The sequence below is a fragment of the uncultured Senegalimassilia sp. genome (genome assembly GCF_934636665.1).
Lineage (GTDB): Bacteria > Actinomycetota > Coriobacteriia > Coriobacteriales > Eggerthellaceae > Senegalimassilia.
In genome coordinates, this window is record NZ_CAKUAT010000017.1 from 1 (window position 1) to 57,671 (window position 57,671).

Sequence of the window (57,671 nt, forward strand, 5' to 3'; positions counted from 1 at the left end):
CGTCTTTAGGCGCGCGCCGGCCTTCCATGGGTTATACCCTAAGAGCAAACCACCCGCTATGCGGGTGGTCCTGATTGGCGGTGTATTTTGGCGGCGCGTTACGACTCGTCGTCCTCCACGTAGATGCCTTCCTGCCCGAGCACCGTGGCGAACGTGCGGAAGAACACCTTCGCATCCAGCAGGAAGCTTACGTGCTTGACGTAATACACGTCCAGCGACAGGCGCTGCTTCCAGGGCAGGGAATTGCGGCCGTATACGGCGGCGTAGCCGGTGATGCCCGGCTTCACCGACAGCTTCAGGCCCTCCTCGCCCTCGTAGAGCTCGGTTTCGCGGCGTAGGTCGGGGCGGGGGCCCACCACCGACATATCGCCGAGCAGCACGTTGAAGAACTGCGGCATCTCATCCAAGCTGGTCTTGCGCATGAAGGCGCCGATCTTGGTCATGCGGGGGTCGTCGGCGCCGTTATAGGTGCTGCCGTCCTCCATGATCAGGTCGGGGGCGTTCACGCGCATGCTGCGCAGCTTGTACATCTTGAAATCGACGCCGTCCTTGCCCACGCGAGGCGCGTTGTAAAACACCGGGCCGCCGTCTTCCAGTTTGATAAGAGGCGCCAGCACCGCGATGATGAGCAGCACGAACGGCAGCGCGATCAGCCCGATGACGATGTCCCAGATACGTTTCCCGAAGCGTACGTACATCAGCGCGCACCCTCCGCCTTCGCCTGCAAGATGGCATAGTGCAGGCAACGGCACACCTCGTCGATGTCCGCATCGGTCAGCTTCGTGTGCAGCGGCAAGGTGATCTCGTTCTCGAACTGGGCGAGCGCATGAGGGAAGTCGGCGATATCGAACCCCAGGTTGCGATACGCCGTGAGCAGCGGCAGGGGCTTGTAGTGCACGTTGGTGGCGATGCCGTCCTCGGCCATCAGCTCGATGACGCGGTCGCGCAGCTGACGCCCGCAGCCGTTCAGGCGCACGAGCATCAAATGCCCGCTCGAGGATTCCTGGCACACATCGGCGCGCGCGGCGGCATCGTCGGCGTCGCAGGCGTCGGAGCCGTCGGCGGCGCGATAGTGCTGCAGGATGGATACGTCAAGGTCGGCAAGGTTTCGCGTATAGCGCGCGACCATCTGACGGCGTCGTGCGAGCATGCCCGGGTAGCGGCGCAGCTGCGCCAGGCCCAAGCCCGCCTGCAGGTCGGTCATGTTGCACTTCCAGCCGGGGAAGGCGATGTCGTATTCCCAAGCGCCGGCCTTGGTCTTGGCAAGCGCGTCTTTGGACTGGCCATGCAGCGACATGAGCATGAAATCGCGATACAGCTCATCGGAGTCGAACAGGCCCTCGCGCCAGGTGACGGCGCCGCCCTCGGCCGTGGTGAAGTTCTTCACCGCATGGAAGCTGAACGTGGTAAGGTCGGCAACCTGGCCTGCGCGCTTGCCATGGCGCACGCTGCCAAGGGCATGCGCCCCATCGGTGACCACGGCGATGCGGCCGATGGCTTCCTGGCGCGCATTCGCAGACTCAAAAGCGCCGCCGAAGGCGTCGATAGCGGCGAACAGCGCATCGTAATCGCACATGACGCCGCCCAGATCGACGGGGATGATGGCCTTCGTGCGCGGCGTGATGAGCTTCTCCAGTTGCGCGTAATCCATTTCGTAGCTGTCGGGCGCCACATCGCACAGCACGGGCGTCGCACCCACGTGGCAGATGGGCGAGCAGCTGGCGGTGTAGGTGTAGGCGCTCGTGATCACCTCGTCGCCGGGGCCGATGCCTAGCGCGCGCAAGGCGCACTCGAGCGCCGCTGTGGCAGATCCCAGGCAGGCTACGCGCGGCGTGCCCAAAAAAGCGGCCAGCTCGCGCTCGAGCTGCTTGGTCTTCGGGCCCGTGGTGATCCATCCGTTCCTCAGCGCGTCGGCCACCTCGGCGATCTCGGCCTCGGTGATATCGGGCGGGGAAAACGGTATGCGGATCTGTTCGGACATGGTATCTCCTTAGCTATCCAGCTCAAGCGCTGATGCGTGAACGCATGCTCGCGCAAGGCGGCGTACCTTTCGATGATGACGCAAACTGCGGCGCTTATATCAGATTGCGCAGCAAATTCACGATGGCGAGATACGAGGTTCGCTGGTCGAACTCCCGCTCGGCCACGGCGCGCCCGCGCGCTCCCATGATCTTGCGCAGCGACGGGGTGCGCGCCAACTCCTCGAGCACATCGGCGAGCGCCTCGGGGTTTTCGGCTTCCACGTTCAGGCCGAAGCCGTCGGTGGTCACCTTGTTGCGGAACTCCGGCGAAGAGCCGGTGTTGATCATGGGCTTGCCGGAGGCAAGGTAGTCGCCGATCTTCGTGACGATGCTCTGCACCGCGCTTTTCACCAGGGAGTTCACGGTGATGTCGCTTGCGCGAAGCCATGCCGCCATGCTGCCATGGTCCTGATAGCCCAAAAACTCCACGGGGGCGTTTTCCTGCCGGGCAAGCTCCTCCAAGCGTTGGCGGTCGGGGCCGTCTCCTAGGATCTTCACCTTCACGGGAGGGAAGGGGCGATGTTGCTTGGCGGTTCCCGCGGCGGTTGTGCGCGCGGTATGGGCCGCGCGACGCTTCTCGAGCAACGCCGCCGCCTTTATGAGGGTTGCCAGGTCGTAGCTGGCGCCGAGCGTGCCGGCATAGACGGCCCACAGCTCGCCCTCGGGTTTCACGACGTCGGCCATATGCTCGCGGGCGCCCTCGTCGAACGCCGCAAGGTCGTTGCCCACGTACACCGTGGCGTGGGGGTAGGGCGCCGTGCGGTCCTTCGCCGGGCGCGCCGTGTACTCCTCCGAGGTTCCCACGGCGCCGGAGAGCAACTGGTAGACGCGTTTCGCATCGCGGGAGAACGGGTAGAACGCCACATCGCTGATCACGGGGATGTTAATCACCATGCGCATGGCCTCGGGCCACAGGTCGTTGATGTCGGCGACGTAGGGGATGTCGTGCTCGGAAGCGTATTCCGCGCATACGCGCGCCACGTCGTTGGGCGGGATCTCGGAGTAGATGAGCGAGTAACGGCCCGCGGTGCGCTCGAAATGATCGCGCAGGTTCTTCGCCGCCACGTGGTGGCTGCGGATGCGCTGCAGGTCCAAGTTGCGCGTATAGCCCGGCTCGTCGATGAACACCACGTTGTAAGGAAGGCCCTGATAGCAGGTCTTCGAGGTGTCGCGCTGGGCCTTTTCCCAGTGCTGGAACGACGAGGTGATCAGGTCCACGTCGAAGCCCTGCTCGACGAGCATCTCGGACAGGACGCGGAAACGCGTGTAGCCGCGCGTCTCGTCGCCGAGCTTGACGCCCATGGTGACCACGGCGATGCGGCGGCGTTGGCGCGCTTGAGCGCGCTGTGTGTAGGTTTGCGTATTCATGTCAGCAAGTATACCAAGCCGGCGCCTTGCCGAGCCCGGCGAACAGCGAACCCCCACGAGCCCCGTAGGATTCGCGCGCTGATGGGGGCTTCCCGGCAAACGCCATCCTTGTGCGTGGCTTGAGCTTCGCCTATTATTAGAAGTTGCGCAATCGTGCGCGCAAATAGGGCTCTTGGCGCCCGTTGCGTCGTATCCAACCAAGTGATCGGGAAACGTATGATCCAATTGCAGCACGTGTGCAAGACGTATGGCGAAGGCGAAAACGCCCATCATGCGCTGCGCAACGTGAACCTTACCATCAACGATGGCGACGTGTTCGGCATCATCGGCGCCTCGGGCGCCGGTAAATCCACGCTCGTCCGCTGCCTGAACTTGCTCGAACGCCCCACCGAGGGCGCCATCCTCTACGACGGCCGCGATATCACGGGGCTGTCCGGTCGCGCGCTGCTCGAGCTGCGCAGCCAGGTGGGCATGATCTTCCAGAACTTCAGCCTGTTCCAGCAGCGCACCGTCTTGCGCAACGTCACCTTCCCGCTCGAGCTTCGCGGCGAGAAGGGCGAGACCGCCCGCAAGCGTGCCATGGAGCTGCTCGAGCTGGTGGGCCTGGCCGACCTTGCCGAGCGCTATCCCAGCCAGCTTTCAGGCGGTCAGCAGCAGCGCGTGGCCATCGCCCGCGCGCTGGCCAATAACCCCAAGGTCATGCTCTGCGACGAGGCAACCAGCGCCCTTGACACGCGCACCACCGCCTCCATCCTGCAGCTTTTGCAAGACATCAACCGCGAGCTGGGCGTCACGCTCGTGGTCATCACCCACTCGCTGCCCGTTGCCTGCAAGATCTGCAACCGCGTGGCCGTCATCGACCACGGCCGCATCGTGGAGGAGGGCGCCACGGCCGCCGTGTTCGGCAATCCGCAAAGCCCCGTCACCCGCGAGCTTCTGGCCAACGACGACCTGGTCGTGGCTACCGGGCGCGATGAGGCGAAAGGCCAGGAGGGCTAAATGGACTACATCAGCAACTTCATCTCGCAGTATGGCGCCCTGTTCGCCCAGGGCACGGTGGACACGCTCGTCATGACCCTTGCGTCCACGCTGTTCGCCTACCTCATCGGCGTGCCGCTCGGCGTGCTTTTGGTCATCACGGCCAAAGATGGTCTGAAGCCCCAGCGCGCCCTTAACACGGTGCTCGGCTGGATCGTCAACATCGGCCGCTCCATCCCGTTCATCATCCTGCTCGTGGCTATCATCCCATTCACGCGCCTGGTGGTGGGCACGTCGCTGGGCGTTCCCGGCGCCATCGTGCCGCTTACCGTGGCCGCCATCCCGTTCGTGGGCCGCATGGTCGAGCAGAGCTTGGCCGAGGTCGATGGCGGCTTGGTCGAGGCCGCGCAAAGCTTCGGCGCCAACACCTGGCAGATCGTGTGCAAGGTCATGCTGCGCGAAAGCCTGCCCAGCCTGGTGCGCGGCGCTTCCATCACCGTCATCACCTTGTTCGGCTATACCGCCATGGCCGGCGCGGTGGGCGCAGGCGGCATCGGCGATATCGCCATCCGCTATGGCTACCAGCGCTACCTGGGCGATGTCATGATCGCCTCCATCTTGCTGTGCATCGTGCTCGTGCAGGTGTTCCAGTCCATCGGCGACCTGGTCGCGCGACTGGTGGACAAGCGCGTTCGCAGGTCGTAGGAGCCTGCGCTCCGGTGGGCGCTGTGTGCGCCTTCGCCGGGCGCAGCGCGTCAGCACATAGGTTCAACAGCTTTCGGGCCGCCTTTCGGGGCGGCCCTTCGCGTATGCGCATGCCGGCTTTCGATGGGAAGCCTTGGGTTCGATTTGCTTTCGCAATGCCTCGGGCGCGTAACGCGTTTGCAACATGCGCTGATATAATCTCCCTCTAGAAGATGTTTGGACCCGCGCCGCCGCATGGCCTGGCGCGTGAAGGAGGAACCGTTCATGGCTTCCAACCCGGAGCAGGATTTCGTTCTGAAAACCATTAAAAGCCGCGATGTGCACTTCGTGCGATTCTGGTTCACCGATGTGCTCGGCAGCATGAAGTCGTTCGCCGTCATCCCCAGCGAGCTTGAAGACGCCTTCGCCGACGGCATGGGCTTCGACGGCAGCTGCATCGAGGGCTTCTGCCGTACCGAGGAATCCGATATGCTGGCGTTCCCCGACGCCTCCACGTTCCAGGTGCTTCCCTGGCGCCCGGAGAGCAACGCCGTCGCCCGTATGTTCTGCGGTATCCGCACGCCCGACGGCAAGCCCTTCGAAGGCGACCCGCGCCATGTGCTGGCGCGCGTGGTGGGCAAGGCCCAGGACATGGGGTACGTGTTCAACGTCGGCCCCGAGGTTGAGTTCTATTACTTCAAGGACGCCGAGGGCACCGAGCTTTTGGATCGCGGCGGCTATTTCGACTTGACCAGTTTGGATTACGCCAGCGACCTGCGACGCGATACCGTGCTCACGTTGGAGAAGATGGGCATCCCCGTCGAGTACAGCCATCACGAGAACGGTCCTTCCCAGCACGAGATCGACCTTCGCTTCACCGACGCTCTCTCCATGGCTGATGCGGTCATGACCTACAAGCTGGTGGTGAAGGAGATCGCCATGAAGCACGGCGTGTACGCCTCCTTCATGCCCAAGCCCCTCACCGATGCCCCGGGCAGCGGCATGCACGTGCACATGAGCCTGTTCGATTTCGACGGCGGCAACGTGTTCTTCGATCCCGAGGATCCGCAGGGTTATCATCTGTCGGCAACGGCGAAAAGCTTCCTTGCGGGCATCTTGAAGTACGCGCCCGAGTTCGCCTTGATCACCAATCCTTGCGTCAATTCCTATAAGCGCCTGCTTGCCGGTGGCGAGGCCCCCATCTACCTGTCGTGGGCCCGCGCCAACCGCTCCACGCTCGTGCGCGTGCCCGGCTATCGCCCCAATCGCGAGATGGCGTGCCGCCTGGAGCTGCGAAGCCCCGACCCCAGCGCCAATCCTTACCTCACCTTCGCGGTCATGCTGGCGGCGGGCCTGGCCGGCATCGAGGAGGGCCTTGAGCCCCCGGCGCCCGTCGAGGACCGCGACCTGTTCACCCAGTCGCGCCAAGAGCTGCGCCGTCAAGGGTTCCGCACGCTTCCCGAAAGCCTGGGCCAGGCCGTCGAGCTGTTCAGGGGCTCGAAGCTCATGCGCGAAACGCTGGGCGATCACATCTGCGATTACCTGGTGGAAGCCAAGCAGGCCGAGTGGGACGAGTACCAGTCCAACGTGTCAACCTGGGAGCTTGACCGCTACCTGGCGGTTCTGTAACGGTGCGCGGGACGACACGTAAGGAGGTGTGCTCAGAATGAGGAAAACGGTCATATTCATCGCCGACAGCCTTGATAACGCCCACAAGTTCCAGCAGGTGCTCTCGGGCCTGGATGTCGATGTTGCGGCGGGGTCTTCGGTGCAGTTCAAGAAGCTGCTGTCCCAGCATCCTTCCTACGACCTGGTCATCTACGAGGCGCGCGCCGACGCCCTGGCAACCTTGTCTCAGGTGGAATCGGTGCTGCTCGAGGACGGCTCGGCCTCGCTTTTGGTCATCGTCAACGAGGCGCAGCTTCCCGAGTTCCGCCTTCCCGTGCAGGTGAAAAGCGATTTCGTGGTGCACGGCGCCGGCAGCGAGGAGTGTGCCGCCCGCATCCGCCAGCTTCTGTGGCCGGGCAACGAGAGCACCTCGACCGATTTCGTGACGGTGGACAACATGACCATCAACCTGGCCACGTACCAGGTGACGGTGGGCGGGGAGCCGCTTGACTTCACGTACCTCGAATATGCGCTGCTGGCGTTTTTGGTCACGCATCCGGGCCGCACCTACAGCCGCGATGCGCTGCTGCGCCGCGTGTGGGGCTTCGATTACTACGGCGGCAGCCGCACCGTCGACGTGCACGTCAGGCGCGTCCGCGCCAAACTCGGTCCCGAGCTCTCGCAGCATCTGGAGACGGTGCGCGGCGTCGGCTACCTTTGGAGCGCGTAGCGAAGCGGGCAAACGGTGCTTCTATGATGCGGTTGGCGCCGCTTTCCTTTCGCCGCTTATATAATGGTGGGAAAGCGCAACCAACCTGAAGGAAGCCCTATGCCTGAGAAGAAAGTGGCCGTCATCGACGGCAACTCGTTGATGCACCGCGCCTTCCACGCGGTGCCGCCGACCATGAACGCCCCGGACGGCACGCCCACCAATGCGGTGTTCGGCTTCATAGCCATGCTGCTCAAGTTCATCGACATCTCCAATCCCGACGCCATCGTGTGCGCTTTCGATGCCGGGCGCCCGAAATTCCGCACCGAGGCGCTCGAGCAATACAAAGCCCAGCGCCCTCCCATGGACCCGGGCCTGAAGGCGCAGTTCCCCATCATCGAGGAGCTCCTCGAGTCCATGAGCATCCCCGTGGTGCGCGTGACGGGCTGGGAAGGCGACGATATCCTGGGAACCGTGGCGGCCCGCGACGAGGCGCTGGGCTATCGCACGCTGCTGGTCTCGGGCGATAAGGATGTCTACCAGCTGTGCTCCGAGCTCACGCACGTGGTCACCACGCGCAAGGGCATCACCGACGTGGCCATCTACGGCCCCGGCGAGGTGCGCGAGCGTTACGGCGTGGAGCCGTCGCAGTTCCCCGATTTTCTGGGACTGAAGGGCGACAGCTCCGACAACATCCCCGGCGTGCCGGGCGTGGGCGACAAAACCGCGGCGAAGCTGCTGGGCGCCTATGGCAGCCTTGAGGGCATCTACGAGCATATCGACGAGCTGCGCGGCAAGCAGAAGGAGCGCATGGAGGAAAACCGCGAGGCGGCGTTCACCAGCCGCAAGGTTGCCACCATCGTGCGCGACCTGGATTTCCCCTTGGACCTTGAGGGGGCGGCGTTCCCGGCGTTCAGCGCGCAGGCCGTTACCGAGGCGTTCTCGAAGTATCGTTTCAATTCGCATCTGACGCGTGTGCTCAAGCTGGTGGGCGAGGCCCCTCAGCGCGAATCCGCGGCTATCGAGGTGGGGCAGGTTCTGCACGGCGAAGAGGCCGAGAAGCTTGTGGACGCGGTTCTGGAATCGGGTGAGCAGGTGGGAGTGGCCATCGTGGATCCCGAGCAGGAGTCGCTGTTCGGCGGCGGGTCCGTTGTGGCCGTGTCCGCTTCGCAGGGCTGCGCCGTGTTTGCCGATGATGCCGCCTTCGCCCAGCTTGCGCGCTTGATCTCCGGCGGCAACTTCGCCGCGCTCGACGTGAAGGAGGCCCTGCATCGCGTCTATCCCGCCGATAACGCCCTTCCCACGCTGGTCGACGATGCGCAGCTCATGTCCATGCGCGCTTTCGACCTGGGGCTTGCCGGATACGTTTTGAACTCGTCGGTGTCCGAGTATACCTACGACGTGCTGCTCGATACCTATATGGGCGGCGTGCTGCCCGAGGCGAAAACCGAGGAGCAGCGTGCCTGCGCGCAGGCCGCCGCGACACGCGCGCTGGTGGGCCCGCTTACCCGCGCCCTTAAAGACGAGGGCTCCGAGCGCGCTTATTTCGACATCGACTTGCCGCTCGTGGCGGTGCTTGCCATCATGGAGCGCACGGGCGCTGCCATCGACGTCGAGCGCCTTGCGCAGCTGGGCGCATCCACGGGGGAGCAGATCGAGGGCCTGCGCGCGCAAATCTACGAGCTTGCCGGCCAGGAGTTCAACGTGGATTCCCCCAAGCAGCTCGGCCATATCCTGTTCGAGGTGCTCGGTCTGCCCGCGCGCAAGAAGACCCAGCGCGGCTATTCCACCGACGCCAAGGTGCTCAAGGACCTTGCCGAGGTCCACGAGCTGCCCGCGCTTGTGCTGCGCTATCGCGAGCTGGCGAAGATCAAGTCCACCTACATCGACGCCCTGCCGCGCATGCGCGCAGGCGACGGGCGCGTGCACTCCAGCTTCAACGAGACCGTCACCACCACCGGGCGCCTGTCCTCTTCGGACCCCAACCTGCAGAACATCCCCGTGCGCACGCAGTTCGGGCGCCACATCCGCGAGTGCTTCATCCCGCTCGAACCGGGCTGCAAGTTCCTTTCGGCGGACTACTCGCAGATCGAGCTGCGCCTGCTTGCGCACCTCTCCGGCGACGAGGCCCTTGTCCAGGCGTTCACCAGCGGCGCCGACTTCCACGCCTCCACGGCATCCCGCGTGTTCGACGTGCCCATCGACCAGGTCACGCCTGAGCAGCGCAGCCGCGCCAAGGCGGTGAACTTCGGCATCGTCTACGGCCAGCAGGCGTTCGGGCTGGCGCAAAGCCTGGGGATCCCCATCGCCGAGGCCAAGGGCATGATCGACCGCTACTTCGAGGTGCACCCCGGCGTGCGCGCCTATCTCGACGAAACGGTCGAGCAGGCCCGCGCCAAAGGCTATGCGGAAACCATGTTCGGGAGAAAGCGCCATATCCCCGAGCTGCACGCCGCCAACGGCAACACGCGCGGCTTCGGCGAGCGCACCGCCATGAACCACCCTATGCAGGGCAGCGCCGCCGACATCATCAAGCTCGCCATGCGCCAGGTGCAGCAGCGTCTCATGGAGGAGGGCTTCAAGGCCCGTCTGCTCGTGCAGGTGCACGACGAGCTGGACTTCAGCGTACCCGATGGGGAAGTGGAGGCGCTCTCGGCCATGGTTCGCGACGTTATGGAACACGTGGTGGAGCTCAAGGTGCCCCTGCTCGCGGATATCTCGGCTGCCGATACCTGGGCTGAAGCGCACTAGCTTGTGGGTATTTCGTGGAGCGCGGCGACAATGCGGAAAAAGCCGGCAACGCCGCCGCGTGTGTCCACAACATCTGGTATCATATCGAATGTTGTGCCCGAGGAGGCGCAGCGGAAATAAGTGCGATGATACGCGGAGACTGTGCATTCGATCACTTCGTTGACTTGCTACGGTCGCGCTGCTAAGCTATCGCCTTGCGTTTATTTCGAAAGTAGGAGAAAACATGTACGCAATCGTGAAAACGGGCGGCAAGCAGTACAAGGTTGCCGTCGGGGACAAGCTCAACATCGAGAAGCTGGACGCCGAGGTCGGCGCCACCGTCGAGCTTCCGGTCATCTGCTTCGTCGACGGTTCCACCGTCGAGGCCGATCCGGCCAAGGCAGCTGCCAAGAAGGTCACCGCTGAGGTCGTCGAGCAGTTCAAGGGCCCCAAGCAGCTGGTGTTCAAGTTCAAGAAGCGCAAGAACTACAAGAAGCTGCGCGGCCATCGCCAGCAGCTCACGCGCGTTGAAATCAAGTCCATCGCTTAATTGTAAGGAGGGAATGAAATGGCACATAAGAAAGGTCTCGGTTCTACCCGTAACGGCCGCGATTCCCACGCAAAACGACTGGGCGTGAAGATGTTCGCCGGCCAGCAGATCAAGACGGGCCAGATCATCGTCCGTCAGCGCGGCACCAAGTTCCATCCCGGCGACAACGTCGGCCGTGGCAAGGACGACACGCTGTTCGCTCTGTGCGACGGCACGCTGGAGTTCACGCGCGGCGTGAAGCGTCGCGTGCATGTCCGCCCCCAGGCGTAGCACAAGCCGCACGCGTGTGCGTGGCATCTATGCATTCGCGAAGCCCCCTGCCTTGCAGGGGGCTTTTTTCGTATACAATCAGGCGATACACGCAATCCTAAAACCGATGGAGGTCACATCGTGTTCATTGATAAAGTCCGAATCCACGTTAAGGGCGGCGACGGCGGCGCCGGCTGCATGTCGTTTCGCCGTGAGGCCCATGTGCCCAAGGGCGGTCCCGACGGCGGCGACGGCGGCCATGGCGGCAACGTGGTGCTTGAAGCCGATGCCAGCGTGTCCTCGCTGATCGACTACCGTTTCAAGCATCACTTCAAGGCCGAGCGCGGCACGCACGGCAAGGGCAGCCGTATGCACGGCGCCACGGGCGACGACTTGGTGCTCAAGGTGCCGGTGGGCACCGTGGTGCACGAGTACTTCGAGGAATCGAAGGAAACCGGCGAGCTTATGGCCGATCTCACCCACGACGGCGAGCGCATCACCGTGGCCGACGGCGGCATGGGCGGCCGCGGCAACATCCACTTCGTCACCTCCACGCGCCGCGCGCCGGCGTTCGCCGAGTTGGGCGAGCCTGCGCAGGAGCGCTGGATCGAGCTTGAGATGAAGCTCATGGCCGACGCGGCGCTTGTGGGCATGCCCTCTGCCGGCAAAAGCTCGCTCATTTCGAAGATCTCGGCGGCCCGCCCGAAGATCGCCGATTACCCGTTCACCACGCTTGTTCCCAACCTGGGCGTGGCGCGTTCGGGTGACTTGAGCTTCGTCGTGGCCGACATCCCCGGTCTCATCGAGGGCGCGCACGAAGGGCGCGGCCTGGGCCACGAGTTCCTTCGCCATATCGAGCGCACCGCGCTCATCGTGCATGTGGTCGACCTCACGGGCGACTGGGAGGGCCGCGACCCGCTCGATGACTACAAGATCATCAACAACGAGCTGGCGCTTTATGCCGACGAGCTGGCTGCGCGCCCGCGCATCGTGGTGGCCAACAAGATCGACGTCACGGGCGCCGAAGAGGCGCTTGAGCGCCTGAAGGCGCAGGTCAAGGCTGATTCCATTGCCGCTGCCGGCGGCAACGAGTTCGCGCCGAGCCCCATCGACCCGAAGGTGTACTGCATCAGCGCGCTCACCGGCGAGGGCGTGGACAGCCTGAAGGCCGCCATCGCCAACCAGGTCCACGAGCTTCGCGAGCAGGCTCGCCAGGCCGAGGCGTCCGACGTGCAGTACGAGCACGTGTGGGAGCTCAAGCGCGAGGCTCGCGACAAGCGCTTCACCGTGCGCAAGCTCTCCGAGGGCGTGTTCCGCGTGGTGGGCACCCAGGTCGAGCGCATGGTGGTGCAGTGCGATTGGGAAAACGAGGAGGCAGTGGTGTTTTTGCAGCACCGCCTCAAGCGCGTGGGCGTCGAAGAGGCGCTCGAGAAGGCGGGCGCCGTCGATGGCGACGAGATCCGCATTTGCGGTCGCGCCTTCGAGTTTGAGTCCACCAGGACGGCCGCCGATCTGTTCGAGGAGCTTGATATCTAATGGAGCAGCTGGATGCTAGGGAAGGCGCCGCACGGCGCCTGGTCATAAAAATCGGGTCTTCGACGCTTACCACGTCGGAGAGCAGCATCGATTACGAGTACCTGGCGGCGCTTGCCGACCAGATCGCGAAGGTGCGCGCCGCCGGTTGGCAGCCCGTCATCGTCACGTCGGCCGCCATCGCGTGCGGCCTTGAGGCCCTGGGCATCCAGAAGCGCCCCAGCGACATGCCAAGCTTGCAGGCCGCGGCGTCGGTGGGGCAGTCGGCTTTGGCCACGGCGTATGCCGAGGTGTTCGCGCGCCACGGCATCGTCACCTCCACGGTATTGCTGACCCGTCGCGACACCGCCGACCGCCACGCGTACCTGCACGCCCGCAACACGCTTCTGCGCTTGCTGGAGCTGGGCGTGGTGCCCATCATCAACGAGAACGACACCGTCGCCGTCGAGCAGATCAAGTTCGGCGACAACGACACGCTCGCCGCGCTTGCCGCGTGCCTCATCGACGCCGACCTCATGGTCATCCTGTCGGATATCGACGGCCTCTACGACGGCAATCCGAACACCAACCCCGACGCCAAGCTCATCCCGCACGTGGAAAGCATCGGGCCCGAGATCTTGGCGGTCGCCGGCGGTGCGGGCTCCACCGTGGGTTCGGGCGGCATGATCACCAAGATCAAGGCCGCGCGCGTGCTCATGGTGGCCGGCATCCCCATGATCATCTGCTATGGCCGCCAGTCCCACGTGGTCGAGGACGCTGCGGCGGGCAAGCCCGTCGGCACGCGCTTCTCGGCGCTGAACAAGCCCCACGAGATCACGCCCCGCAAGCTGTGGATCGCCCTTGGCGATTCGGCGCGCGGCGCGGTGGTGGTCGACGAGGGCGCGAAATCGGCGCTTATCGAGCATGGCAAATCCCTGCTCTGCGTGGGCGTCGCTAGCGTGGAGGGTCGCTTCGAGGCCGGCGACATCGTCGACATCAAAGACCTCGCGGGCCATCTGTTCGCCCGCGGCCGTGCGGCGTTCTCCGCCGATGAGGTGGAGCTTGCCTGCGGCAAAACGCGCGAGGCGCTCGAGCGCAACCGCTTGCTCGCCGCGCTGACCCAGCGTCCGTTGGTGCATCGCGATGAGCTGGTGGTCTTCGAATAGGGGCGTGCGCCCCATGCTTTGGATATACGACAGAATGTGAGTCCGATCATGCTGGAACAGGAAGTGCTGGCGGTCGCGCAGGCCGCCAAGGATGCGAGCCCGGCGCTTGCGCAGGCGACCGTGCAGGAGCGCAACGCCGCATTGACCGCCATGGCCCGGGCGCTGCGCGAGCAATCTGGGGCCATCGTGGCCGCCAACGCCCAGGATATGGACGCTGCGCGTCAGGCGGGCACGAAGGAAAGCCTGCTCGATCGCCTGATGCTCGACGAGGGGCGCGTTGCGGCCATGGCCGATGCGCTCGAGGACCTGGTGGCGCTTCCCGACCCGCTCGACCGCGTGTTCGATTCGCGCACGCTCGATAGCGGCATCCGGCTTTCGCGCGTGGCCGTCCCGCTCGGCGTGGTGGCCGTGGTCTACGAGGCGCGCCCCAACGTCACGGCCGATGCCGCGGGCATCTGCCTGAAATCGGGCAACGCCTGCGTGCTGCGCGGCGGTTCCATGGCCGCCAAGTCCTGCGCGGCCATCGCGCACGTGCTCCACGATGCCGCCGTTTCGGCCGGCATGCCCGCCGGCTGCATCGGTATCATCGAGTCCACCGACCGCGCCGCGGCCGACGTGCTCATGGGCCTGCGCGGCGTGGTCGACGTGCTCGTGCCGCGCGGCGGCGCGGGCCTGATCGCCCATTGCGTCGATTGCGCGAAGGTCCCCGTTATCGAAACAGGCACGGGCAACTGCCACGTGTACGTGCATTCCACGGCAGATCTCGATATGGCGCGAAACATCGTCGTCAACGCGAAATGCCGCCGCTACGGCGTCTGCAACACCTGCGAGACGCTGCTCGTCGACCAGGCCGTGGCCGAGCGGTTCCTGCCCGAGCTGTTCGGCATGCTCGCCGACAAGGGCGTGCGCATCCACGGCGATGAGCTTGCGTGCAAGGCCGCCCTTGCCGCCGGTGAAAAGCGGTTACCGACCGATGCCGCGCTGCAGGTCGAGCGCGCCTCCGAGCAGGATTGGGAAACGGAGTACCTTTCGCCCGATCTGGCCGTGCGCTGCGTCAGCGGCCCCGAGCAGGCTATCGACCATATCAACCGCTACGGCACGATGCACTCCGAGGCCATCGTCGCCGATTCGCAGCTTCCCGAAGGCGCGACCGCCATCGAGCGGTTCGTCAACGAAGTGGATGCGGCCGCGGTGTACGTGAACGCCTCCACCGCGTTCACCGACGGCGGCATGTTCGGCCTGGGCGCGGAAATCGGCATCTCCACGCAGAAGCTGCACGTGCGCGGCCCCTTCGCGCTCGAGGGCCTGACCTCGTACAAGTACGTGCTGCGCGGCTCGGGGCAGGTGCGCGCCTAGGATGGGCATTACGCAAGCCAGCGTCGATGCCGGGTGCGCGCAAGCGGCGGCTGCGCCCGTGGTCTGCGAGCGTTTCGACGATCTTGGGGCCGACGGCCGCCCGGTGCGCCTCGGCATCATGGGCGGCACGTTCGACCCCATCCACATCGGACATCTGGCCTGCGCCGAGCAGGCGCGCGAGGCGTTCGGTCTGGATGCGGTGGTGTTCATCCCCGCGGGGAAGCCGGCGTTCAAGCTCAAGCGCGACGTCACGCCCGCCGAACAGCGCTTCGAGATGTGCCGCCTGGCGGTGCGGGGCAACCCCGCCTTCGATGTCAGCCGCATCGAGATCGACCGCCCGGGCGTCACCTACACGGCCGATACGCTGCGCCAGCTTCGTGAACATTATCCGGGAAACGTGGCGCTGTTCTTCATCACGGGCGCGGATGCGGTATGCTCCATCTTGAAGTGGCGCGAAAGCGCCGCCATCGCCAGCATGGCGGAGTTGATCGCCGCAACGCGGCCGGGGTACGCCCTTTCCGAGGAAACCCGGCTCACCATAGAGCGGTCGGGCAACTTCCGTATCCACATGCTGGAGGCAACGGGGCTGGCCGTGTCGTCAAGCTATCTGCGCGCCCGCGTGCAAGCGGGCAAATCCATTCGTTATTTGACGGTGCAGCGGGTGCTCGACTATATTGCCGCCCATGGGCTCTATGGTTGGAAGCGGAACAGGGAAGCGGTGTGCGAAGTGAGCGAAGTCGAACCAGATCAAGGCGTGCAGCTGCCGCAAGGAGCGGTCGATGTGCTCGGCGATGCGTTTTACCAGGCCCGACGTGATGACCTTGCGCAACGCGTGGGGCATAAGCGCTTCGAGCATTCCCTGGGGGTCTCCGAGACGGCGGCGCGCATGGCGCGGGTCTACGGACAGGATGAGCGTCTGGCCCGTCTGGCGGGTCTTTTGCATGACTGGGACAAGGGCTACGACAACGAGGGCATCCGCGCCCGCGCGGTCGAGCTCGGCATCGCCGACCAGCTGGCAAGCTATCTGGACATGCCCCATCTGCTGCACGGTCCCACCGCCGCGGCGGCGCTTGCCAGGAAATTCCCCGAGCTTCCGGCGCCGTTGCTGCAGGCCATCCGCCTGCACACCACCGGGGCCGTAGGCATGTCGCCGCTCGACCTTATCGTGTACGTGGCCGACGTCATCGAGCCCGGGCGCTATTGCGCGGGCGTCGACAAGCTGCGCGATATGGTGGGGAAGGTGGAGCTTGAGGAGCTGTTCATGGCAACGCTTGTCTATGTGGTGGGAAACCTCATCGAGCGTCGCAAGCTCATCCATCCCGATACCGTGACCGTTTGGAATTATTACGCGGCACGCGCACGTGAGCGCGCCGCAAACGATGCGAAAGGAAGCAAGTGAACGAGGCAGTGGACAACAACGCCCCTATCAACCAGGGCGTGGACATGTACGGACGCCAGAAGCCCGACCTTCTCAGCCCGCGCGAGTGCGCCATCATCGCCGCACAGGCCGCTAACGAGAAGAAGGCCACCGATATCATGGTGCAGCAGGTCGGCGACCTGATCGGCGTCACCGAGTACTTCGTCATCTGCACGGCGTCGAACAACCGTCAGGTCGATGCCGTGGTCGACGAGATCGAGGAGCAATGCCGTCTGCGCGGCGGCGCGAAGCCCTATCACATCGAGGGCACGGCCGACGGCACGTGGTCGCTGCTGGATTACGGCAGCTTCATTGTGCACGTGTTCCAGCCCGAAACGCGCGATTACTATCGCCTGGAGTCGCTGTGGAACGACGCGCCCCTGGTCGACTTGGAAGAGGAGGCCGGCTTGACCGACCTGACCTATTCCGAGCGCATCGCCAAGCTGATCGGCCGCGAAGCGTAGCGCTCCGTCGCCCCTAACCGTTCAAGGCGCCGCTGGTGCCGTTCGCAGATGCCCGCATGCTGCAAGGCGTGCGGGCATCGCTGCATCCGGGTTTCGAATCTGTTGTGAGTTCGTTTTGGTATACCCACAATATATAGACCGTGAAAACCCGTAGTTCGCGAAAACATACGAAGTCACCTTGTCTTATCGAATTACCGACTCTTGTCAGTATCAATATATTGCGGTATGGTGGCCGTATCACAGGCCAAGCATCCGATCCCGTCAAAAGGGGGTTTGAAGGATGCTGTCCTTTTTAGCTCAATCCGCGTGCCGCGGTAACCGGCCGTCTAGGTTCTCTTCTTTGCGTGCGTATCCGCGCCCGGCGTTGGTGGCCAAGCTGCTGCGCGAGCGCAACGTCGCGCGGTTCATGGTGGCCCCGTCAGGTTTCGGGAAAAGCACCCTAGCTCTTGAATACGCTGAAACGGTGTTCGCGTTCGATCACGTGTTCTGGATTGATTGCGCCAGCCCGTGCTTCTTGCGCGATTTGGATGCGCACAGCATCGTCGATGGGCTCGTCGAAGTCGACGATCAGCCCTTTCTCGCCGTGTTCGAGGATGTCCCGCCGCTTGATTCCCTTCGAGCCGAGTTGTTCGGCGCCGTTCTCGATGATCTGCTCGACAGAGGGTGCGAGGCGCTCATCACCTGCACGCCGGCGGCCGATGTGTTCGGCGACCAGATCGATCGCATGCTCATAGGCGCGGGAGACCTGCTGCTCAACGATGAGGAGGTTGATTTCGCGCGCTTGCCCTCCGACATAGCCGAGACTCCGGCGCACGATGTCGCGCGGTGCCGGCGCGTGGCGGCGCTTGCCTGGGGAGAGTCCGCCTCGCCTGCGTTTTTGGAGCTTGCCGCGTCCGAGGAGCTGCCCGCCGATGTGATGGCTGCCGTGTTCGCCTTGCTGTGCCTGGGGTCGGGAAGCCTCTCCGACGCTCGGCGTATCGTTCGCATCGACGACGAGGTGGCCGAGCTGTTGGAGCGAAGCTACGCCTACGTGGGCGTCGATCGCGTGCGCGGCGCGTTTTGCGCGGCTCCGTTTGGGGTGTCCCAGATCGCTGAGGCGTTCTCGGACAGGCTGGCGAATCTCGGCGCGAGCGCGCATGAGGATGCGGGCGCGTTCGTGTTGCGATTGGCGGAGGCCCTTATGGACGCCGGGCGCTGCGCCCGGGCGTGCGAGGTCATGCGCTGTCTGGCATCCGCTCACGTGCGCTGCACCTGGCTTGCCTCGCAAAGCCGCCGGCTGCGCGATGCGGCGTGTCTTTTGAGCGCGCGCACGTTGTATGCAAGCCTGGATTCCCGCCAGCTCGACGCCGGTCAGCATCTCGAGGAGGCGGTGCGCTGCGCCCTGCTGGGCGAGAACGTGGCGGGCTGCCTTGCGGCGCGTCGCGCTCTTGCCTGCGGCGCCGACCTCGCGCAGCAGGCGGTGGCGCAGCTCGTGCAGCTCTCGGGTTCGGCGGGGGATGCCGCTGCTGCGTGCTCGTCGGCCATACGCGAGATGGGCGATGGGCCGTTCGCCCATCTGAGCGCCATGGCCTGCGTGATCGATCCGGCGTTTGACGAGGATATCCTTCCCGCGCAGGCGTGGCTTCTGGCGTTCGAGGGGGCGGAGCTTGGCGAAGGCGCGCTGTTGTGCGCCGCGAAGCTGCTCGATGACGCAGGCGGCTCCGAGGGGTTGCTGGCGGTTCAGCTGGCCGAGCGCGTGGCCGCTGCGGTCGCTCGCGATGTTTCCCAGGCGTTTGCCGCAACCGGGTCGCTCACGCTTGCCCAGGCCCTTGCAGCTTGCTCGTTTTCGCGCATTCTGGAGCGCGGATACTTGGATATGCCGGGTTTGGATCCTCGCTGCGCAATGGCGGCGAACAGGCTTGAGAGGGCGCTGTCCATGCAGCGCATGGAGTGCGAGCGCGCCCATGCTCGCAAGCTTCGATCCCGTGCGTCGTTCGAGAGCACGCATCCCGATGCGTTTCGCAAGGTGGCGTGGGGGACGGCGATGCCCGCAACGCCGGCGCCGCCGCGTCTTACCGTGAACCTGTTCGGCCGCTTGGAGGTGAAGGTGGGCGATGTCGCGGTTGAATCGGGGCACCTTTCGCGGCAGAAGGTTCGCTCCCTGCTCGCCCTGCTCGTGCTCAACCGCGGGCGCGACGTTTCGCGCGATCGCCTTGCCGCGCAGCTCTGGCCCGAGTCGAGCGCGTCGTGCCGGCGCAAGAACTTTTACGCCACCTGGTCGCAGCTGCGCTCGGCGCTATCCACGCCCGAGGGCGATTGCCCTTACCTTGTCAGGCATCAAAACGGCGTGTGCATCGAGGCTCGGCTGCTGGCAAGCGACGTTCTCGAGCTGGAGGAGGTATGTCGGGCGCTGCTGTTCAACCGTCCGGGGCGTGGCGGATGGGGGCACCTGTTCGCGCGGGTCGAGGATTCGTTCGCCGACGAGCTTCTGCCGGGCGACGATGGTTGCGACGTCATCGACGGGCTTCGCGAGGATTGCAAAAACCGCCTGGTGGATGCCCTGGTGGCAGCATCGGGGAAGCTGCTTGACTCGGGCGATCCCCGGGAGGGCCTGTGGTTCGCCCGTGCGGCGCTTTCCCGCGACGACTCGCGCGAGGATGTGTACGTGGCGCTCATGCGCGCCCAGATCGCCTCGCTGCAGCGTACCGCGGCGCTGCAGACCTACTTCGCTTGCCGACGGTACCTGGCCGATGATCTGGGCATCGACCCCTCGGCCGAGACGATGCGGCTGTACCGCTCCATCATCGAGGCTGAGGAGCGCGTGTAAGGCGAAGGGGCGCCGCGAGGGCGTGCGGGGGGAGTGCGGCCTTGCGGCGCTTGATGCGGGCGGCCTCGTTTCGGGATGCGTTCGCGCGATGTGCGTCGGGCGAAGCGGGGGTCCTACGAGGGCAAACCCCCGCGATTAGCTGCGCGGCGCTGCGAAGAAGCTGTGCATGTCGGCTACTGGAACCTAGCTAAATTGAGGATATGCTACAGTTAACTGATTAAACGAACCCGCGCCGGCATACAGGGCCGGCGCTGAAAGGAATGGCGCTCATATGGCAGGTTTCCTCTCCAAGCTGCTTACGTTCGGCGAAGGCAAGCAGCTGAAGAATTACCAGGCCCTGGCCGACAAGATCGGCGGCCTCGAGCCCGAGATGCAGGCAAAATCCGATGAGCAGCTGCGCGCGTTCACCGACGAGCTGCGCGGCCGCGTGCAGGCTGGCGCTTCCACGGCAGACGTGCTGCCCGAGGCGTTCGCTGCGGTGCGCGAGGCGTCGGTGCGAACGCTGGGCATGCGTCACTTCGACGTCCAGCTCATCGGCGGCATGGCGCTCAACGACGGTCAGATCGCCGAGATGCGCACGGGCGAGGGTAAGACGCTCGTGTCCACGCTTGCCGGCTACCTCAACGCCCTTTGCGGGCAGAACGTGCACATCGTCACCGTCAACGATTACCTGGCTCGCCGCGACAGCCAGTGGATGGGGCAGGTGTACGAGTTCCTGGGCATGAGCGTGGGCCTTATCCAAAACGGCATGCGCCCCGAGGCCAAGAAGCTCGCCTACCAGGCCGATGTCACCTACGGCACCAACTCCGAGTTCGGCTTCGACTACCTGCGCGACAACATGGTCACGCGCGCCGATGCCCGCGTGCAGCGCGGACACCATTTCGCCATCGTCGACGAGGTTGACTCCATCCTCATCGACGAGGCCCGCACGCCGCTGATCATCTCCGGCGCCGGCACGCGCGCCGCCGATACGTACAACAAGTTCGCCTGCGTCATGCCCGCCTTGAAGCTTGACGAGGACTTCGAGATGGACGAGGCGAAGAAGACCATCAACGCCACCGAGTCCGGCCTTACCAAAATCGAGACCATGCTCGGCATCGATGACATCTACGCCGACCCGTCCGGTCAGCTACCCAACCACCTGCAGCAGGCGCTCAAGGCGCAGTTCCTGTTCCATCGCGACGTCGACTACGTGGTCGTTAACGGCGAGGTGAAGATCGTCGACGAGTTCACGGGCCGCATCATGGAAGGCCGCCGCTACTCCGAGGGCCTGCATCAGGCGCTCGAGGCCAAAGAGCATGTGCAGGTGCGCGAGGAGAATCAAACGCTCGCCACCATCACGTTGCAGAACTACTTCCGCCTCTACGATAAGCTCTCGGGCATGACGGGCACGGCCATGACCGAGGACGCCGAGTTCCGTCAGATCTACAAGCTGCCGGTCGTGGCTATCCCGCCGAACAAGCAGGTCAAGCGTATCGACGAGGACGATTTGATCTACCGCACCGTCGATGCGAAGTTCCACGCCGTCGCCGACGATGTGGCCGTTCGTCATCAGGCTGGTCAGCCCTGCCTTATCGGCACGGTGTCCATCGAAAGCTCCGAGAAGCTCTCCCGCCTGCTCGACAAGCGCGGCATCAAGCACGAGACCCTCAACGCGAAAAACCATGAGCGCGAGGCTCACATCATCGCCCAAGCCGGCCGTGTCGGCGCCGTCACCATCGCCACGAACATGGCAGGCCGCGGTACCGACATCCTGCTCGGCGGCAACCCCGACGTGCTCGCCGACGACGTGCTGCTCGAGCGCGGCCTCAACCCCGACCTCGAGCCCGGCATGCAGCCCGCCGATGAAGGCGGCCTGCCGGCGCCTACGGAGGGCCAGCGCAAGGAGGCGCTCGGCATCGCGCGCGCAACGTGCAAAGCGGAGCAGAAGCGCGTCTTGGAGGCCGGCGGCTTGTGCGTCATCGGCACCGAGCGTCACGAAAGCCGACGTATCGACAACCAGCTGCGCGGTCGTGCCGGCCGTCAAGGCGACCCGGGCACCACGCAGTTCTACTTGTCGCTTGAAGACGATCTCATGCGCCTGTTCGGCGGTTCGCGCATGGACAAGATCGGCGCCATGATGGAGAAGACCAACATGCCCGATGACATGCCCATCCAGGCATCCATGGTGTCCAAGGCCATCGAGTCCGCACAGCGCCAGGTTGAAAGCATGCACTTCGCAGCGCGTAAGAACGTTCTGGAATACGACGACGTTATGAACCTGCAGCGCAAGGCCATCTACGAGGAGCGCAACGCCATCCTGGACGGCAAGGACATGGAAGGCCGCATCCCCGAGATCGTGGCCGATGCCGTCGAGGCCGTGGTGGAGGAGAGCTGCCCCGAGAAGCTGCCCAGCGACGATTGGGATTGCAAGGCCGTCGATATGTGGGCGGCGTCTATGACGGGTCTTAACGATTTCCATGTGGCCGAGGTCGATCACGAGGACGACCCTGCGCAGGTGTGCGAGGCGCTTGAGGCGTATCTGGACGGCGTGGTGGCGCAGAAGACCGCCGAGCTTGGCGAGCCGATCATGCGCATGCTGGAATCGCAGGTCATGCTTCGCATCATCGACCGCAGGTGGATGGCGCATCTGCAGGATATGGATTACCTGAAAACCGGTATCGGCCTGCGCGCCTTCGGCCAGCGCGACCCGTTGGTTGAGTACAAGAACGAGGCCTACCGCGCCTTCAGCAACCTGACGCATTCCATGTACGAGGAATATCTGCGTACCTTGCTTCGCCTGCAGGTGGCGGCATCCGCCGCTCCGCAGATGCCCGCCGAGCCCAACCCGCTTGAGGGCCGCGTGAGCTACTCCAATCCCGAACAGGCGCTCGGACAGACGGGCGTGGGCCATGCGGTCGCTCAGCAGCAGGCTGCTCAGCGTGCGCAGCAGGCGGCAGGTTCGGCGCCCAAGCCCGCTCCGGCGAAGCCGCAGACCTACGTAAAGGACAAGGATGACCCGTTCGCCAACGTGGGGCGCAACGACCCTTGCCCGTGTGGGAGCGGCCTGAAGTTCAAGAAATGCCACGGTAAGGATAGATAGCCCGAAACGGCGCCTTCGAAGGCGCGAAGAAACTATGCACTCCAACGCCCCGCACGCAAGCGCGGGGCGTTTTGCTGGTAGTATGGAACAACTATGGCAGATAAAGAACTGAAAGATATCGAGCAGGTCGCCCAGCGCGTCGCCGACGCGCACGGTTTCCTGCACATCGATGACAAAACCGCCCAGCTCACGGCGCTCGATGCGCAGATCGCGCAGGCGGGCTTCTGGGACGATGCGCAGCGCGCGCAAACCGTGTCGAAGCAGGCAAGCTCCCTGCGCGACACCATCGACGCGTACAACGCGGCCGTCTCGTTGCTCGATGACGCCCGCGCCGCGCACGAGCTGGCAGGGGAGGACCCCCTGTTCGCCGAAGAGGTGCAGCAAACCTTGGATGAGCTTGATGGCAAGCTCGACGCCCTTGAGGTGGAAAGCTGGTTCTCCGGGCGTTTCGACGACGGCGACTGCATCCTCACCGTCAGCCCCGGTCAAGGTGGCTTGGAAGCCCAGGACTGGACCGAGATGCTGTACAACATGTACAGCCGCTATGCGGATTCTAAGGGCTGGAAGGTCAAGGTCCTCGACCTGGTCCCCGGCGCGGAGGCCGTCGGCCTGAACAAGGCCACCCTGCAGATCGAGGGTCGTTTGGCCTATGGCATGCTGCGCAGCGAGAACGGCGTGCACCGCCTGGTGCGTATCAGCCCTACCGACGTCAAGCAGCGTCGCCACACCACCTTCGCCGCCGTCGAGGTGCTCCCCGTGCTCCCCGACGATATCGAGGTCAACCTCGATATGAACGACGTGCGCGTGGACGTGTACCGCTCCAGCGGACCGGGCGGCCAGTGCGTCAACACCACCGACTCGGCCGTGCGCTTGACCCACATGCCTACGGGCATCGTCGTCACGTGCCAAAACGAGAAGTCGCAGCTGCAGAACAAGGATGCCGCCATCCGCGTGCTGAAATCCAAGCTCTACGAGATCGAGCAGCAGAAACGCCGCGATCAGATCGACGAGCTGCGAGGCGAGCGCATGGAGAACAGCTTCGGCAGCCAGATCCGCAACTACGTGTTGTTCCCGTATCAGCTGGTCAAGGACGTGCGCAGCGGCGTGGAAACGGGCAACGTGGACGCGGTGCTCGACGGCGACATCGACCAGTTCGTGGTGGGCTACCATAAGTGGCGCGTGTCGCAGGAGTAGCCTTCAAGGTGCTCGCAGGCGCATGAAGCGGCTTCGAGCGCCGTTCTCTTGCCGGCGCAGCGGCGCGGGCGGGGGAGCCATGGTATAGCGATAGCGGGATGCGGGCAACCGCGTTCCCTGTTGATAGTGAAAGCGTCAAAACGACGAAAGGACAAGCAATGACCGAGCTTGAGCAGCGGGCATGCGATATGCGCATCGACATCGTGCGCATGATCGCCGAGGCGGGAAGCGGACATCCCGGCGGCTCGCTTTCGTGCACCGACATCCTCACCGCGCTGTATTTCGGCGGCGTGATGGATCATGATCCGGAGCAGCCGAAATGGGAGGACCGCGACCGGTTCATCCTGGCGAAGGGCCATGCGGCGCCTGCGCTGTACGCGGCGCTCGCGCACGCCGGCTACTTCCCGCGCGAGGAGCTCAAGACGCTGCGCAAGCTGGGCACGCGCCTGCAGGGCCATCCCGACTGCAACCTGTGCCCGGGCGTCGAGGTTTCCACCGGCTCTCTCGGCCAGGGCCTGTCCATCGCCGCCGGCATGGCCGCCGGCCTGAAACTGGCGGGCAAGCCCCAGCGCGTGTTCTGCCTGCTCGGCGACGGCGAGTGCGAGGAGGGCCAGGTCTGGGAGGCCGCCATGTGGGCCGCCCATGAGAACCTGGACAACCTCGTGGCCATCGTCGACCGCAACCATCTGCAGATCGATGGCGACACCGCCGACGTGTGCGACCCCGGCGACATGTGCGCCAAGTTCTCCGCGTTCGGCTGGGAGGCCAGCCAGGTGGACGGCCACGACATCGACGCGCTCGTCGAGGCCCTGAACGCCGCTAAGCGCGCCGTCGACGGCCGCCCGCACGTTCTGGTGGCCAACACCATCAAGGGCCGCGGCGTGTCGTTCATGGAAAACCAGGCAGGCTGGCACGGCAAGGCGCCCAACGCCGAGCAGACCGAGCAGGCGGTTGCCGAGCTCGAGGCCGCACGTAAGGAGGCATAAGCGATGGTTACGCTTGCAAATGCAGAACAGTCCCAGGTCAAGCGCGCCACGCGCGCGGCATACGGTGCTACGCTGGCAGAGCTTGCCGGCGAAGGCGTGCCCGTCGTCGCCGTCGACGCCGACCTGACCGGCTCCACCACCACGGCCAAGTTCGCGAAGGCCGGCTACGCCGACCGTCTGTTCAACTGCGGCATCGCCGAGCAGAACATGATCGATGTGGCAGCGGGCCTTGCAACCACCGGCAACATCGCGTTCACCGGCAGCTTCGCCGTGTTCGGTACCGGTCGCGCCTACGATCAGATCCGCAACACCGTGTGCTATTCCGACCTGAACGTCAAGATCGCTCCCACGCACGCAGGCGTGTCCGTGGGTCCTGACGGCGGCAGCCACCAGATGCTCGAGGATATCTCGCTTATGGCAGGCCTTCCGCACATGCGCGTGCTCGTGCCGGCGGACTACGCCGCTGCTTGCGCTGCCATCCGCCTGGCCGCTGAAACTCCGGGCCCGGTGTATGTGCGCATGGGCCGCGCCAGCGTGCCGGCCGTGTACGCCGACGGCGTCGAGCTTGAGCTCGGTCGCGCCTACACGCTGCGCGAGGGCTCCGATGTCACCATCGTTGCCTGCGGCGTAGAGGTGGAGCAGGCCCTGGCCGCCGCCGACGAGCTTGCCGCCGAAGGCGTGTCCGCCGAGGTCATCGACGCATTCTCCATCAAGCCCCTCGACCGTGCCACCATCGTTGCCTCCGCTCGCAAGACCGGTCGCGTGGTCGTCGCCGAGGAGCACAGCATCCACGGCGGTCTGGGCACGGCCGTGTCGCGCGCGCTTGCTGAGGAGTGCCCGGTCCCCATGCGCTTCGTGGGCATGGACGACCGTTTCGGCAAATCCGGCGAGTTCGAGGAGCTTATGGCGTACTTCGGCCTGGACTCCAAGGCGATTGTCAAAGCTGTGAAAAGCCTCACGCTCAAGTAGGGCATCTGATAGAATCGTCTTCGTCTCAGTACATCACTACATGAATGGAGCAAACTGTGACGAACGATATGAGCCATGCGGCTCCCGTGCGCCCGCAAAGGCGTGCAGGCGCCCATGCTGCGCCGCCGCGACAGGTGACATCGCAGCTGTCCGCGTCGCTTCCGACGCTTGAGATTGAAGATACCCCGCAGCAGTCGGGTACGCCCGTCATCACGTTCGACCATGTGACCAAGGTGTACCCGGCTCAGCCTAACAAACCGGCCCTCAACGACGTCTCCTTGCAGATCTTCGCCGGCGAGTTCGTGTTCCTGGTCGGTCATTCCGGTTCCGGCAAAACCACCTTCATCCGCATGCTCATCCGCGAGGTAAAGCCCACGCAGGGCCATATCTACATCGCCGATGAGGATCTTGCGAACATGCGCAACTGGCGCGTGCCGTACCTGCGCCGCAACATCGGCTGCGTGTTCCAGGACTTCAAGCTGCTTCCGAACAAAACGGTGTTCGAGAACGTGGCGTTCGCGCTCGAGGTAATCGGCAAGTCCCGTCACGTCATCAAAACGCAGGTCCCAGAGGTTCTGCGCCTGGTCGGCCTGCAGGACAAGCTCAACAAGCGTCCCGATCAGCTTTCCGGCGGCGAGCAGCAGCGCGTGTCCATCGCGCGCGCCATCGTGAACCGTCCTCCCATCCTCATCTGCGACGAGCCCACGGGCAACCTTGACCCGCAAACCTCGCGCGGCATCATGGACCTGCTCGAGCGAATCAACCGCACCGGCACCACGGTGGTCGTGGCAACCCATGACCGCGAGATGGTGGACAACATGCGTCGCCGCGTTATCGCGCTCGACCGCGGCAACCTGACGCGCGACCAAGATCGAGGGGTGTACGGTTTCGATGTCTAGTTTCTTCTATTTCCTCAAAGAGTCGCTTACCGGCTTCACGCGCAATCTTTCCACTGCGCTCGGTTCCATCGTCACCATCTTCTTGTCGTTGCTCATCATCGGCATCTTCTTGGTGGGCGGTTCGGTGGTCAACAACGTGGTGAAGTCCGTGGAGCAGGAAGTCAACATCACGGTGTGGATCTCCGATAGCGCTTCCAGCTCTGACGTGCAGTCGCTGCAATCCGAGATTAAATCCATGTCGTCGGTCGCCAACGTCAGCTACACCGATAAGGAGCAGGCGCTTGAGAACTTCAAGGCGTCCTCCAGCTCCGATATCGCCGAGTCGCTCGACGGGCAGAACCCGCTGCCGGCTTCCATCGACGTCGAGCTGTCCGACCCGAAGATGGTCGAGGACGTCGCCTCCCAGATCGAGGCGAACAAGACGTTCCAGAAGATCTGCGACAACCCCTCCGACCCCTCCGATTCGCTGCGTTACGGCGAGAAGACGGTCGATCGCCTGTTCCAGCTGACCAGCTATGTGCGCGTCATCGGCGTGGCGCTCGTGGGCCTGCTCATCTTCATCGCGCTGGTGTTCATCAACAACACCATCCGCTTGGCCATTTTGGCTCGCCGCAAGGAGATCGCCATCATGCGCCTGGTGGGCGCCTCCAACGGGTTCATCCGAGGGCCTTTCCTCATGGAGGGTGCGCTGCACGCCATCGTCGGCGCCGCGCTTGCCATCGGCACTCTCGAGGTCCTGCGCAACGTGGCCATGCCTAAGCTGCAGGAAGCGCTCACGTGGCTGCCCATCGACCTTTCCGCCGGCACGTTCGCGATGTTCTATGTGATGCTTGCGGTGTTCGGTCTGGTCATCGGCCTGATCGGCTCGGCATTCGCCATGCGTCGTTATCTGAAGGTGTAGCGCTTGAGGAGCATGCATGCCAAGGCATACCGATAAACTGGCCAACATGGCGGCGTCCGCGCGCAAGGCGCGGGCCCGCAACATAAAGCTCGCGAAGCTGTTTAGCTTGATCATCGTCGTAGCCGCCGCATTTGTCGGCGGCTTCGCCGTTCGCGGAGACGTGGAGTTGCTCGATGCGCTGGGCCTTACGCAGCTCACGGGCACTCAGGATGCGAAGGCGAAGGCCGCGCAAACGCAGCAAACCTACAATTCGCTTTCTGCTCGCGTGGGCGAGGTGGAGACCATCGTGAACAAGGACAGCCTTGATTCCTATGATCTTGACACCGCTACCACCAAGATGCTCGATGCGTTCGCCGTGTCCACGCAGGACCCGTATCTGCGCTATTACGACGCAAGCCGCTTCGCCGCTTCATCGTCTACCTCTGACGCTTCCGACAACGGCGGCGGCGTCGGCGTGCTGTTCAGCGAATACAATGGAAGCGCTTACGCGGTCGACGTGTTTGAGGGATCGCCGGCGCAGATGGCCGACGTGCAAACCAATGACGTGGTGGTTTCCATCGATGGCGACCGCAGCCATGCTTGGACCGCTTCGGAGGTCACCCAGGCGATCAAGCGCGACCAGGGCTCGCAGGTGGTCATCACCTGGCGGCGCGGCTCCTCGCTTGACGACACCAAAGGCACCGAGTTCACCACTACGCTCACCGTCACGGACCAAACGGTCAAAAACGTCGCCACCGAGCTCACGAACAACGTTGGCTATATCCAGCTGAAGCAGATCACGCAGAATTCCGCACAGCTCGTGCGGCAAGCCATCGTCGATCTGGATGCAAGGGGGGCGCAGTCCTATGTTCTTGACCTGCGCGACAACCCTGGCGGATACCTCACGCAAGCCGTGGATATCTCCAGCTACTTCATCAAAAGCGGCACCATCGTGCGCATCACCACGAAGAGCTCGGATGAGACCACGAAAAACGCTACAGGCGACGTGCTTACTGACAAGCCTCTGGTAGTGCTCGTCAACGGCAACACCTCGTCTTCGGCCGAGGTCATCGCCGCGTCGTTGAAGGATAACGAACGAGCCACCATCGTGGGCACCACTACGCTGGGCAAGGGCTCGGTGCAGGTTACCCATGAGCTCACGTTCGGTGGCGCGCTGCGCTATACGGCCGCGTACTACAAAAGCCCCCTCGATCATGACATCGATGGGCTGGGCATCAACCCCGACATCTCCATCGGCCGCTCCGACGATGACGACAATCAGAAGTCGTTGGCCATGGAGACCGCGCAATCCATGGTGCGTGAGTAGATGGGTCGCACGCGCAAGCACACGCGTCGCCGCCCGCGCCCCAATCCTCACGGCGTTTTAGTGGTCCATGCGGGGTCGTTCGGCTTCGTGCGGACGGCGGAAGGGGAATACTTCATCCCGGAATCGAAGATGGCCGGCGCTTTCGACGGCGACTTGGTGGAAGTAGCGCCGCTTCCCGCGCGAGGCGCGTCTGGCGGCGCGCACGTCGACCGGCCGGCGGCGCGCGTGCTGCGCGTTATCGACCGAGCGCATGACACCGTGGTGGGGCGCTATGAGGTTGCCGAGCCTTTCGGCGTGGTGGTGCCCGAGGACCATAACATCCCCTATGACATTTTCACCATGCGCGCCGATTCGCCGGATATCCCCGATGGGGCGCTTGTGCGCGTTCGCATGACGGCGTACCCGTCTCGGCATGAGGCCGCGTGCGGCGTTATCGAAGAAGTGCTCGGCATGGCCGACGAGGCAACCGTCTCCGTTGAATCCATCATCGCTCGCGCCAAGCTTGAAACCGTGTTCTCGGAAGGCGCCTTGGCGCAGGCCGATGCGGCGGTTCTCGACGAAGTGGGCGCTCTTGCCGCGGGGTACCGCGATATCCGCGATCGCATGGTGTTCACCATCGACCCGGCAGATGCCCGGGATTTCGACGATGCGCTTTCCCTGGAGCCCGCGGAGGACTTCCGCAAGCACGGCGCCGCGTGGCGCTTGGGCATCCATATCGCCGACGTGTCGCATTATGTGGAGTGGAACAGCTCGCTCGACCTTGATGCTCGGCGCCGCGCAACCAGCGTTTACCTGGTCGATCGCGTCATCCCCATGCTGCCCGAGCAGCTTTCCAACGGCTTGTGCTCGCTCAATCCCGGCGAGACCCGCAGGTGCATGACGTGTGACGTATACCTTGACGAGGACTGGAGGCCCGTCGGCTACGACCTGTACCCGGCGCTCATGCGCTCATGCGCTCGTCTGACGTACAACCAGGTTCTCGATGCGCTGCAGGGCGCGCCGCTCGGCGCTTCCGGCACGCTCGACGGCCTGAAAGGCTGCGCGGTAGGTCAGGATATCGACGAAGCCATCATGCAGCGCGTGAGGAGCCTGAGCGGTTTCGCCCAGGCGCGCATCGCGTACCGGCAAGCTGCCGGCGGCCTTGACTTCGAGTTCCCCGAGGCCCGCGTGATCCTCGACGCGTCGGGCAAGCCCTGCGGGGTGGACCTGCGCGTGAAGAACCAGGCCACCAGCCTGGTCGAGGAGGCCATGATCTTGGCCAACGAGGTGGTGGCGGCGCATCTGCACGAGCGCGATTTCCCCGCCTTGTACCGCGTGCACGAGAAGCCTTCGCCGGACAGCCTTGCGGCGTTGCTTCCCGTGCTCTCGGAGTTCAGCTGGTTCGGTCGCATCAGCCCCGAGCGTTTCGTGGCCGGCGATGTGCACGCCGTGCAGCAGGTGCTTTCGGAAAGCCAGGGGCGCCTTGAGGCCGACCTTGTGCAGGCGCTCGTGCTGCGCGCTATGAAGCGCGCGTGCTACAAGCCTGAATGCGAAGGGCATTACGGCTTGGCAAGTTCGGCGTATGCGCATTTCACCAGCCCTATTCGCCGTTACCCTGACCTTGTGGTGCATCGCATGCTGCGCGCGCAGCTGACGCGCCGTCCGCAGCGTTTCGAGCAGGAGGTCGCGGCGCTGCCTTGGATCGCGGAGCATTCCTCGGATATGGAGCGCGTTGCCGAGAAGGCGGCCCGCAAGTCGCAGGAGCTCAAGCTTGCCGAGTACATGTCCCGCTTCATCGGGCAGGTCTTCACGGCGGTGGTGTCGGGGGTTGCTGCGTACGGCATGTACGTGAAGCTCGACAACACCGCGGAAGGGCTGGTGGCGGCCAGGCATTTAGGCGGCGAATATTTCGCCCTCGATGCAGCGGGTTGCATGCTGGTCGGTCAGGACAGCGGACGCGTGTTCCGGTTGGGCCAGCGTGTGGATGTGGTCCTTGAGGCTGCGGACGCCCGGGCGGGCCGTCTTGATTTCCGCCTTGCATGAACAAGTTCAAGTCACGGGTCGAAATGCTGCGCAAGTGAAATAAGATGATTGCAAAGTCCCACGTCACAGGCGTGGGACTTTGTTTTCCCGACCGAAGAAAACGTGAACGAGATTCCGTTTGCCTTGAAAACCCTACCGTTTGCACTACCATTTTCGGGTACGCGGTTCCCGCCTTATCAGGCGTGTTCGAAGTAATATTTCGTGAATAGGATCTATGTATATGAATACCCGTATCACCGAGCTTTTGGGCATTGAAGCGCCCATCATCCAGGGCGCCATGGCGCGCATCGCCGATGCCAGCTTAGCCGGCGCCGTCAGCGCCGCCGGCGGCCTTGGCATCATCGCCTGCGGAGGCGCCCCGCTTGAATGGGTGGAACAGCAGGTGGCGGCTGCTCGCAAGATCACCGGCAACCCCATCGGCGCCAACGTCATGCTCATGGACCCGAATGCCGCCGAGCTTGCCCGGCTGCTCGTCGATCTGAAGATCGACGTGATCACCACCGGCGCCGGCAGCCCCGCCAACTATATGGAGATGTGGAAAGAGGCCGGCATCAAGGTCATCCCCGTCGTCGCCACCACCGCGCTCGCCAAGCGCATGGAGCGCCTGGGCGCCGACGCCGTCGTGGCCGAGGGCACCGAAAGCGGCGGGCACGTGGGCGAGCTTACCACCATGGCCCTGGTCCCTGCGGTGTGCGACACCGTTTCCATCCCCGTCATCGCGGCCGGCGGCATCGCCGATGGGCGCGGTGTGGCGGCCGCGTTCGCGCTGGGCGCCGAGGGCGTGCAGATGGGGACGCGCTTCCTCACCGTTGAGGAGTGCACCGTTTCCGATGCGTACAAAGAGCGCGTTTTGGCCGCTAAGGACTCGGACACCATCGTCACGGGACGCGGCAGCGGCCATCCCGTCCGTTGCCTGAAGAACAAGTTCTCTCGCAACGTCCGCAAGCTGGAGGCCGACCTGACCAAGAACGGCGACGAGCTCGAGGCCATGTATGTGGGCAGTCTGCGTCGTGCCGTGGAGGGCGATGTGGACAACGGCTCCATGATGGCCGGCCAGGTTGCCGCGCTTGTGCATGAGCGCAAGACCGCGCAGGAGGTCATCGATGAGCTGATGGCGCAGGCGCAGGCCGTCGGCGCGCGCAACCTCCAGCAGGCCGCCGACGCCAACGCGGCGCGCGGGTAGGGGGTCGGTATGAACCCGGTATTCATGTTCTCGGGCCAAGGCGCCCAAAAGCCCGGCATGGGCGAGAGCCTGTTCGGCATTCCCGAGGTCAAGGCGGTGCTCGATTGCGCTTCCGACGTGCTCGGCTACGACGTAGCCGACCTTATGACCAGCGCTCCTGTCGAAAAGCTCAACGACACGCGGTATGCGCAGCCGGCCACCTGCGCGCTGTCCGTGGGCATCGCCTCTGCCCTGCAGGCGCGCGGTGTGCAGCCGCAGGCCGTGCTCGGATTCTCGTTGGGGCAGGTCAGCGCCCTGGCGGTTTCGGGCATGCTCACCTATGAGGAAACGTTCTCTTTCGTTGCCGAGCGCGCTCGCCTTATGGCGCAGGCCGCTGCCGAGCGTCCGGGCGTGATGAGCGCGCTGCTCAAAGCCGACGGCGAATCGGTCGCTCAGCTGTGCGAAGAGTGCGCGCAGGGCCAGGTGCTCGTGCCCGCGAACTTCAATTGCCCGGGCCAGATCGTCATATCGGGAGAACTGGCCGCCGTCGAGCGCGCCGAAGCCGCCTGGGAGGCGGCAGGCAAGCGGTGTGCCCGCCTGGCCACCTCCGGTGCGTTCCATAGCCCGCTTATGCAGTCGGCCGCCGATGAGTTTGACGCGTATCTGGCGAAGGTGGATTTCAAGCAGCCTTCCGTCCCGCTGATCTGCAACACCGATGCGCAGCCGCTTTCCGCCGAGGCGGCGCGACGCCATCTGGTCGATCATCTGACCCATCCGGTGCGCTTCGAGCAAAGCGTGCAAGCCCTGGCCGATCAGGGCGCCTCCGTGTTCGCCGAAGTCGGCTTCGGCGGGGTGCTGTCGAACCTGGTCAAACGCATCGACCGCAAGGCGGCGCGCCCCTGCATCCAGGATGCGGCGTCCTTCGATGCCTTCGTTTCCGAATACGCCGAGGATAAGGAATAGCACATGAGCGAATCTCAAGATACCACCCGCCGCGCGGCCCTTGTCACCGGCAGCTCGCGCGGTATCGGCCTTGCGGTCGCCGAGCAGCTGGCGGCTGCCGGCTTCAACGTGGCGCTGAACTGTTCGAGCGAGGCGGGCCTTCCCGCGCTGCGCGAGCAGGCTAGCCGCATCGCCGGCGAACATGGCGTGCAGGTAGAGGCCATCGCGGCAAGCGTGGCCGATGAAGCCCAGGCGAACGCGCTGGTCGAGCAGGCGCACGAGGCCTTCGGCCGCTTGGATGCCGTGGTCAACAACGCCGGTATCACCCGCGACGGGCTTATGGTGCGCATGAAAGACGACGACTTCGACCGCGTCATCGATGTGAACCTGAAGGGCACCTTCCATATCTGCCGCGCCGCCGGCAAGATCATGATGAAGCAGCGCTACGGGCGCATCGTGAACATGTCATCCATCTCCGGCGTCGGCGGCAACGCCGGCCAGGCGAACTACGCGGCATCGAAGGCGGGCGTCATCGGGCTGACGAAGACCATCGCCCGCGAGCTTGCAGCCCGCGGCGTCACGGCCAACGCCGTCGCCCCCGGCTTCATCTCCACCGACATGACCGACGCCCTGTCCGAAAAGCAGCGCGAGGCCATCGGCGAGCAGATCCCCATGAAGCGCTTCGGCACGGTGGACGACGTCGCCCATCTGGTGGGCTTTTTGGCAAGCGAGGAATCCGGCTACATTACCGGGCAGGTCATCTGCATCGATGGAGGTTTGGCACTATGAGTCAGGTAATCGATACGTCCGCAACGCGCCGTCCCGACGGCACCCACCGCGTGGTCATCACCGGTATGGGCGCGGTCACGCCCGCCGGCGTCGGCGTGGACGCGCTGTGGGATGCGGTGATGGGCAAGCGTTGCTGCATCGGCGCCATTTCGCACTTCGATCATGAAGCGTTCGATGTGCACGTGGCGGGCGAGGTGCGTGACTTCGACCCGACCGAGTATGGGCTGTCCAAGAAGGAGGCGCGCCGCTTCGAGCGCTTCGTCCAGTACGCCATTGTGGCCGCCGACGAGGCCATGGCCCAGTCCGGCATCGATATGGAGCAGGAGGACCCCACGCGCGCGGCCGTCATCTTCGGCGCGGGCATCGGCGGCATCGACGAACTGGAAAACGGCTTCTACACGCTGCACGATAAGGGTCCCAAGCGCGTGAGCCCGCTGTTCGTGCCCACCATGATCGGCAACATCGCGGCAGGTCACCTGGCCATCCGCTACGGCATGCGCGGCGAGTGCATCGACGTGACCACCGCTTGCGCCACCGGTGCGCACAACATCGGCGCCGCTGTGCGCTCCATCCGCCACGGGTACGCCGATATGGCGCTTGCGGGCGGCTCGGAGGAGTCGGTCAACCCCATCTGCATCGCCGGTTTCGCCAACCTGGGCGCCCTTGCCAAGGTCGACGATCCCGCCCAGGCCTCGCTGCCCTTCGATGAGCGTCGCTGCGGTTTCGTGGCGGGCGAAGGCGCCGGCGCCGTGGTGCTCGAATCCCTCGAGCACGCCCTGGCGCGCGGTGCGAAGCCCTTGGCCGAGATCACGGGCTTCGGCTCCACGGGCGATGCTTACCACATGACCGCCCCCGAGCCTTCGGGCGAGGGCATCCAGCGCGCCATGCTCCAGGCGCTGTCCGAAGGCGGCTTCACGCCCGCGGACCTTGGCCACGTCAACGCCCACGGCACGGCCACTCCGGCCAACGATTCCACCGAGTCGCATGCGCTGCTTGCTCTGTGCGGCGAAGAGGGGGGTCGTAAGGTGCCGGTGGTGTCCGTGAAGGGGACGACGGGCCATACGCTCGGCGCTGCCGGCGCGGTCGAGGCCATCGTCACGGCGCTTTCCGTCGCCAACGAATGCGTGCCGCCCACCACGGGCTTCGCGCAGCCCGATCCCGACTGCCCCGTCAACGTGCTCACCGAGGCGAAGACGGGCTATCCGCAGAAGGTGGCGCTGTCGAACTCGCTGGGCTTCGGCGGTCACAACGCCGTGCTCGCCATCTCGCCTTTCTAAGACGCAGCGTCGCATCCCCTCCCATTCAGCGGGCGCAGCCGCGCCCCATTCTAAGGATCTACCCATGGAAACCATCCAATACCCCTGCGGCCGCGACGTCATCGAGCGCGTCTTGCCGCATCGAGACCCGTTCGTGTGGGTCAGCCGCGTGCTCGAATGCGAGCCCGGGGCAAGCATCACCGCCGAGCTCGATGTCGACCCCGAACTGCCCCTGTTCGCGGGCCATTTTCCCGGGCATCCGGTGCTGCCGGGCGTCATCATCATGGAGGCGCTCGCGCAAACCGCATCGTTTTGCGCTCTTGTCGGTCGCGATGAGCCCGGCGTGCTGGGCTTTTTCGCCGGCATCGACAAGGCGAAGTTCCGCCACCAGGTGCAGCCCGGCGACGTGCTCACCCTGAAGGCTGATATCGTGAAGAACTCCTCGCGCATGGTCGTTGCCGAGGTGCAGGCGCTCGTCGGCGACCAGGTTGCGGCCACGGCAACGCAGAAATACGTCATGGCCAAGGGCGCATAGGGTTTTCGAGGGGTTTGACATGAAGCTATTCAAGCAGGACTACATCTCGTTCGACGGTTCGGGTTCGTTCGTCACCGTGTCCGGAGATGCACGCGAAAGCGTCGTCGACGATGCCGATGTGGCGTATCGTCTCTCGCGCATCGCGGAAGAGGAGCGCGAGCGCATGACCTCCGAAGGCACCGCTCCCAACGCGGTCGACGCCGCGGACATGTCGGCTTATACCGGGGTGGCCGCGCAGCACGCCCAGGCGCCCCTCGGCGCGCAGGCGGGCGAATCCGCAGCGATTCCGCCCGCGCCGATCGCCCTTGTGGTTGCGCGCGGCAAAGCCGTGAAGCGCACCATCATGGCGGTGCAGGATGCCGGCATGGTGGCCTGCGTTGCGTGCACCGACGACAAACGCGCGGACGCAGCTCTGCGCGCGGCCGATGCGAAGGTCAGCCTCGGCGAGAAGCACCTTGATGCGCTGTATTCCAACGGCTATGCCGTGCTGCAGGCCGCCGAGAAAGCCGATGCGCAGGTCATCTTGCTGACCGAGGATGCCCAGGTGCTGTCGGGCGTGGATACGTTTCTGGCCCGCGCGGCGGCGGCTGGCCGTCGCGTGTTCACGCAGCTGGGCGATTCGCCGCAGTTCGGCTGGGTGCTGTGCACCACCGACAAGACCGACGAGGTATGCGGCGCGTGGCGCACCTGCAAGCATTGCAAGCTCACCTTCGACGGCGCCAGCTTGGCGGCGGGGCATTACGTGTGCCCCTCGTGCGGCGGGTACCTGCGCATGACCTCCGACGAGCGCATCGATGACCTGCTCGATGCGGGCACGTTCCAGGAATGGGACCGCGTCATCGACCAAACCGACCCGTTGGGTTTCCCGGGCTATCTTGACAAGCTTGAGGCTCAGCGCGGGAAAACCGGGCTTGAGGAGGGCGTGCGCACCGGCCAGGGCTCCATCGCGGGCTTGAAGTGCGCCATCGGCATCATGGAGTCAACCTTCTTCATGGGGTCCATGGGCAGCGTGGTGGGGGAGAAGGTCACGCGCCTGTTCGAGCGGGCCACCGCCGAGCACCTGCCGGTGATCATCTTCACTGCCTCGGGCGGCGCGCGCATGCAGGAGGGCCTCGTCTCGCTTATGCAGATGGCGAAGACCTCGTGCGCCATCGAGCGTCATGCGGCGGCGCACCTGCCTTATATCTCGGTCATCACCGACCCCACCACCGGCGGCGTCACCGCATCGTTTGCCATGGACGGTGACATCATCTTGGCCGAGCCCCATGCGCTCATCGGCTTCGCCGGGCAGCGCGTCATCCGCGACACCATCCGCCAAGAGCTGCCCGAAGGGTTCCAAACCGCCGAGTTCGCGCTCGAGCACGGCTTGATCGACGCCATCGTCGAGCGACATGACCTTCGTGCCACGCTGGCCCATATCCTGGCCATGCATCTGTCGACCGCCTGCCAGGCGACCGGGTGCGCGCACAACGCCGGCGACCATGACGTGCTCGTTAGCTATCGTGCGGTCTGCGACAACTTGGAAAACGGCACGGCAACGTACAACACCGTCACCTATGCCGACCTGCGCCCCGAGCCTATGAGCATCGAGGAGCGCGCCGTGTGGGAGAAGCTTCGCGAGGCCATTCCCTCGTCGCTGATCCCCGAGAGCTTGCGTGCCGGTGCATCCCGACGCGTCGAGCGCGCCATCGCCGCCGGCACGTTCGACGCCGAGGCGGGCACGTCCCTGGAGGTGGGGGCGACGTCGGCCGTCGCAGCCGCTTCGGCCGATGAGCAGGAAAACCGTGCGTGGCAGAGCGTGCAGCTCGCCCGCAACGTGCACAGGCCTACGGCGATCTCCTACATCCGAAGCTTCGTCGACGGCTTCGTCGAGCTGCATGGCGACCGCGGGTTCGCCGACGATGGAGCCATCGTCGGCGGCATCGGCTGGATTGGCGGGCGCGCCGTCACCGTCATCGGCCAGGAGAAGGGCGAGAACCTCAAGGAGCGCATCCGCCGCAACTTCGGATGCCCGCAGCCTGAGGGCTATCGCAAGGCGTTGCGCCTTATGCGCCAGGCCGAGAAGTTCCGTCGCCCCATCGTGTGCCTGGTGGACACCCAGGGCGCGTACTGCGGTACCGAGGCAGAAGAACGCGGACAGGGCAACGCCATCGCCGACAACCTGGTGGCTATGGCGGGCCTGAAGGTTCCCGTGGTCACCGTGCTTCTCGGCGAAGGCGGTTCGGGCGGCGCCTTGGCGCTCGCCGTCGCCAACCGGGTTGCCATGCAGGAGCACGCGGTGTATTCGGTGCTTTCGCCTGAGGGCTTCGCCTCCATCCTGTGGAAGGATAGGACGCGCGCCCCTGAGGCGGCCGCGGTCATGAAGATGAGCGCGCACGAGTCCTTGGAGCTCGGCATCATCGACGCCGTGGTTCCCGAGGGTCCCGCGCCCGCGCATGAGAACCCCCTGATTGCCGAGCGCAACGTGCGCGACTATGTGCAGGCGGCTCTTGATGAGCTGTGCGGCATGAGCGAGCAGGAGCTGCTTTCCCAGCGCTACGAACGCTTCCGCAAGTTCTAAGCATTGCGCGTCGTACGCGCTGCCGTGGGAAAACGAAAGGGCCGGGTTTCGAACCGTGTGCCGCTGCTGGACCGAAAGCGAAGGTTCGGCAGCGGGCGCGGCTTGGAGCCCGGCCCTTCTTTGCATGGGGAAGTGATCACCCCTCCAGCAGGTCAATCAGCTCGTCGGCGCTCAAGCTTGCAAGCGAGATGCCGCTCGAGCCGATAACCTGGTCGGCCAGCTTGCTCTTCTCCTCCTGCAGGTGCAGGATGCGCTCCTCGATGGTGTCCTTCGCTATGACCTTCTGCACGCTTACGACGCGTGTCTGCCCGATGCGGTGCGCGCGGTCGGTGGCCTGCTGCTGCGCCGCGGCGTTCCACCAGGGATCGGCGTGGATGACCACGCTTGCGCCCGTAAGGTTCAGGCCCGTGCCGCCCGCCTTAAGCGATACCAGGAACACGGGGACGTCGTTGCCGTTGAACTCGTTCACCAGCTCCACGCGGTCTTTCTTCGGCGTTTTGCCCGTGATGGTGTAGAAGGCGATGCCCGCCTCCTCGAGGCGCTGCGCGATCAGGTCCAAGAAGCTGGTGAACTGACTGAAGATGAGCGTCTTCTCGCCGCCTTCCATGGCGCTTGCCACCAGTTCCATGATGGTATCGAGCTTCGCGCCGTGGCCGCGATAGTCCTCGAACAGCAGACGCGGGTCGCAGCACAGCTGGCGCAGCTGCATGAGTTCGGCAAGCACCTCCACGCTGGAAACGTGTTCGCCTGCATCCCGTTTCGCCTGACGCTGCTTGCGCTCGCGGCGTTGGCGGGTCAACTCCTCGCGCAGGCGCTGCTCGTGAGCATGATAGAGCTTCAGCTGCTGGCCCTCCATGGGGGCGTACACCACGCTTTCCAGCTTGTCGGGCAGGTCGGTGAGCACATCGGCCTTGCGGCGCCTGAGCAAAAACGGCCCCACGACGGCGCTCAGGCGGGTGGCAACGTCCTCTTCGCCGCCCACGATGGGCAGCTCGAAGCGTTCGCGGAAGCGCGCGTACGGCCCCAGAAGGCCCGGCATCAGGAAGTCGAAGATGCTCCACAGCTCTGATAGGCGGTTTTCCATGGGCGTGCCGGTAAGCGCGAACCTATGGCGTGCCGACAGGCGCTTCACCGCGCGGGTGGTCAGCGTGGCGGGATTCTTGATGTATTGAGCCTCATCAAGGGCGCAGATGAACAGCTCCCGTCCGGCGTAATCGGCCGAATCGATGCGCGCCAGGTCGTAGGAGGTGATGAGCACATCGACCGGTGCACAACGGTGACCGGATGCGTCGACGGGCTCTGCCGTTGCGGCTGCATTGTGGTTTTGCAAGGCTGCTTCCCTCGCGTGGGCATCAACGTTGCGCGAAGCCGCTTCTGCGTCGGTAGGCGACCCGGGCGCATCTCCTTGACGCCCGGAAACCAGGTTCGCATCATACGGCGCGAACGCGTGGCCGCGGATCACCTTGCGCTCTGCGGCGCTGCCCACCACGGCTGCCGCGTTCAGGCTGGGTGCGAAGCGCTCGAACTCGGCCATCCAGTTGTACACCAGCGAAGAGGGGCACACGATCAGGCTCGGCCCGACTTCGCGGGCTTGGTCGGCACGGGCCACCAGCAAGCTGATGAGCTGGACCGATTTACCTAGGCCCATCTCGTCGGCAAGCACGCCGCCGAACCCCGCGTCCAGGCGGGCGGACAGCCATCGCAGGCCTTCTTCCTGGTAGGGGCGCAGTGTTGCGTTCAGCCTTTCGGGCACCTGGTATGCCCGCTCGTCGATCGCGCGGAAATCGCTCAGGTACTGCGTGAAGCTGCGGTCGCGGTCAAGGTCCGCCTCCTCGTCAAGGTAAAACGCGCGAAACGACGGCAGCTCAACCGTTCCCGTGGCAAGCTCCTTTTGCGTGATGCCCAGGTCGGATGCCAGGCGGTCAAGCTGGGCGAGCTCGAAATCGGAAAGGTCCACGAACGCGCCGTCGCGCAGGCGATGGTAGCGCTTCTTCTTCCGATAGCTTCCCAGCATGGCCGCAAGATCGTCGGGGCCAAGATCGCCGGCGTCGACGGTGAGGTTGATAAGGTTGCCTGACAGCGACACGCCCATGCTCAGGCGCGGCTTGCCGTCTTTAATCAGGCGATCGAACGCCGGCGTGGTATACACCTCGCCGGCTTCGCGCAACTGGCCCAGGCCGGTGAAGATAAGGTTGGCCACCGCTTCCTCGTTGCTCATGGGGATGCGCGTTTGACCTGCTCCGAAGTAGCGCTCCACCAGCGCCTTCGCCTTTCCTTCGGCACGCGTGTCGCGCAATGGCGAAGGGCCCGAGGCGCTCTTGTCGTCCTTGTGGTCGGCAGGTACGGTCCCGCACAGCGTGAAGCGGCGCGGACCGTAAGCTGCTTGGGCGCCGATGGTCACGTTCTTGCCGTTCTTGTCTAGGAAAAACGCAAGCGTGCATTCCATGGGGCGCCAAGCCGAAAGCTCGGCCGGGGCGCTGAGATGCAGGTTCTCCTCGATGACGGGCAGGGCAGCCGCGCAGAACAGGGGCATGTCGTCGTTTGCCACGAACAGGTTGCGCTCGTCGCTGTCGTAGACCGTGCGCAGGAAGTCCGAGCAGCGCGCGAACGCCGGCGAGCAGCGATGCACCGTGTCCCCGCCGCACCATATATACAGGCGCCCGGCTTGCTCGGCCATGCGGATATGCTCGCCGCGCTCGATGGTCCAGCCGCCGGCCTCGGCCGGCGACATGGCGAGCGAGATGTCCGGATCGCTATGCTCGATATGCACGCGCTGCACGGTGGGCGTTGCGTAGTCGGCGCCCGTGATACTGAACTCGGCGCCGTCGAGCAACCCGAACAGCTCTACGGCCTCGGCCTCGGAAAGCTGCAGGGTGCGGCCCACCGACGCGCTTTGACGGCGAAGCCATGACGGCGCATCGTCGGCGGCCTCGCGCATGGAGCAGGCCCGTTCGATGAACTGGGCTACCCCGCGCGAGCGTTGCTCGAACACGGCAGGGGAGTGCGTGAACGCCAGTTTCTTACCGTATGCGTGGCGGGCGCCGGAGCGCATACGGTCGGCGAACTCCGAAAGCGATTTCAGCACGTAAGGCGTACCCGAAGGTCCGCTGATGCGAAACGAGGCGGACCATAGCCCGTAGCCGTACGACAGCTCAGCGTGCAGGACCACGCTTTCGGCGGGCGTGTCATCGGCCTGCAGCTCCTCGGTGCGCTTCATGAACTCCGTGATGCACGAGGAGGATTGCGCCGTGCGCTGCGCCTGGTAACCCATGAAGGTTTCGGGGCGCTGCGAGAACGCGAGCGCCAGGGCGACGCAGTGCTTGCACATGCCGGCATACTCGCGAAACGCAGGGCACGTGCATGAGTAATCCAGCACCTCGTCGGCGTCCTCCTCGAGGATCACCGAGGTGCGGTAACGATCGTCCCAGCCGCTGCTGGAGGCCACGAACGCGCTGACCACCGACTCCTCGGCATCGTAGCGCACCTGCTTCGTGAGGATGTTCCTGTCCGATGACGCGATGGCTCGTCCTCGCGTGAACGAACGCTGGTTGCATTGGCTTGCTATGGCTTTTTCGGTGATCATCGCTTGCTGCTTCCTTTGCTTGAACGCATTGTTCGCAAACGTTTATTTTAGCGCAAAGGAGCACATGGTGTCGCGGTGCGCGGGGTTTCGCATAGGTATCGGCGTGCATTCTCGCTCGCTCGGGAGGCGGCTTTTCGCGTTCGCGCATCGGCCGGTGTTCCGGGCTTCAGGGGAAGGAGTCGCAATTAGGCGCCGATGCGTGATTCGTGGAGGTGCTTTGGGGCAAGGTTCGCTGCATGTCCGGGGAGCGGGGCCGTACGGGGTGGGAGAATCTTCTGCTCATGCCGTTTTGTGCGATAATCGGGAAAACGCCCGGAAAGCGCCGCTAACGGGGCGAACGACGGAAGGGGTCGTCAATGAAGCTTGGGAATATCGCGAAGGTAGCTGCCGCCGCCGCTGGCGTTGCCGCAGGTGCCGGCGCTGCAGTATATGGCTCGCGCGCGGCTACCATGGCCTCGATCAGGCAGATCGCGCCCGCCGATGGGCCGTATGGCCTCTATGCCATGGACGTGTTCTATCGCTACGACCTCGATCGCATCATCGAGCGCGGCCTCGGAAGCGATCAAGGCAACATGGACGCCATCCTCGCCGAGGCGCTTCCGCTCGTTCCCGTGCATATGCAGGCGCCGCAGTTCGGATGCAGCGCGTTCACGCTTGCGAGCGGCGAAGGCGTGCTTATGGGCCGCAACTACGACTTCAAGTTCGATACCTCCGCCATGCTCGTGCACTGCACTCCTGCCGACGGTTACGAATCCATCGGCTTTTGCGCCCTCGACAACCTCGGCGTGGTCGATGCGCTGCAGGTGAAATCGCGTTTCGCCTGCCTGGCCGCGCCCTTCGCCTGCTTGGACGGCGTGAACGAGAAGGGCGTTTCCTGCGCGGTGCTCACGCTTGACAGCACGCCCACCTCCCGCATCACCAGCAAGCCCGTCATCTCCACGCCGCTTGCCATACGCTTGGTGCTCGATCGGGCCGCCACCACGCAGCAGGCCGTCGACCTGCTGCTTTCTTACGACATGTTCGCCACAAGCGGGCGCGATTACCATTTCTACATCACCGACGCGCAAGGCGATGGCCGCGTGGTCGAGTTCGATTGCGACAGTCCCGAGCGTATGCCCGTCGTCACGCCGGTGCGCCAGGTCACCAACTTCTTCGTCATGCACCAAGACAAGGTCGCGCCTTTTCAGAAGAACGGGGCGTATGGGCATGGCCGAGAGCGCTACGATGCCATCTCCGCGGTGCTCGATGGGGCGCCGGTTGGTCAGGATTCCCAGGTCACGGCATGGAAGGCGCTCAGGACGGCTTCGCAGGCTCCGAACCCCGAGGACGTCACCAGCAATACGCAGTGGTCCATCGTGTTCGATAACGAGAACCTTACGGCAGATGTGGCCTTGCGCCGTCGCTGGGACGATGTCCACCATGCCGATATCCACGGCAACATGGCGTGAGGTCCGGTTCCCGGGGCGGAAAGGCTTGCGACCAAGGCGCGTAGTCGCGTCGGTTTTGATTTGGTGGCGAAGCGCGGCGCCAGTTCGCGCGTGCATGTGGTGTAGCGTGCTTGGCCTAAAGGGGCGTACCGCGGTTTGAAGGGGTGCTGCCGGCTTATCGCGTCGCGAAGCGCGGCGCCAGCTGCCGCGTCTTCTCGATGAGCTTGCGATAGATGCGCTCGCGTATCCACGGCTCGCTCGACAGGGTCACGGCATCGTCAAGTTCAACCCATTTCACGCCGCTGTTCTCGTCGGCCTTGATGCGCACATGCTCGGCAGGGTCGGCAACCGCCAGGTACGTCACGTTCAGATGCAGGTGCGAGCTGACGTATGCCCCGCGTTTGACGTGGCCGTCCACGGTCAGTACCTCGCACGACAGTACATCGCCCGGCTCGCACGGCACCAGGCGCGCGCCGTGCACGCCCGTTTCCTCCTCCAGCTCGCGCAGGGCGACTGCCGCAAGGTCGGTTTGCCCGTCCGCATGCCCGCCGATCCAGCTCCATGAATCGTATATGTTGTGATACACCAGGAGCGTTTTTGTGAACGAGGGGTCCACGGTCCAAATGGAGCACGCCATGTGAGCAACGGCCGTTCTATCGAACACCGCAGGGTCCGTTTTCAGGCGCGACAAGATAAGGTCGCGGTCGGCGGCTTCCTGCTCGTTGGCGGGATGGAACGCTTGCAGATCCTCGAATATGCCCACGGCTGCTCCTTGTGATTGAAAAGGCCCGGGCATGCGGCCCGGGCCTGTGACTGCGTGTCGATTATAACAAGGTGTGCGGGCTCGGCTTGCGCCGCAAGGCGGTTGCGACCGCCGGCCCTTGCATCTTAGTGATGATGGCTGCAGGCGTTTTCCAGCACCATGCGCGCGCAATCGCCGGCGATGAACTTGTTCACCACGTCGCCGACCATGGGCGTTTCCTGCTCAAGGTAGATGTCCACGCCGTATTGCGTGAAGCGCATGAACGGCGGCTGGCCCATGCCCGCGCAGATCATCGCATCGATGCCAAGGTTGTGCGCGAACTCGATGACGCCGCCGCAGCCCACTTCGTCATGATCGACGTTTTTCACCGATTCGACGCCGGTGACCTGCCCGTCCTCGATGGTCACGAGCGTGAACCAGGGCGTGTGGCCGAAGTGTCCGCTGCGGATGCTCGTCAGGCCTTCGCCGGTTTCGCTGGGGATTGCAACTTTCATGGTATCGCCTTTCTACGACGTTCGCGTCGGGGCGCCTGCTCCGCTCGCTTCTCTTGCAGCCAACTCTAGCACAGCGATGCTTCGGTGCACGAACTTTTTTGATACTCTCCAAGTAGCATATTGGTAGGAATAACCACTTTGCCGGGGAGGTATAATGCCAAGTATGGAGAAAACCCCGAACACATCGCCTGCCATCGCCGTGAGCGCCTGCCTGCTGGGCAGGCCGTGCCGCTACGACGGGTCTTCGAAACCCGTTGATGCCGTCATGCAGCTCGCTCGATGCTACAAGTTCGTTCCCATATGCCCTGAAGTTGCAGGGGGCCTTCCCGTGCCGCATCCTCCGTGTGAGATCGTGGCGGGGTCTCGCCCAGTGCGCGTGATGGATACGAATGGCGACGACGTTACGCAGGCCTTCCATCTTGGCGCAAGCCGCTGCCTGGAGCAGTTGCGCGATGCCGATTGCCGGGTGGCCGTGCTCAAATCGAAAAGCCCTTCGTGCGGAAGCGGGTCGGTGTACGACGGCAGCTTCACGGGCGCGCTCGTGCCGGGGTGGGGCGTTGCCGCGCAGCTGTTCCGCGACGCGGGCATCACGGTGCTCGATGAATCGCAGGTCCATAGGCTGGACATGCCGCTTGGTCCTGCGCAGCCCTAAAGCAGCTTAGCGACAAAGGCGTGCCTTGGCCTCCTTGTGCATGCCGTGGGGTGCCGTCTACCGCGGCGGCTTGTCCGCCGGCGGGGTGTATACTTCCCTAAACGAATAAGGCGGCGCCTTGCGCGCCGCGTGAATATGAAAGGAATCGGTATGCTGGTCACCAACCTTGCCCATGCGAACGGAAACGACTACCTCAACCAGCGCTTTGCCAAGGCCTATGCGTTCCTCGCGCAGGACGGCCTGGATGCCCTGCCGCTCGGCCGCAGCGAGATCGACGGCGACGACGTGTTCGCCAACGTACAGGAATACGACACCGTCGCCGCTGCTGAAAAGCAGATGGAAGCACATCGCGGTTACTACGACGTGCAGTTCGTCGTGTCCGGCCAGGAGCTTTTGCAGTACGCTCAGCTCGACGGGCTGTCCGAGTGCCAACCGTTCGATGAGGAAAACGACTTCGGCCTGTACGAGACGCCCGAGGAGTGCACGAACGTGGTCCTTCACGCCGGCGATCTGGCCGTTCTTGCGCCCGAGGATGCGCATAAGCCCGGCTGCACGCTTGGCTCCGCGCCTTGCCATGTGCGCAAGATCGTCGTGAAGGTCCGCGCGTAACAACCTCCTTCAATAAAGGAAGCACATGAACAAGCAAGATCGCAAATATCTCAAGCGCCTGCTCGAGACTCCTTCGCCCACGGGCTGCGAGCAACGCATCGCCGCCATGGTTCGTGAGCGTATGGAGGGCGTTGCCGACCAGGTCACCACAGACGTCATGGGCTCGGTCCATGCTCGCCTTGCAGGCAAAGGGGCGGCGCCGTCGCTCATGCTGGCCGCCCATATGGACGAGATCGGCCTGATGGTGGTCAACGTCTCCGATGACGGGTTTTTGTCGGTGGCCGCTATCGGCGGCGTTGACGCCGCTATTCTGCCGGGGCTTCGCGTGGATGTGCACGCCTCTGGCGCCGAGTGTCCTTTGCGCGGCGTCGTCGGCCGCAAGCCCATCCACCTCATTTCGGCGGGTGAGCGCGACAAGGTCACGCCCTTGTCGGGCCTCGTCATCGATCTGGGTCTTCCCGCCAAGAAGGTCAAGCGCCTGGTGAAGGTGGGCGACGTTATCACGTTCGGCGTGGGCTTCGAGCGCTTCGGGAAGAATATGGGCGTCTCGCGCGCTTTCGACGATAAATGCGGCGTGTGGGTCATCACGCGCGTGCTCGAGGAGCTGGCGGCTGTCGGCGGTTGCGCGGGTGATGTCACCTGTGCCTGCACGGTGCAGGAGGAGATCGGCACCCGTGGCGCCATCACCTCGGCGTTCGGCGTGCATCCCGATGTGGCGGTGGCCTTCGATGTCACGCACGCCACCGACTACCCGGGCATCAGCCACGCCAAGTTCGGCGATATCAAGTGCGGTGGCGGCCCGGTTATCGGTCGCGGGCCCAATGTCAACCCGCAGGTGTTCGAGCGCCTCGTCCAGGCCGCTAAGACCGCGGGCATCCCCTATCAGGTAGAGGCCCTGCCCGGTCATTCCGGCACCGATGCCTGGCCCATCCAGGTCAGCCGCTCCGGCATCCCCACGGGTTTGGTGTCTGTGCCGCTTCGCTATATGCATACGCCCACCGAGGTCATCTGTTTGGACGACCTTGATGCAACCGTGGCCCTGTTCGTGCAGTTCGCGCGCGATCTGGAGTCCGGCGGCTCGTTCGTGCCTATGGCGGGTTGCGGCTCGGCGTCGCTCGATGCCTGCTCCGCACGTACTACGCAGGGGGAGTAGCGTCATGAAAAAGCAAGCCCAAGACATCGCGCGCAACCGCAAGGCGCTGCACGATTACGAGGTTCTCGAAACCTACGAGGCCGGCATCGCCCTGACCGGTACTGAGGTGCGCTCGCTGCGCGACAACCATTGTCAGCTCACTGACTGCTTTGCGCTCATCCGCCACGGCGAGGTGTGGCTGCATGGCGTCCATATCCCCCCGTACGCCTTCGGCAACATCGCCAACCCCGATCCGGACCGCAAACGCAAGCTGCTGCTGCACAAAAACCAAATCCGCAAATTGGAGCAGCAGACCAAGGAAAAGGGCATGGCGCTTGTCCCGTTGAAGATGTACTTCAACAAAAGCTCGCTCGTTAAAGTCGAGCTGGCGGTGTGCCGCGGCAAGAAGAACTACGACAAGCGTGCCGCCATGGCCGAGCGCGATTCGAAGCGCGAGATCGAACGCGCGCTGAAGGAAAGGAGCCGTTGATGAGCGATCAGGAAGCGCTGGAGGCTGAAGAGCAAATTTCGGAGCATGCTGTGCAAGATGCTTCCCAAGCTGATGAGACGCCTGCCGCCGAAGAAGACCTCGAGGTGGTCGAGCTCGAGCTTTCCGATGACGATATCGTGCGCTACCTCGAAGATGAAGATGGCAACCGCATCGGCTTCGTCATCATGGAAGACGGCGAGGAGGCCGAGTACCTTTATGTCGAGGATGAGGATGCGGGCGGCGAAGTCGTTGATGACGGCAGCCTGGGCATCACGCGCGACGGCGTCCAACAGGCAACCGACGATATGAACGCCATCTTCAAGGACGGCGTTAAGATGGCGGCCGAATTCAAGGGCGCGTTCGATGACATTAAAAGCGCATTGGACTTCAGCTCTCTTTTGAAGTAAGATTATCTATCCGTTCGGCGGCTTGCCGCCGTGCACTTTGACAAGGTGGACCGCAGCGTCCCGACTCGGCTGCAAAGCCGGCTTATCGGGGGCGACTGGTTTCGACATGGTATGTTTGAACTGAGGAGCAGGTCGTGGTCTCCTCGCCACGTTAAACAGGGGTACCGTCAAGTTAATTGGCAAGAACAACTCTCAGAGCGCTCCGGCGCTCGCCATGGCTGCCTAAACAGCGCCTGGCACGTCAACTCCGGGTTGTCCCCGGCTCGGACGCGACGTCATTTTAGGGGACTGCATCGAAGCACGTGGACGGTATGGCTTCGATAAAGATCGAACCGACTAGGAACCTCAACGTTTGCCCGTTGACCGACGGGTTCCGAATTCCGATAACGGGATAAGCTTGTAGAGCCTGAGGGATAATATAGTATGGACCGGAGTTCGATTCTCCGCGCCTCCACCAGCATCTTCTAGACCGTCTGTTCTGTTTGCGCAGTTCAAGCGGTCTTTTTAGCTTGAATAGATAATTATCACATGTGGCATAAATACGGTAAATCGCTGTAAACCCCTGTATCTGACGAGTGCGTCAACAGATGACCAACGAATGAAACCGCAGGGAAAACGAGCCTATTTGTCATCTGCTAACGGGTGTTGGCTCGATTTCGCACGACTGACTACATGCCGATAGTCGGGTCTTTGACAGACGGCTGGATGTGGTGAAGGTACGTGGCGTTGATGTCGCAGTGTCCTAGAATGCGCGACAGGACCTCGACCTTGCCGCCTGCGTGAAGGTGACTCTTGGCAAAGCCGCGCTTTATCGTACGTTAACGGCCGCATCCGGGCATCAGTCGTTGGTTAGGGAAATGACATCCCGATGGCCATAATTATCGTATCGAAAATATCCACAAGGTATCGCTCCATGAGCATTACGTTGCTACAATGAATCTATCTACACCCTATTCAGCGAGAGCATCATGAGCAACGATCAAAACGACAAGGTTTCGCGCGGGCGTCACGTCGCTCCAAGCGATATCCCCTCCATTTATTCTGATAACGATAACCAGCCCGGCGGCTTCATCCCACAGCAGGTGCATGGTCAGCAAACCAGGCAGGCTTATCCGCAGTATGCGCAAAACGGCCACCAGGGCTATGCGCCTTCCGGTATGCAGATTCCTCCCACGGGCGTTTCCCGCCCTAAGAAACGCGTCGGAAAGGTGCTTGGTATCGTCGCCGCCTGTTTGGTTGGCGTCCTTGCAATCGCCTATTGCGGCGTGGCGCTGTATTTCGGCAGCCACTTCATGCCCAACACCAAGATCGGCAATCTCGATGCATCGCTTATGTCCACGGCGGATGCCGAAAAGGCGCTTGCCAATGAGGTGGACTCTTACAAGCTCACCATTACGGGCAACGGTTTCAACCTTACGGTTTCGGCTAAGGATGCCGGTGTCGACTTCAACGCCGCCGAAGCGGTTAAGGAGGCGTACTCCGCATACAACGAATGGCTGTGGCCTGTCGAGCTTATGCGCAGCCATGATGCAACCGGTGCCATGATCAGCTCTTACAACGATTCCGGCCTTGAGCAAACCGTATCCGCAGCCGTTGCCGCGTTCAACGAATCTGCTACCCAGCCTCTCAACGCAACGGTCGCCTATGATTCCGCATCCGGTTCATTCACCGTTTGCAAGGAAGTGGCCGGCACCGCCCTTGACGCGTCGAAGGTCATGGCCGCCGCCGATGCTGCGCTCGCTGAGCTTAATCCCAAGGTCGTGCTCTCGTCTGAGCAGCTGTTGCAGCCTACGGTGTTTTCCACCGACCCTCGCTTGAAAACCGCAGCCGAGCAGGCCAATACCATGATCGGCGCCGATATCGTGCTGACCATGGGCAAGTCCACTGCCGCGGAAGTCGATGCCGATCTCATTTCGCAATGGGTCACCGTTGACGAAAACGTGCAGGCTGTCCTTGATGAGGAGGCCATGCGAGCCTGGGTCGATAAACTCGCCTCCGATTGCGATACCGTCGGCACCACCCGTACGTATACGCGCGCCGATGGCAAGGCCATCACGGTTTCCGGCGGTGTGTACGGCTGGTCCATCGACTACGATGCGCTTATGGACCTGGTGGTCAACGGGGTCAAGGAAGGCCTTGTTGAAACCGTCGAGATTCCCAACGCCACTAGCGGCGATGCATACAACGGCGTTGGCGGTCGCGACTGGGGCAACCGCTATATCGATATCGATCTTGCTGAGCAGCACGTGTATTTCTACGATGATTCCGGGGCGTTGGTCTGGGAGTCCGACTGTATCTCCGGCATCCCCGACGGTACGCACGATACCAGCGTTGGCGTGTATTGGATGAACGCGATGCAAAGCCCTGGCAAGCTCACCGGTTATGAGAACGGCCAGAAGATCTATGAATCAACCGTTCAGTACTGGATGCCCTTCGACGGTAACGCTATCGGATTGCACGATGCCGATTGGCAGCCCGATTTCGGCGGAACCATGTACAAAGATGGTTACGGAAGCCATGGCTGTGTGAACCTGCCTCCGGCAAAGGCCAAGGAACTGTACTCGCTTATCCACTCCGGTGATTGCGTGGTCTGCCATTGGTGATCAACGTGCAAACGGTGAAAGCTCAGACGCCCTGCAAGCGATGCTTGCAGGGCGTCTTCGTTAAACCACGGTAAGGTCAACGCATTCCACGGGCACAACGCGCTGCAGTTCGCTCAGCGGCGTTTGGATCTGGCATCCAATGCGGCCGCCCGAGAACATGATGCGGTCGTAAAGCTCGGCCGTCTCGTCAATGAAGGTGGGGAAGAGCTTCTTCATTCCCACGGGGCTGCAGCCGCCGTGAATGTATCCGGTCAGCCCTAAAAGGTCGCGGGATTTCACCATCGCGATGGACTTCTCTCCAGCAGCGCGAGCTGCTTTCTTCAGATCCAGTTCGCAGGCAACGGGAATCATAAACACGAAATGCTGGCCAGATTTTCCCTGAGTGACCAACGTCTTGAACACGCAATCCGGATCTTGTTCCAAAAGCGCCGCAACCTCCACTCCGGACAGCGCTTCGGGGCATTCGAAGAAGCGCGTGTCGAAATCGGCGTGCGCCGCCTCCATTTCACGTATAGCATTGGTTTTGCGGTCTTTTTCCTTCGACATGATCAGCTGCTCCCTTTTCTGGAACTTTTCGCCTGTCATGCAGGTTAGCAGATACTATGGCACCCGCCGCGCATTTCAGAAAGCGCCCGCAAGCATGCGCTATACTGAGCGGCATGGATATCATGCAAACATTCGATAACGCGCCTATCGGCGTGTTCGATTCAGGGTTCGGCGGGCTTACCGTAGCGCGCGAAATCGCGAAGGCGCTGCCCGAGGAATCCATCATCTACGTCGGCGATTCCGCGCGTTGTCCTTACGGTCCGCGCAGCCTTTCCGAAGTGGACGGATTCGTCCAGCAAATCGGCTCATGGCTGGTGCAGCGCGGGGTCAAGCTCATCGTCATCGCGTGCAATACCGCTACTGCAGCCGGCTTGGCGCATGCCCAGCGAACGTTCCCCGTTCCTGTCATAGGCGTTGTGGAACCTGGCGCACGCGCCGCTGCGCACGCAACGCGCAATAAGCGCGTCGGGGTCATCGCTACAAAGGCTACGGTGGAGTCCGACGCCTATACGAAGGCGATTCGACATCTGGATGCGGGAATCACCGTGTTTTCCACCGCTACGCCGCGATTCGTCGAGATTGCCGAGCAGGGCATCCGCATGGCGGAGGGTCCGATCGAGAACTATACCTCGCTTGCATCGAAGGTCTATATTCGACCGCCGTTCCAGGCTATCGCCAAAGAGTATCTGGAGCCGTTGCGACGCTGCCAAATCGACACGCTCGTCCTTGGTTGCACGCATTTTCCGTTGCTCAAGGCGTTGATCGGCGGCGTGGTGGGGCACGAAGTCACGCTAATTTCGTCGGCGAAGGAAGCGGCTCGTGACGTTACCGAGATCCTGGACCGTCATCATCAGCGTGCCCAGGCAGGTCATGCAGCAGAGTATGAGTTCAACACCACCGGCGATGACGTTGCGGAGTTCCAAAGCTTCGGCAGCCGCGCATTCTGCATGCCTATCACCAGCGTGTCTCATATCGATTTTTAGAATCACTTCTCGGCTCGAAAGGAACCGTTATGAAAACCGTGCTTATTGCCAGCAACAACGCTCACAAGGCCGTTGAAATCGCCGAAGCGCTCGATTTTCCCGGTTGGGAGTTCAAAACCCTCAAACAGGCTGGCGTTTACTCCGATCCCGCTGAGGATGCCGAAACGTTTCTGGGCAATGCCCGTATCAAAGCCCAGGCGGCTCAGCAGGCTAGCGGCGGGATGGCGGTGCTAGCAGACGATTCCGGCCTGGAAGTCGATGCGCTTGATGGCGCTCCCGGCGTGCATTCCGCACGATATGCCGGCGAACCGTGCGACGATGCTGCCAACAACGCAAAGCTGCTTGACGCGCTTGCGGGCGTCAAGGACGAGCAGCGCAGCGCCCGATTCGTATGCCACCTGGTCTACCTTGATGAGCAGGGTAGGGAATTCGACGCCCGTGGAACGGTCGAGGGTCGTATAGCCCATGAGCAGCAGGGGGATAACGGGTTCGGCTACGACCCGTTGTTCCTGCCCGAGGTGTTTGACTTCAAACGCTCGCTCGGACAGGCGCTTCCTGAAGAGAAGAACTCGATTTCCCATCGAGGCAACGCTCTTCGTGAACTTCGCGCGAAATTGTCCGAAAACGCGTAGAAAGTTTGGTATACTAGCTAGGCTGTTTGGATGTCGGGACGTGGCGCAGCCTGGTAGCGCGCCTGCTTTGGGAGCAGGATGTCGCAGGTTCGAATCCTGTCGTCCCGACCAGTCGCGGGTGTGGTTCAATGGTAGAACTGAAGCCTTCCAAGCTTCTAACGCGGGTTCGATTCCCGTCACCCGCTCCACTAAAACCCTAGGCCAGAGCCTTTTTGGTTCTGGCTTTTTTGTTTGTGCGCCAAAGTGTGCGCCATGCTGCGGGCCAAATGCGGGCCAAATCCGAAAGAAACTTCAAACCTTGCTGTGCGGGGAGCTGTTTGCGAGCCCCCTGTCTTCTCAGCCGTTCATCAGCTTGCAAGTGCGCGAGCGCACGTTCAAAAGCAATTGCAAATAGACCTGCGATTTTGCTGCGCGTAGACGATCGCTGCGTTGCGTTGTTGACGATATCGTAGCAATAGCAGATTGCATCGTCCTTATTGCCCGAAAGAAAAAGCCGGAGGCGGCAAATCGCGCTCCGGCCAGAAAATCCTGGCGCGCCCAGCAGGACTCGAACCTGCAACCGTCGGATTAGAAGTCCGATGCTCTATCCGTTGAGCCATGGGCGCACAAAACGCAGCTATTATACCGCAAACACGCGAAAACACGTAAGCTTGCATCATGTTGAGATGAAACAATCCGTATCGGTTCAAAACCATTCGACGTCAGAAAAGAGCTGATTGAGGAACCCGGCAAATCTGACATGTAATGCACCTTCACGCATTGAACCCCTATGCCCGCTGAATCAGTTGAACTAGCAAAAAAGCGGTAAGAAGCAAGCGGATTCGAGCAGTGTGGAAGAATCAACCTATAGCGTTATCGACCGTAGCTTGGCCGGAAACGATACCAGTTATTGTGGCATAGCGGCTCTCTATCAATGCCCAACTGGATCATAAGCGTTTTAGCATCGAAATCGCATGATGCATTATTTCCCATATTTATGCATAACTAGGGTTTCGAAAGAAAACGTCTATGGGTCAGCATGGCTTCAAGTATGGTGCAGGAAAATTATGCAAGTGCACAAGTAAACTATCGTGAACCAAAGAGAATGTGAAGGAAACGTGTAGAAACGCGATGGAAACAAACTCGAAAATTTATCGTTTTCGCAGGTCACCCTGAAAATTCCGTTTTAAGAAATTTTGGTAGTTGCATTTCAATGTGAAGCATGAGAAGTTGGTTTTGCAGTCGGAACGCGCGGTGCGCAACGGGCGTTCCGCTTCTAAGAAGTCCGAAAATGCATAAAAGGCATAAGGAGGGTTTTCATGGCAGGCGTAAACGTCAAGAGCGAAATCAAGCCCTTGAAGAAGGTTCTGTTGCATCGCCCTGGTAAAGAGCTGCTGAACCTCACGCCGAACACGCTCGAAGAGCTGCTGTTCGACGACATCCCGTTTCTGAAGGTCGCTCAGGCTGAGCATGATGCTTTTGCTCAGGCTCTTCGCGACAACGGCGTGGAGGTCGTGTATTTGGAGAACCTCATGGCCGAGGTGCTCGATGCCAATCCGGCTCTGCGTGAGCAGTTCCTGAAGCAGTTCATCGAAGAGGCCGGTATCCGTACCGAGCGTTATCAGAAGATTCTCTTCGATTATCTGAACGACAACTACAAGACCAACATCGACTTGGTTCTGAAGTGCATGGAGGGTGTCAACCTCACCGAGCTGCACACCGACAAGTCCAACTCCCTGGTTGACCTGGTTTCCGAGTCCTCCAAGATGGTCATTGCCCCGATGCCGAACCTGTACTTCACCCGCGACCCGTTCGCGATGATCGGCAACGGCGTTTCCATCAACCGTATGTACGCTGTCACGCGTAACCGCGAGACCATCTTCGCTGAGTATATCTTCACGCATCATCCCGATTTCAAGGATGTGCCGCAGTACTACAGCCGTTACAGCGCATTCCACATTGAGGGCGGCGATATCCTCAACATCAACGAGCATACGCTGGCCATCGGCATCTCCCAGCGCACCGAGCCGGACGCAATCGACGAGATCGCCCACAACATCTTCAAGGACGAGACCTCGCCGGTCGACACCATCCTGGCGTTCAACATCCCGAACAACCGTGCAATGATGCACCTTGACACCGTGTTCACCCAGATCGATGTTGACAAGTTCACCATCCATCCCGGTATCATGGGCCCGCTGACCGTGTTCGAGATCACCCCCGAGGGCGAGGGTATCAAGGTCAAGGAGACCTCCGGCACCCTCGAGGAAGTTCTCGAGAAGTACGTGGGCATGCCTGTCACCCTTATTCCTTGCGCTGGTGGCGATCGTATCGCTGCAGAGCGCGAGCAGTGGAACGACGGCTCCAACACGCTGTGCATCGCTCCTGGTCGCGTGGTTGTTTACGAGCGCAACGACGTCACGAACGCGCTGCTGCGCAAGAACAACATCGATGCGATCGAGATTCCCTCTGCAGAGCTTTCCCGCGGCCGTGGCGGCCCGCGCTGCATGAGCATGCCGATCTGGCGCGAGGACTAGATTTCTCGCTGCGCAGAGCGCATAATCGCCGTATCCCTTTTGGGGTGCGCATCCTGAGAAATCAGGAACCCTTGTTAGGTTTTTCCCGGAACGTGCGAAAGCGCGTTCCGGTAGAAACAGCAGGCTGAAACTTGGCGCGGCCTGCATTAATAAGTTCTTGTTAACTTGCTATCGAAAGGAATTACCATGCCTGTAAGCCTGAGCGGTCGTCATTTCCTGCGTCTCCTGGACTTCTCCACCGAGGAGATCGAGTACCTGCTGAAGCTTTCCAAGAACTTCAAGGACATGAAGCGTGCTGGCGTGCCGCATCGCTACCTTGAGGGCAAGAACATCGTGCTGCTGTTCCAGAAGACCTCCACGCGTACCCGTTGCGCATTTGAGGTTGGCGCTATGGACCTGGGCATGGGCGTGACCTACCTGGATCCCAACAGCTCCCAGATGGGCAAGAAGGAGTCCATCGAGGACACCGCTCGCGTGCTCGGCCGCTTCTATGACGGCATCGAGTTCCGCGGCTTTGCTCAGACCGACGTCGAGGATCTGGCTGCCAACGCTGGCGTGCCGGTTTGGAACGGCCTGACCACCGAGTGGCATCCCACCCAGATGCTGGCTGACGTTCTCACCATGCAGGAGAACTTCAACTACGATCTGAAGGGCCGCACCGTGGTCTTCATGGCTGACGCCGCCAACAACGTTGCCCGTTCCATGATGGTTGTTTGCGCCAAGCTCGGCATGAACTTCGTCGCTTGCGCCCCCGAGACCAACTGGCCCGAGGCTGAGCTGGTCGAGGAGTGCCGTGCCATCGCCGCTGAGCATGGTGCCACCGTCAAGCTGACCGCTGACGTGAAGGAAGGCTGCACCGACGCCGACGTCATCTACGCTGACGTGTGGGTGTCCATGGGCGAGCCCGACGAGGTCTGGGGCGAGCGCATCAAGAACCTCGAGCCCTACCGCGTGACCAAGGAGGTCATGGGCTACGCTAAGAAGGACGCTATCTTCCTGCACTGCCTGCCCAGCTTCCATGACACCAACACCACCATCGGTGCCCAGAAGGCCGAGCAGTTCGGCATCACCGAGATGGAGGTTGCTGACGACGTCTTCGAGTCCAAGCAGTCCAAGGTCTTCGACGAGGCCGAGAACCGCATGCACACCATCAAGGCTGTCATGTACGCAACCCTGAGCTAAGTCTCTAGGTTCCAAACTCACCGTTGCGCCGCCCCCGTGGCGGCGCAACGAATTGCATCGAAATCCCTTGCCAACCTATGACGATTTTTCGTCCCATTTCAATGGGTTGGTTTTTTTATTCCTAAAAAGGAGGCAATCATGCCCTACGCAAAAGGTGACGGTCCTTCCGTAGTCATCGCCCTCGGCGGCAACGCCCTCGGCAACAGCCCGCAGGAGCAGCTCGAGCTGGTGAAGAACACCGCAAAGCACATCGTCGACATGATCGCCGATGGCGTGAACGTCGTCGTCTCCCACGGCAACGGCCCCCAGGTCGGCATGATCAACAACGCTTTCGCCTACGCCGCCGCCAACGACGGCAAGACCCCGGAGATGCCTTTCCCCGAGGCCGGCGCAATGTCCCAGGGCTACATCGGCTATCAGCTGTCCCAGGCCATCCTGAACGACCTGAAGTCCCGCGGCATCATGCGTTCCGTCGCCAACGTCATCACCCAGACCGTCGTGAATCCCGAGGATCCGGCGTTCCAGAACCCCACCAAGCCCGTCGGCGCCTTCATGACCGAGGAAGAGGCCAAGGCCAAGGCTGCTGAGACCGGCTGGACCTTCAAGGAAGACGCTGGCCGCGGTTGGCGTCAGGTCGTCGCTTCCCCGAAGCCCGAGCGCATCGTCGAGTTCGACGCCGTGAAGGATCTTATGGACAACGGCTACATCGTCGTTTCCACCGGTGGCGGTGGCGTGCCGGTCTTCGAGACCGAGAACGGCTACGAGGGCGTGCCCGCCGTCATCGACAAGGACCGCTCCTCCGCTAAGCTGGCCGCCGACTTCGGCGCCGACATGCTGGTCATCCTGACCGCCGTCGAGAAGGTCTGCATCAACTTCAACAAGCCCGACCAGGAAGAGCTCTCCACGATGACCGTGGCCGAGGCTCGCGAGTACATCGCCCAGGGCCAGTTCGCCCCCGGCTCCATGCTGCCCAAGGTCGAGGCTTGCATCGAGTACGTCGAGGCTTTCCCGCAGGGCAAGGCTCTCATCACCTCCCTCGAGTGCGCCGCTGCCGGCCTCGAGGGCAAGACGGGCACCGTCATCACCGCTTAATTTGATGACTGGCTACGTTTGCTGATCCTTCCCATGATCGTGTTTGCATGATCACGGTGCAGCAAACGATGAGAACGAACGATGATGATTCTGGTTAGCGTGCGACTTGCGTTCTGATTGCATCTTCGATCGTTTTCTGTCCGCTGGTTTCGTTTGTTTGCTCATCACGAACGAAAACCTAAACAATTGCTTACTCGCGACAGTGCGTGCGCATGCCCTGTCGCACCTCCTAAAGCCTTTGCCTTTGTTCAAGATTTGATCTTTGGGCAAGGCCCGAAAGCTCCCTCGCATATGCGGGGGAGCTTTTGGTTTTCGGTTTACCGTGTTGCCTGGCGACTG

The 57,671-nt window shown here is 63.0% G+C and carries 46 protein-coding genes, 3 tRNA genes and 1 other RNA gene; 42 read left to right on the top strand and 8 right to left on the bottom strand.

Annotated features, from left to right (window positions below; all coding sequences use genetic code 11):
- Window positions 1-98 precede the first annotated feature (98 nt).
- The 3 genes from Q0G75_RS07500 to Q0G75_RS07510 all read right to left on the bottom strand — a co-directional run bounded on the left by Q0G75_RS07500 (window position 99) and on the right by Q0G75_RS07510 (window position 3,389).
- Window positions 99-698, bottom strand: a complete 600-nt coding sequence (locus Q0G75_RS07500) for a sugar transferase (protein WP_294416323.1) — start codon at window positions 696-698, stop codon at window positions 99-101.
- Window positions 698-1,981, bottom strand: coding sequence for a DegT/DnrJ/EryC1/StrS family aminotransferase (locus tag Q0G75_RS07505; protein ID WP_294416324.1), 1,284 nt, complete (start codon window positions 1,979-1,981; stop codon window positions 698-700). The genes Q0G75_RS07500 and Q0G75_RS07505 overlap by 1 nt, the downstream gene beginning before the upstream one ends.
- A gap of 94 nt (window positions 1,982-2,075) precedes the next feature.
- Complete coding sequence (locus Q0G75_RS07510; RefSeq protein WP_294416326.1) at window positions 2,076-3,389, bottom strand: glycosyltransferase family 4 protein; 1,314 nt, start codon at window positions 3,387-3,389, stop codon at window positions 2,076-2,078.
- A 216-nt stretch (window positions 3,390-3,605) separates the two neighbouring features.
- On the opposite strand from Q0G75_RS07510, the gene Q0G75_RS07515 reads away from it, so the two are divergent.
- The 27 genes from Q0G75_RS07515 to Q0G75_RS07650 all read left to right on the top strand — a co-directional run bounded on the left by Q0G75_RS07515 (window position 3,606) and on the right by Q0G75_RS07650 (window position 38,221).
- Complete coding sequence (locus Q0G75_RS07515) at window positions 3,606-4,388, top strand: ATP-binding cassette domain-containing protein (protein WP_294416327.1); 783 nt, start codon at window positions 3,606-3,608, stop codon at window positions 4,386-4,388.
- Window positions 4,389-5,072: a methionine ABC transporter permease gene (locus Q0G75_RS07520; RefSeq protein ID WP_294416330.1), complete on the top strand. Its 684-nt coding sequence runs from the start codon at window positions 4,389-4,391 to the stop codon at window positions 5,070-5,072.
- 264 nt (window positions 5,073-5,336) lie between these two features.
- Complete coding sequence (locus Q0G75_RS07525) at window positions 5,337-6,680, top strand: glutamine synthetase family protein (RefSeq protein ID WP_294416332.1); 1,344 nt, start codon at window positions 5,337-5,339, stop codon at window positions 6,678-6,680.
- A 37-nt stretch (window positions 6,681-6,717) separates the two neighbouring features.
- The gene (locus Q0G75_RS07530) at window positions 6,718-7,389 is read left to right on the top strand and encodes a winged helix family transcriptional regulator (protein WP_042433833.1); all 672 of its coding nucleotides are present in this window, start codon (window positions 6,718-6,720) and stop codon (window positions 7,387-7,389) included.
- 99 nt (window positions 7,390-7,488) lie between these two features.
- Window positions 7,489-10,119: a DNA polymerase I gene (polA, locus tag Q0G75_RS07535; protein WP_294416334.1), complete on the top strand. Its 2,631-nt coding sequence runs from the start codon at window positions 7,489-7,491 to the stop codon at window positions 10,117-10,119.
- A 223-nt stretch (window positions 10,120-10,342) separates the two neighbouring features.
- On the top strand, window positions 10,343-10,648 hold the full coding sequence (gene rplU / locus Q0G75_RS07540) for a 50S ribosomal protein L21 (RefSeq protein ID WP_118350051.1): 306 nt from the start codon (window positions 10,343-10,345) through the stop codon (window positions 10,646-10,648).
- Window positions 10,649-10,666: 18 nt separating this feature from the next.
- Window positions 10,667-10,918 carry a 50S ribosomal protein L27 gene (gene rpmA / locus Q0G75_RS07545; RefSeq protein ID WP_042433844.1) on the top strand — a complete coding sequence of 84 codons (252 nt, stop codon included), beginning with the start codon at window positions 10,667-10,669 and terminating at the stop codon, window positions 10,916-10,918.
- A 120-nt stretch (window positions 10,919-11,038) separates the two neighbouring features.
- Window positions 11,039-12,433: a GTPase ObgE gene (obgE, locus tag Q0G75_RS07550; protein ID WP_294416336.1), complete on the top strand. Its 1,395-nt coding sequence runs from the start codon at window positions 11,039-11,041 to the stop codon at window positions 12,431-12,433.
- Window positions 12,433-13,575: a glutamate 5-kinase gene (proB, locus tag Q0G75_RS07555; RefSeq protein ID WP_294416338.1), complete on the top strand. Its 1,143-nt coding sequence runs from the start codon at window positions 12,433-12,435 to the stop codon at window positions 13,573-13,575. Before obgE ends, proB begins: the two co-directional genes overlap by 1 nt.
- Before the next feature lie 48 nt (window positions 13,576-13,623).
- A complete protein-coding gene (locus Q0G75_RS07560) occupies window positions 13,624-14,931 on the top strand; it encodes a glutamate-5-semialdehyde dehydrogenase (RefSeq protein ID WP_294416339.1) in 1,308 nt (435 codons plus the stop codon).
- A 1-nt stretch (window position 14,932) separates the two neighbouring features.
- Window positions 14,933-16,330, top strand: a complete 1,398-nt coding sequence (gene nadD / locus Q0G75_RS09395; RefSeq protein ID WP_365910956.1) for a nicotinate-nucleotide adenylyltransferase — start codon at window positions 14,933-14,935, stop codon at window positions 16,328-16,330.
- Complete coding sequence (gene rsfS, locus Q0G75_RS07575) at window positions 16,327-16,812, top strand: ribosome silencing factor (RefSeq protein WP_294416341.1); 486 nt, start codon at window positions 16,327-16,329, stop codon at window positions 16,810-16,812. The genes nadD and rsfS overlap by 4 nt, the downstream gene beginning before the upstream one ends.
- A gap of 340 nt (window positions 16,813-17,152) precedes the next feature.
- The gene (locus Q0G75_RS07580; RefSeq protein ID WP_294416344.1) at window positions 17,153-19,618 is read left to right on the top strand and encodes a BTAD domain-containing putative transcriptional regulator; all 2,466 of its coding nucleotides are present in this window, start codon (window positions 17,153-17,155) and stop codon (window positions 19,616-19,618) included.
- A gap of 271 nt (window positions 19,619-19,889) precedes the next feature.
- On the top strand, window positions 19,890-22,700 hold the full coding sequence (gene secA, locus Q0G75_RS07585) for a preprotein translocase subunit SecA (protein ID WP_294416346.1): 2,811 nt from the start codon (window positions 19,890-19,892) through the stop codon (window positions 22,698-22,700).
- A gap of 93 nt (window positions 22,701-22,793) precedes the next feature.
- Entirely contained in the window at window positions 22,794-23,894 is a 1,101-nt protein-coding gene (gene prfB / locus Q0G75_RS07590) for a peptide chain release factor 2 (protein ID WP_294416348.1), read from the top strand.
- A gap of 158 nt (window positions 23,895-24,052) precedes the next feature.
- Complete coding sequence (locus Q0G75_RS07595; RefSeq protein ID WP_365910959.1) at window positions 24,053-24,880, top strand: transketolase; 828 nt, start codon at window positions 24,053-24,055, stop codon at window positions 24,878-24,880.
- Window positions 24,881-24,883: 3 nt separating this feature from the next.
- On the top strand, window positions 24,884-25,849 hold the full coding sequence (locus Q0G75_RS07600; RefSeq protein WP_294380797.1) for a transketolase C-terminal domain-containing protein: 966 nt from the start codon (window positions 24,884-24,886) through the stop codon (window positions 25,847-25,849).
- A gap of 56 nt (window positions 25,850-25,905) precedes the next feature.
- The gene (gene ftsE / locus Q0G75_RS07605; protein ID WP_042433871.1) at window positions 25,906-26,748 is read left to right on the top strand and encodes a cell division ATP-binding protein FtsE; all 843 of its coding nucleotides are present in this window, start codon (window positions 25,906-25,908) and stop codon (window positions 26,746-26,748) included.
- Window positions 26,741-27,649, top strand: a complete 909-nt coding sequence (gene ftsX / locus Q0G75_RS07610) for a permease-like cell division protein FtsX (protein WP_294416351.1) — start codon at window positions 26,741-26,743, stop codon at window positions 27,647-27,649. The genes ftsE and ftsX overlap by 8 nt, the downstream gene beginning before the upstream one ends.
- 16 nt (window positions 27,650-27,665) lie before the next feature.
- A complete protein-coding gene (locus Q0G75_RS07615; protein WP_294416352.1) occupies window positions 27,666-28,955 on the top strand; it encodes a S41 family peptidase in 1,290 nt (429 codons plus the stop codon).
- Entirely contained in the window at window positions 28,956-30,977 is a 2,022-nt protein-coding gene (gene rnr / locus Q0G75_RS07620; RefSeq protein WP_294416354.1) for a ribonuclease R, read from the top strand.
- 220 nt (window positions 30,978-31,197) lie between these two features.
- Window positions 31,198-32,160 (top strand): DUF561 domain-containing protein, encoded by a 963-nt coding sequence (locus Q0G75_RS07625; RefSeq protein ID WP_294416356.1) that lies wholly within the window; start codon window positions 31,198-31,200, stop codon window positions 32,158-32,160.
- Between the two features lie 9 nt (window positions 32,161-32,169).
- Complete coding sequence (gene fabD / locus Q0G75_RS07630; protein ID WP_294416357.1) at window positions 32,170-33,102, top strand: ACP S-malonyltransferase; 933 nt, start codon at window positions 32,170-32,172, stop codon at window positions 33,100-33,102.
- Window positions 33,103-33,105: 3 nt separating this feature from the next.
- Window positions 33,106-33,870 (top strand): 3-oxoacyl-[acyl-carrier-protein] reductase, encoded by a 765-nt coding sequence (gene fabG, locus Q0G75_RS07635; RefSeq protein WP_294416359.1) that lies wholly within the window; start codon window positions 33,106-33,108, stop codon window positions 33,868-33,870.
- Window positions 33,867-35,147, top strand: coding sequence for a beta-ketoacyl-ACP synthase II (gene fabF, locus Q0G75_RS07640; protein ID WP_294416361.1), 1,281 nt, complete (start codon window positions 33,867-33,869; stop codon window positions 35,145-35,147). The genes fabG and fabF overlap by 4 nt, the downstream gene beginning before the upstream one ends.
- Window positions 35,148-35,211: 64 nt before the next feature.
- Window positions 35,212-35,661 carry a 3-hydroxyacyl-ACP dehydratase FabZ gene (gene fabZ, locus Q0G75_RS07645; protein ID WP_294416362.1) on the top strand — a complete coding sequence of 150 codons (450 nt, stop codon included), beginning with the start codon at window positions 35,212-35,214 and terminating at the stop codon, window positions 35,659-35,661.
- Window positions 35,662-35,680: 19 nt separating this feature from the next.
- Window positions 35,681-38,221, top strand: coding sequence for an acetyl-CoA carboxylase carboxyltransferase subunit alpha (locus Q0G75_RS07650; RefSeq protein WP_294416364.1), 2,541 nt, complete (start codon window positions 35,681-35,683; stop codon window positions 38,219-38,221).
- A 136-nt stretch (window positions 38,222-38,357) separates the two neighbouring features.
- On the opposite strand, the gene Q0G75_RS07655 is transcribed toward Q0G75_RS07650, so the two are convergent.
- Window positions 38,358-41,804: a DEAD/DEAH box helicase gene (locus tag Q0G75_RS07655; protein ID WP_294416365.1), complete on the bottom strand. Its 3,447-nt coding sequence runs from the start codon at window positions 41,802-41,804 to the stop codon at window positions 38,358-38,360.
- A gap of 356 nt (window positions 41,805-42,160) precedes the next feature.
- Between Q0G75_RS07655 and Q0G75_RS07660 the strand changes: the two genes are divergently transcribed.
- Complete coding sequence (locus tag Q0G75_RS07660) at window positions 42,161-43,252, top strand: carcinine hydrolase/isopenicillin-N N-acyltransferase family protein (protein ID WP_294416368.1); 1,092 nt, start codon at window positions 42,161-42,163, stop codon at window positions 43,250-43,252.
- A 154-nt stretch (window positions 43,253-43,406) separates the two neighbouring features.
- On the opposite strand, the gene Q0G75_RS07665 is transcribed toward Q0G75_RS07660, so the two are convergent.
- Together Q0G75_RS07665 and Q0G75_RS07670 are read right to left on the bottom strand one after the other, a co-directional pair.
- Window positions 43,407-43,994, bottom strand: a complete 588-nt coding sequence (locus Q0G75_RS07665; protein ID WP_294416371.1) for an NUDIX hydrolase — start codon at window positions 43,992-43,994, stop codon at window positions 43,407-43,409.
- Between the two features lie 125 nt (window positions 43,995-44,119).
- Window positions 44,120-44,488, bottom strand: coding sequence for a NifB/NifX family molybdenum-iron cluster-binding protein (locus Q0G75_RS07670; RefSeq protein ID WP_294416372.1), 369 nt, complete (start codon window positions 44,486-44,488; stop codon window positions 44,120-44,122).
- A gap of 163 nt (window positions 44,489-44,651) precedes the next feature.
- Between Q0G75_RS07670 and Q0G75_RS07675 the strand changes: the two genes are divergently transcribed.
- The 7 genes from Q0G75_RS07675 to Q0G75_RS07705 all read left to right on the top strand — a co-directional run bounded on the left by Q0G75_RS07675 (window position 44,652) and on the right by Q0G75_RS07705 (window position 50,381).
- A complete protein-coding gene (locus Q0G75_RS07675; RefSeq protein ID WP_294417923.1) occupies window positions 44,652-45,140 on the top strand; it encodes a DUF523 domain-containing protein in 489 nt (162 codons plus the stop codon).
- A 150-nt stretch (window positions 45,141-45,290) separates the two neighbouring features.
- Window positions 45,291-45,749 carry a YhcH/YjgK/YiaL family protein gene (locus Q0G75_RS07680; RefSeq protein WP_294416378.1) on the top strand — a complete coding sequence of 153 codons (459 nt, stop codon included), beginning with the start codon at window positions 45,291-45,293 and terminating at the stop codon, window positions 45,747-45,749.
- Window positions 45,750-45,774: 25 nt separating this feature from the next.
- Window positions 45,775-46,902 carry a M42 family metallopeptidase gene (locus Q0G75_RS07685; RefSeq protein WP_294416380.1) on the top strand — a complete coding sequence of 376 codons (1,128 nt, stop codon included), beginning with the start codon at window positions 45,775-45,777 and terminating at the stop codon, window positions 46,900-46,902.
- 4 nt (window positions 46,903-46,906) lie between these two features.
- Window positions 46,907-47,371, top strand: coding sequence for an SsrA-binding protein SmpB (smpB, locus tag Q0G75_RS07690; protein ID WP_294416382.1), 465 nt, complete (start codon window positions 46,907-46,909; stop codon window positions 47,369-47,371).
- The gene (locus tag Q0G75_RS07695) at window positions 47,371-47,778 is read left to right on the top strand and encodes a hypothetical protein (protein WP_294416383.1); all 408 of its coding nucleotides are present in this window, start codon (window positions 47,371-47,373) and stop codon (window positions 47,776-47,778) included. The genes smpB and Q0G75_RS07695 overlap by 1 nt, the downstream gene beginning before the upstream one ends.
- A gap of 87 nt (window positions 47,779-47,865) precedes the next feature.
- Window positions 47,866-48,235: a transfer-messenger RNA gene (gene ssrA / locus Q0G75_RS07700) on the top strand.
- A 511-nt stretch (window positions 48,236-48,746) separates the two neighbouring features.
- Window positions 48,747-50,381: a L,D-transpeptidase family protein gene (locus Q0G75_RS07705; RefSeq protein ID WP_294416385.1), complete on the top strand. Its 1,635-nt coding sequence runs from the start codon at window positions 48,747-48,749 to the stop codon at window positions 50,379-50,381.
- Window positions 50,382-50,441: 60 nt separating this feature from the next.
- Here Q0G75_RS07705 and Q0G75_RS07710 read toward each other — a convergent pair whose 3' ends face one another.
- Window positions 50,442-50,927 (bottom strand): aminoacyl-tRNA deacylase, encoded by a 486-nt coding sequence (locus tag Q0G75_RS07710; protein WP_294382278.1) that lies wholly within the window; start codon window positions 50,925-50,927, stop codon window positions 50,442-50,444.
- Between the two features lie 122 nt (window positions 50,928-51,049).
- On the opposite strand from Q0G75_RS07710, the gene murI reads away from it, so the two are divergent.
- The 4 genes from murI (at window position 51,050) to Q0G75_RS07730 (ending at window position 52,730) form a co-directional block, all read left to right on the top strand.
- On the top strand, window positions 51,050-51,910 hold the full coding sequence (gene murI / locus Q0G75_RS07715) for a glutamate racemase (RefSeq protein WP_294416386.1): 861 nt from the start codon (window positions 51,050-51,052) through the stop codon (window positions 51,908-51,910).
- Between the two features lie 29 nt (window positions 51,911-51,939).
- Window positions 51,940-52,542: an RdgB/HAM1 family non-canonical purine NTP pyrophosphatase gene (gene rdgB, locus Q0G75_RS07720; RefSeq protein WP_294416387.1), complete on the top strand. Its 603-nt coding sequence runs from the start codon at window positions 51,940-51,942 to the stop codon at window positions 52,540-52,542.
- A gap of 34 nt (window positions 52,543-52,576) precedes the next feature.
- Window positions 52,577-52,653 (top strand) — tRNA-Pro (locus Q0G75_RS07725).
- 3 nt (window positions 52,654-52,656) lie between these two features.
- A tRNA-Gly gene (locus Q0G75_RS07730) sits at window positions 52,657-52,730 on the top strand.
- 341 nt (window positions 52,731-53,071) lie between these two features.
- On the opposite strand, the gene Q0G75_RS07735 is transcribed toward Q0G75_RS07730, so the two are convergent.
- Window positions 53,072-53,147: transfer RNA gene (locus Q0G75_RS07735), tRNA-Arg, on the bottom strand.
- Between the two features lie 693 nt (window positions 53,148-53,840).
- On the opposite strand from Q0G75_RS07735, the gene arcA reads away from it, so the two are divergent.
- The 3 genes from arcA to arcC all read left to right on the top strand — a co-directional run bounded on the left by arcA (window position 53,841) and on the right by arcC (window position 57,332).
- Window positions 53,841-55,058: an arginine deiminase gene (gene arcA / locus Q0G75_RS07740; RefSeq protein ID WP_114621202.1), complete on the top strand. Its 1,218-nt coding sequence runs from the start codon at window positions 53,841-53,843 to the stop codon at window positions 55,056-55,058.
- 186 nt (window positions 55,059-55,244) lie between these two features.
- Window positions 55,245-56,240, top strand: a complete 996-nt coding sequence (argF, locus tag Q0G75_RS07745; protein ID WP_042433932.1) for an ornithine carbamoyltransferase — start codon at window positions 55,245-55,247, stop codon at window positions 56,238-56,240.
- 138 nt (window positions 56,241-56,378) lie between these two features.
- Window positions 56,379-57,332 carry a carbamate kinase gene (gene arcC / locus Q0G75_RS07750; protein ID WP_294417924.1) on the top strand — a complete coding sequence of 318 codons (954 nt, stop codon included), beginning with the start codon at window positions 56,379-56,381 and terminating at the stop codon, window positions 57,330-57,332.
- The last annotated feature ends 339 nt before the right edge of the window (window positions 57,333-57,671 follow it).

Excerpts from the sequence above, each read along its gene's own strand:
- murI (WP_294416386.1), top strand. The coding sequence starts at position 51,050 with ATGCAAACATTCGATAACGCGCCTATCGGCGTGTTCGATTCAGGGTTC.
- arcC (WP_294417924.1), top strand. The coding sequence starts at position 56,379 with ATGCCCTACGCAAAAGGTGACGGTCCTTCCGTAGTCATCGCCCTCGGC.
- Q0G75_RS07525 (WP_294416332.1), top strand. The coding sequence starts at position 5,337 with ATGGCTTCCAACCCGGAGCAGGATTTCGTTCTGAAAACCATTAAAAGC.
- Q0G75_RS07625 (WP_294416356.1), top strand. The coding sequence starts at position 31,198 with ATGAATACCCGTATCACCGAGCTTTTGGGCATTGAAGCGCCCATCATC.
- arcA (WP_114621202.1), top strand. The coding sequence starts at position 53,841 with ATGGCAGGCGTAAACGTCAAGAGCGAAATCAAGCCCTTGAAGAAGGTT.
- fabF (WP_294416361.1), top strand. The coding sequence starts at position 33,867 with ATGAGTCAGGTAATCGATACGTCCGCAACGCGCCGTCCCGACGGCACC.
- Q0G75_RS07655 (WP_294416365.1), bottom strand. The coding sequence starts at position 41,804 with ATGATCACCGAAAAAGCCATAGCAAGCCAATGCAACCAGCGTTCGTTC.
- Q0G75_RS07530 (WP_042433833.1), top strand. The coding sequence starts at position 6,718 with ATGAGGAAAACGGTCATATTCATCGCCGACAGCCTTGATAACGCCCAC.
- Q0G75_RS07660 (WP_294416368.1), top strand. The coding sequence starts at position 42,161 with ATGAAGCTTGGGAATATCGCGAAGGTAGCTGCCGCCGCCGCTGGCGTT.
- Q0G75_RS07595 (WP_365910959.1), top strand. The coding sequence starts at position 24,053 with ATGACCGAGCTTGAGCAGCGGGCATGCGATATGCGCATCGACATCGTG.
- fabG (WP_294416359.1), top strand. The coding sequence starts at position 33,106 with ATGAGCGAATCTCAAGATACCACCCGCCGCGCGGCCCTTGTCACCGGC.
- fabD (WP_294416357.1), top strand. The coding sequence starts at position 32,170 with ATGAACCCGGTATTCATGTTCTCGGGCCAAGGCGCCCAAAAGCCCGGC.
- rpmA (WP_042433844.1), top strand. The coding sequence starts at position 10,667 with ATGGCACATAAGAAAGGTCTCGGTTCTACCCGTAACGGCCGCGATTCC.
- polA (WP_294416334.1), top strand. The coding sequence starts at position 7,489 with ATGCCTGAGAAGAAAGTGGCCGTCATCGACGGCAACTCGTTGATGCAC.
- rnr (WP_294416354.1), top strand. The coding sequence starts at position 28,956 with ATGGGTCGCACGCGCAAGCACACGCGTCGCCGCCCGCGCCCCAATCCT.
- Q0G75_RS07705 (WP_294416385.1), top strand. The coding sequence starts at position 48,747 with ATGAGCAACGATCAAAACGACAAGGTTTCGCGCGGGCGTCACGTCGCT.
- Q0G75_RS07675 (WP_294417923.1), top strand. The coding sequence starts at position 44,652 with ATGGAGAAAACCCCGAACACATCGCCTGCCATCGCCGTGAGCGCCTGC.
- Q0G75_RS07515 (WP_294416327.1), top strand. The coding sequence starts at position 3,606 with ATGATCCAATTGCAGCACGTGTGCAAGACGTATGGCGAAGGCGAAAAC.
- Q0G75_RS07505 (WP_294416324.1), bottom strand. The coding sequence starts at position 1,981 with ATGTCCGAACAGATCCGCATACCGTTTTCCCCGCCCGATATCACCGAG.
- Q0G75_RS07710 (WP_294382278.1), bottom strand. The coding sequence starts at position 50,927 with ATGTCGAAGGAAAAAGACCGCAAAACCAATGCTATACGTGAAATGGAG.
- Q0G75_RS07615 (WP_294416352.1), top strand. The coding sequence starts at position 27,666 with ATGCCAAGGCATACCGATAAACTGGCCAACATGGCGGCGTCCGCGCGC.
- proB (WP_294416338.1), top strand. The coding sequence starts at position 12,433 with ATGGAGCAGCTGGATGCTAGGGAAGGCGCCGCACGGCGCCTGGTCATA.
- Q0G75_RS07685 (WP_294416380.1), top strand. The coding sequence starts at position 45,775 with ATGAACAAGCAAGATCGCAAATATCTCAAGCGCCTGCTCGAGACTCCT.
- Q0G75_RS07695 (WP_294416383.1), top strand. The coding sequence starts at position 47,371 with ATGAGCGATCAGGAAGCGCTGGAGGCTGAAGAGCAAATTTCGGAGCAT.
- Q0G75_RS07650 (WP_294416364.1), top strand. The coding sequence starts at position 35,681 with ATGAAGCTATTCAAGCAGGACTACATCTCGTTCGACGGTTCGGGTTCG.
- fabZ (WP_294416362.1), top strand. The coding sequence starts at position 35,212 with ATGGAAACCATCCAATACCCCTGCGGCCGCGACGTCATCGAGCGCGTC.
- Q0G75_RS07560 (WP_294416339.1), top strand. The coding sequence starts at position 13,624 with ATGCTGGAACAGGAAGTGCTGGCGGTCGCGCAGGCCGCCAAGGATGCG.
- secA (WP_294416346.1), top strand. The coding sequence starts at position 19,890 with ATGGCAGGTTTCCTCTCCAAGCTGCTTACGTTCGGCGAAGGCAAGCAG.
- Q0G75_RS07510 (WP_294416326.1), bottom strand. The coding sequence starts at position 3,389 with ATGAATACGCAAACCTACACACAGCGCGCTCAAGCGCGCCAACGCCGC.
- Q0G75_RS07600 (WP_294380797.1), top strand. The coding sequence starts at position 24,884 with ATGGTTACGCTTGCAAATGCAGAACAGTCCCAGGTCAAGCGCGCCACG.
- nadD (WP_365910956.1), top strand. The coding sequence starts at position 14,933 with ATGGGCATTACGCAAGCCAGCGTCGATGCCGGGTGCGCGCAAGCGGCG.
- prfB (WP_294416348.1), top strand. The coding sequence starts at position 22,794 with ATGGCAGATAAAGAACTGAAAGATATCGAGCAGGTCGCCCAGCGCGTC.
- Q0G75_RS07680 (WP_294416378.1), top strand. The coding sequence starts at position 45,291 with ATGCTGGTCACCAACCTTGCCCATGCGAACGGAAACGACTACCTCAAC.
- ftsX (WP_294416351.1), top strand. The coding sequence starts at position 26,741 with ATGTCTAGTTTCTTCTATTTCCTCAAAGAGTCGCTTACCGGCTTCACG.
- Q0G75_RS07520 (WP_294416330.1), top strand. The coding sequence starts at position 4,389 with ATGGACTACATCAGCAACTTCATCTCGCAGTATGGCGCCCTGTTCGCC.
- rplU (WP_118350051.1), top strand. The coding sequence starts at position 10,343 with ATGTACGCAATCGTGAAAACGGGCGGCAAGCAGTACAAGGTTGCCGTC.
- Q0G75_RS07500 (WP_294416323.1), bottom strand. The coding sequence starts at position 698 with ATGTACGTACGCTTCGGGAAACGTATCTGGGACATCGTCATCGGGCTG.
- rdgB (WP_294416387.1), top strand. The coding sequence starts at position 51,940 with ATGAAAACCGTGCTTATTGCCAGCAACAACGCTCACAAGGCCGTTGAA.
- argF (WP_042433932.1), top strand. The coding sequence starts at position 55,245 with ATGCCTGTAAGCCTGAGCGGTCGTCATTTCCTGCGTCTCCTGGACTTC.
- Q0G75_RS07670 (WP_294416372.1), bottom strand. The coding sequence starts at position 44,488 with ATGAAAGTTGCAATCCCCAGCGAAACCGGCGAAGGCCTGACGAGCATC.
- smpB (WP_294416382.1), top strand. The coding sequence starts at position 46,907 with ATGAAAAAGCAAGCCCAAGACATCGCGCGCAACCGCAAGGCGCTGCAC.